Origin of the sequence: Copranaerobaculum intestinale (assembly GCF_009831105.1) — a bacterium.
Taxonomy (GTDB): Bacteria; Bacillota_I; Bacilli_A; order Erysipelotrichales; family Erysipelotrichaceae; genus Copranaerobaculum; species Copranaerobaculum intestinale.
This window is the reverse complement of record NZ_WUUQ01000001.1, coordinates 461,374-519,044: the sequence shown is the minus strand read 5'-3', so window position 1 is coordinate 519,044 and position 57,671 is coordinate 461,374. Positions and strand designations below refer to the sequence as shown.

Sequence of the window (57,671 nt, the reverse complement as noted above, 5' to 3'; positions counted from 1 at the left end):
TCATCCATTACAACAAACCTCTTTTCATCAAATCAGCACGAAGCTGATCAGCAGTCTCAAAATCTTTTTCCTGCTTCGCGGCATTCCATTTTGCGAACAGTGCTTTATCATCGTCGTCCAGTTCAATACGCGGCAGCTCAATGCCTAAGACATAAAGCATACCTTCCATCGTCGCAATCAGACCTTTTACTTCTGATACCGAGAATTCACGTTTCCGCACTTCTGTATTCAATGCTTTTACCGCTTCAAACAGAGCCGAAAATGCATTCGGTGTATTCAGATCATCCTCCATAGCGGATAAGAAAGCCTGCCAATGCGCAGTTTCCTTTTCGCCGTCCGCTGCTTCATTTATGAGCCCCAGCTTGACATATGCCTGTTTCATGGATGCGGCAATACGTTCAATTTCTTTTCTTGCGGTTTCCAGTCCCTCTTCATTGATATTCAAGGGTGCCCGATAATGCGCAGAAAGCATGACCCAACGCAGAACATTACCGCCCACCTTGGCAATCATATCCTTGGCCCAGATAACATTTCCAAGCGATTTCGACATCTTTTCACCATCGATATTAACCATGCCGTTATGAATCCAGTATTTTGCGATTTGATTATCGAATGCGGCCCGTGATTGGGCAATCTCATTTTCATGGTGCGGGAATTTCAAGTCCATACCACCGCCGTGAATATCGATGAACGCGCCATGGAATTCTTTATTGATCATTACCACACATTCCGTATGCCAGCCGGGACGTCCCACCGACCAAGGAGAATCCCATTTGATACCTTCCTCGGTTTTCTTCCACAGGGTGAAATCCAACGGATTTTCTTTCTTACTATTTTCATCAATGCGGGCACCGACAACCAGATCATCTACCTGCTGATTTGATAAATTACCATAGTTCGATACGCTGTTTACACGAAAATAAACATCGCCGTCAATTACATAAGCGTGATCCTTTTTTACGAGCAAGTCGATGAAGGCAATGATATCATCCATCGTTTCAGTTACCTTTGGGGCAATATCCGGCATTTTTGCATGAAGCGATAAACGATCCTCATTATAAGCCTTGATAAATTTCTCGGTAACCTCCTTTTCTGTAATATGCAGTTCCTTCGCTACTTTAATGATCTTATCATCCACATCTGTATAGTTAGACACCATCGTCACTTTATAACCTAGCGCCTCAAAGGTTTTTCGCAGCGTATCAAACACAACGATCGGACGTGCATTGCCGATATGCGGATAGTTATAAACGGTCGGTCCGCACACATACATGCTGACTTCATTTTCTACGAGCGGCTGAAATGGTTCTACCGCATTGTGCATACTGTTAAAAATTTTCATTTGATTCATCCTTTCCATAAAAAAAGCCCATCCGCAAAGGCGCTGTTTCCAGCACGGTTCCACTTTGCTTATGCGACCTCTTTCTGACGTTAACGCCGTCAATTACGTTTTTTTCTACATCATCGAAAAATCCCTAAAAGGTGCATTCCCTGTATCAGCAGCATGTCTTTCCACCAGCCAGACACTCTCTATCCGACTGCCGTTTACAGATACTCGTCCTTTATGATCGGTTTTCATTAGTATACCAAGATTTACCTGAATGCGCAACCGCTTTGCGTGAAAAGCAAGGACCTAAAATGAGTGCTTTGATGCTTCATGAAAGGTATATCCGCATTCCTCCAGCCGCTTTTCCAGTTGTTTTTGAGAAACCCCGGTATCATCATAATCAATGCTCAGTTTTGCTTCTTCTTCATTCACCGCAACGGATTTCACACCGGGAAATTCATCCAGGGTCCGCTTCAGCTCTTTTACATCATGTTGACTGCACATCGCACTTAAACAATACGTAATACTAACCTGTGCCATAACGCACCTCCTGCATACAGTATTGCCAATTCTATCGGCTCTATTACAAAACGCCATCATCCTTTTGATCCTGTTTCATTTTCCGCTTTGCTTCATACATATTATGATCGCCGCGATGATAAGTGTCATGGAAACATTTATCGATTTTTGAATCATAGAAGGCATAGCCCACGGATATAGATAACTGCATGCCGCTTTCTTTATTGATGATTTGTATCTGCTGATTCATTGTTTCAATCATCTTCTGCACGTTTGCTTCATCCTCACCATCGATAATCACGTTGAATTCATCACCGCCGATGCGATAGATCGGATGTTCACTTGGTATGCAGATACTCAGCACCTCCGCTGCTTTCTTTATGTAAATATCCCCCATCTGATGACCCTGTTCATCATTGATCCGCTTCAGATTGTTTAAGTCAGCTACTAAAATACCCAGATCTTTCTGAATCCCGCGCTGTTCGATCAAATCCATATTTAACTCGAAAGCATTGCGATTCTTTAACCCGGTTAAGAAATCACTGTTTGCCATATCCTGAAAGGTTGGATTTGAGATCCGCTTAAATAGATGCACGGCAATCATGACTGCTACGATAACCGCTCCGGCTGCTATTAATGGTGTGCCGATCCGAATCATACGGAATGCTTCATACTGATGCTCCGCCGGAAATTCAATGCCCAGTACTCCCACTACTTTATCTCCTTCATGAATGGGATAGTAGGAAACAAAGATATCACCCCAAGTGGTATGCTTGATATCCTGCGGCAGAACGATTTCATCCTTCAATGCACGATCCAATTCTTTTACAACTTCTGCTTCAATTTCATCACCGGGGTAGCGAAAGTCTTTACTTTTGCTTGATAAACCATCCACCAAATAAATATATTTACCATCATCGGTTTTCTTTGCGGTATAGATATAACGCACTCCGGTAGCTTCCTTGACTTCTTCCAGGCTTTGTTTCATATTCTGATAACCCGGCTTGTTCATATCTTCTTTGGTTGCCAGGGTATGAAAGGTCGTTCGTTCCAAATAGCCCTCAACTAAATTATAAATACTGTTGGATCGCTCCTCCAGCGTATACAGCATATCCTCATATGTGATTTTATAATTAAAAAAGAAAACGATCAGAAACGAAAAAATCACAATACACGCGATTACGATCGATACCTGATAATCTACCCTTTTTAATTTAGAACTGTGAACTTGTTTCTTCATATAGCTTACCTTTATGATTTTATAATTCCATTATAGCATACTTATATTTTTACAGGCCTTTAAAAAACATTCTTTCACTTCACCGTGACATAAAAAAGGATGGACCTTCGTCCATCCCGATTTCTTATCTAAATTAAGCTAATTCAGAGAAGTATTTGATTGTTCTTACCATCTGACTTGTGTAAGAGTTTTCGTTATCGTACCAAGAAACAACCTGTACCTGAGTATTTCCGTCAACTGTTTCAATTGCCATCGTCTGCGTAGCATCAAACAGCGAACCATAAGTAATACCGATGATATCACTGGAAACCAGTTCTTCTTCCGTGTAACCGAAAGATTCATTAGAAGCAGCCTTCATAGCGGCATTGATTTCATCAACTGTTACTTTACCCTTAACAACCGCAACTAACAGCGTAGTAGATCCTGTAGGAACCGGTACACGCTGAGCTGAACCGATCAGTTTACCGTTCAGTTCCGGAATAACCAAACCGATTGCCTTAGCAGCACCAGTTGAGTTAGGAACAATGTTTACAGCAGCTGCACGGGAACGACGCAGGTCACCCTTACGCTGAGGTCCGTCCAGAGTCATCTGATCACCAGTGTATGCGTGAACCGTAGTCATGATACCGCTCTGAATCGGTGCCAATTTATTCAATGTATCCGCCATAGGAGCCAAGCAGTTTGTCGTACAAGAAGCTGCAGAGATAACTGTATCTTCTGCTTTTAAAGTTTTATGGTTTACATTGTAAACAACCGTCGGCAGATCGTTTCCTGCCGGTGCAGAGATAACAACCTTACGAGCACCTGCTTCAATGTGAGCAGAAGCTTTTGCTTTTGAAGTATAGAATCCAGTACATTCTAATACTACATCAACACCCAGTTTACCCCAAGGCAGGTTTTTTGCATCTGCTTCAGCGTAGATTTCGATTGTTTTTCCATCAACAGTGATTGAAGATTCACCAGCAGAAACTTTATCACCTAATGCATATCTACCCTGAGCTGAATCATATTTTAATAAGTGAGCCAGCATTTTAGGACTTGTTAAGTCATTGATTGCAACAACTTCGTATCCTTCTGCGCCGAACATCTGTCTGAAAGCAAGACGACCAATACGTCCGAATCCATTAATAGCAACTTTTACTGTCATAATTCTATTGTCCTCCTTATTGACTAATATATTATAAGTTCTTTACTGGTAATTGTCAATTGTGAACAAATTCACTTCATCCTTTTTTTATCGGGGTATTAAAACGTTTGAGGCGTGCATAATTTATAAAGATAGGAGTGATGAAAGTGGTCATTGTACCAACCATTATTGAAAGAAATGCCAGTGTAGAAAGAGTGTATGATCTGTACTCATGCCTGCTGAAAGAAAGAATCATCATTTTAACCGGCGAGATCGATGATCAGATGGCCAGTAGTATTTGCGGACAACTGCTGTATCTCTCCAGTATCAGCCGTGAGGATATTTTAATTTACATCAATTCCCCAGGCGGCAGCGTCAGTGCCGGTATGGCTATTTTAGATACGATGCATTATGTGCCGTGTTCGATTTCCACGATTTGCATGGGCATGTGCGCAAGCATGGCAGCGGTGCTGTTAGGGGCCGGCTGCAAAGGGAAACGCTATGCTCTGCCTAACAGTGAGGTCATGATACATCAACCGCTGGGCGAAATGGCGGGCCAGGCCAGAGACATGGAGATTGCGGCCGAGCACATTCTCCAGATGAAAGATCGGCTCTATCACATTCTGGCAGACAGTACCGGGCGTACGATGAAACAGATTTCCGCCGACTGTGACCGAGATCACTACATGAATGCAAAAGAAGCAGTAAAATACGGCATTGTCGATGACATCATCCAAAGCCAAATAAAAACGGATTCCTGATCGAAATCCGTTTTTTTATCAAGCCGATGCCGTTGATGCTTCCGCAATTTGTTCATTCAGTTTTTTGATCTGTGTTTTCGCAAGTCCCACATAGATAGCATTTGGATGAAAGCAGTCTATGCACTCCTCAAAATAAAGCTTCGCATTCTTATAATCTTCCATATACAAATACTGCATCGCAATTAGATAAACCAGCGTTCCTAACGGGAAGCCATGGTAAACCTTCGCTTCGATATGTCTTTCCATATCCTCGATCATATCCGTACGCTTATTGACAAGCACTTCATAGGCTGCCTCATTATAAGCTGTAAACAAATAATCATCCAGCTTTTTGATCTCTTCCAAAAACAAATCCGCCATTTCTAAATCATTCCGATTCAGGAAAATATGGAAATACAATTCCAGGAAAGCTTTATGCTGTTCCGTAGAATACGTATGATAAAGCATCATTTTCGCATGTTCACGCACATGATCATTATCTTTCAATAGAACATAAGCACGCAGCTTATACAGATCACAGACATATTCCCCCAGCAGCTTGCGGTTCATCGAACCCTCCGCCTGCCGGATCACACTCTGATAGTCCTTATTTCTCAAAGCCGCATTCAAGCCATTCAAGCTTAAACGCTTCACAATAAAGTAACCGATTCCTCCGCCAAAGAAAAGGACGAGGATCGCAACCGTTATCCAACTCATTTAACCACCTCAGTTTATTCTTTTATTATACCAAAAATCTCATAGAAATCCTATACTTATCATGAATATCCAGCATATTCTTTATAGAAAAAGCCGCCTTGCGGCAGCTTTTCTTTTGCAGATTAAGATTAGTGCAAAATAGAATTGAGAGAGTCATTTTTTAAAAATTAATTAAGAATGCCAAGGTACAGAAATCAATGCGTTGTACGCAGTGTTTCCGCCATCCCAAACACCGATTGCTGCGCCTACAATACCGATTGCAAGCAGAACCAGGATACATTTCACCGGAGTGAAGTTTTTCTTCTTAATTAACCAGAAGCAAAGCATTGTTAATGCAAATGGAATCATTGTAGGTAAAATTGTATCTAATTTTGCCTGGATATTCAAAGGTTCAGTTGTACCCTTGATTGCAAATTCCATTGCCAGCTTCGTTCCTCCGCCAAAGTTAGAAATTAATGCACCAACGATGAATACACCTAAGATAGATGCAGCACGGGTGAATTCTTTCGCGTTCTTTGTCAGAGCACCGATAGCAGAAGTACCTAAAGAGTAAGACCAGTACATCAGCCAGTAACGCAGTGCCATTTCAACACCGAAGGTGATAATGAAGAACAGGATAGGTCCTGCAATGTTGCCTTCGATTGCCATAGGCGCACAGATACCAGCAGTAATTGGAACAAGTGTGAACCAGAACAGTGAGTCACCGATACCACCCAGAGGTCCCATAGCCGCAACACGTACGGCACGGATCGTGCTGATGTCAGTTTTCTGCTGTTCCATGGATAATACGATACCCATTACGAAGGTTACTAAGAATGGGTGTGTATTGAAGAAGTCCAGGTTATGGCTCATTGAAGCCGCAAGGTCTTCTTTATTTGTGTGGATTTTTTTCAGTCCTGGCAGGATACTCCATAACCAGCCGCATGCCTGCATTCTTTCATAGTTGAAAGAGGCCTGCAGCTGACAAGACATCCATACCATTTTGTTTAAAGTTTTCTTATCCAGCTGAGGAGCAGGAGTCAGATCCTTATAGGTTGTCATATTAGATGCCATCTGTCATACCTCCGTTTCCGTTACCAGCGTTTTCTTTAATCTTAACGTTCAACTGATAGTCATAGAACGCAATTGCGAAACCGATGAAAGCAAGGATAATCAATGTAGCGCTGCCAACTGGGCTGGCACCGATAACGATTGATGCACCGAAGCCTGCAAGCAGGAATCCCCACAGATCGTTTGACAGCATGATTTTCAACAGAATTGCGAAACCTACGAAACGCATCATACCGCCGGCTGCACTTAAACCACCCATGATCCAGCTTGCGTTTTTCTGCAGTTCGTTCAGAGGTTCCTGAGCGGCAGTACCGCCAACATAAGCTGCTACAGCTAAAGCTGCAAATAAACCACCCAAGATACACATAGAAATCAAGTTAACATTTCTGATTCCCTTTGGATCTGCATTAGCTGCCGCTTTGTCAGCTTTTGCCATAAATCCTGACATGATTGTGAATGTCAGTGTTACTACATACTGTCCAAACAGTGCGAAGATCATACAAGCACCGATTGCAGCATTGATTCCTAAACCGGATTTAACGGCGAATACCATCGCAACGATACCACCAAGGATCGCGTTAGGCGGCTGAGCTCCGCCTACTGGCATGTTTCCTACCATGGCGAGTTCATAAGTACCACCAAGCATTAATCCAGTTTTCATATCTCCCAGAATCAATCCGATCAACGTACAGTTGATGATTGGACGGGAAATAATTTCAGTTAATGAGAACTGGTCAATTGCAATGATGAAAGTCAGAACTGCAAGCAGGATAATCTGAATAATATCCATATATTATTTCTCCCTTCAAATTGTAAAGCCTTGAATCTCCTATCTAAACAATTTCTCCAGATTTTCTGTCGGTGTATCAGGAACTCGTTTGATTTCCAGTTCCACACCTAACTCCTGAAGTTTCTTGAAAGTAGCTACATCATCATCATCTACCGCTACTGATGTGGCAACCTGACGTTTGCCATCAGCCATGTGCATGTTTCCGATGTTCACCTTCTTGATTGGAACACCACCCTCGACTAATCTCAATACATCCTGCGGTGTCTCGCAGATGATTGCGATCTTCTGAGCCGGGCTGGCTTTGTCAATAATTGCACAGGTTTTTTCAATGGTGAAGAATCTTGTCTGTGCGTAAGCCGGTGCAGCCATGTTCATCAGCCCCTGGCGGAATTCATCCCCAGCAACCTTGTCATTGGCTACAAGCAGTAAATTTGCTCCGACAACGCCGCACCACTGTGTAGCGACCTGTCCATGAATCAGACGGTTGTCGATTCTTGTCAAAACGATATTTGGCATTTTGCTCTCTCCCTTCTATCTTTCAACATGAACTTAACGTTACCGATCCGTGATGAGCCGGATCAACAAGTAAACCCTTTAGTTCGTTTAAATTCTATGACAAGGAGTAAGCGATTTCTTTACACTTTTTATGATTCATTTTATACTTTTTAGTAATCTGCAACCATTTTATATCCAAATGTAAGGGCTTTTTACAAAATGTACATATCCATGACAAAAATGTCTATATTTCGCTACTATGTAAGGTGAATGTGTGATATTGTGTGATAAAAACCATAGAAAGTTAGTTTTTTTATGAGATTCTGCTGTTTCACATACTATCATCAAATCTTACAAATTTTCAAAATCTGCTATTTTTTTACATTCCTCTTTACATTTGCACTTTTTAATTTAACTTTATATAATTATTTTCAAATAGTGCAATCAATCTACTGTTCCCCGAAAGCGGTTTTTGCTATACTGTACATAGATATTGAGGTGAGATTTTATGTTTAATCGTACAACCAGTTTTATATTCAATAAATATGGTGAAATCATCAGTGAAATCAACAAGCGGCAGTCGATTAAAATGTCTCATAACATCATTCGGCTGAAAGAAAAGAGCATCTCTTCCTACAACGTTTACAGTTGTGATACGTATGTAAAGGTCACATCCGGCATCGTTATGCTCGTAGTTTCCTTGGATGAGGATGCCTCCAATTATGATAAATTTGTGATCCACCGCATCATTAAAATAAAGAAAGGCGTGAAGTTTAACTTCATCAGCATATCCAATTCTTCAAAAGTTGAGCTGATTACCGAAATCGGCGCTAAGCGGACCTCTGTGCCCACCTACGGCAAAATGCCGGTGCATTATGAACGCCTGGTACCCAACTTCACAATTAAAGAAATCTATGGCTATTACTATCAGGTACGCAACGCCAACTATGTATTCCCCGGCGAGAAGCACGATTTCTGGGAGCTTTCCTTCATCGACAACGGTATCCTCGATACCACGGTAGACGGTGAGGTATTTAAGCTGAATAACTTTGATCTGGTGCTGTACGCACCCAATCAGTTTCATACACAAAGCACCGCTTCCCACCAATCCTGCTCTTATTTGACCATTTTGTTCGATATGGATTTAAAGGACCCCGAACGCATAACCAACCGTGTGTATACCGCAAACCGCGATATGCATAATGCGTTGAACAATTTTATTAAAATATCAAACAACGAAATTATGTATGACAGTGAATTGCTGTTATGCTATTTAAAAGAGCTGATCGTCAAGATCCTGCAATATGATTTCACTTCCAGCACGCCGATCGCTTCCACACCGATGCAGCAGCGCTTTGAAAATGAATTGCTGAATGAAGTGCTGATCTATATTAATGAAAATATATATGAATCACTTACAATTGAAGAAATCTGTCATAAATTCTCGATCAGTCGCTCTTCCCTGCAAACACTGTTCAAAAACAATCTGAATATGGCGCCGAAACAATATATCAGTGACCTGAAACTCAATAAAAGCAAGCTGCTGATTAAGGAATCGGTTTATACCATATCTGAAATTTCTTCCAAATTAGGTTTTACAAGCATTCATTACTTTTCCCGTAAATTTAAACAGCAATACGGCATTACGCCTACGGATTACGCAAAAACAATTTATAATTAAAGAGCCGCTTTTTTCCGCAGGATATAAGCATTGACTACAAAAAAACATCTCCTTGACCGTCATAGCCGACCGAGATGTTTTTTTCTATCTTTTTTTATTTATAGAATTTATACGGTTACCGATGATTATTCATAGCGCAGCGCATCGGCAATATTTAATTTGCTTGCCTTATTTGCCGGGTAATAACCAAACAGAACTCCGACCGCAGTACAGAACAAGGTTACGGCAATCATTATTTTGATATTGACTGCTAATACAATCCCCAAATGCTGAGTATTCAGCCAGGACACGGCAACTTGTGCCAATATCATACCAAGCACCCCGGCAATCAGCGTCAGCGCTATCGCTTCCACAAGAAACTGCATCAGAATATGCCAGCGGCGTGCTCCAAGCGCTTGGCGTATCCCGATTTCTTTGATTCGTTCATTGACCGATACGAGCATGATATTCATGATACCGATACCGCCGACGATTAAGGACAGACCGGCAATTCCCGCAAACACCATGGTAACCAAATCCATAATATTATTGGTTGCTTCCTGATTGTCACCAAAGCCCATATTGATATTGTATTGATCTTTCTGCATATAGTTGCTTAATACTTCAGTAACCTCCTGCTTCGCTTGATCACGATCCTTTGTCGCCTTTACTTTCAGAATATATTCTTCAGAAAAATAGCGATTCTCATCCGACACCTGATTCTGCTGTGTGGAATGCAGGATGTATGCAGGATATACATACTGTTCATCCCAAGGGCCGGTACCCTGATCACTGTTTCGCTGAAGGACCCCGATGATCTTATAAGAAATATTATTGATCATGAGCGTACGATTCACGGCAGCCTTCGGCGAACCGAATTTTTCAGCCGCAATCTGATCGCTGATGACCGCAAAGTAAGCCTGATTCTGTTCATCAAACTTTGTAAACAGCCGGCCAGCGATAACCTTAGTACTCAGCTTTTCCCTCACCCCGAAGAAGTCATAACCGACTGCGTTGACCTGACTGGCGCCTTCATCACCGTTTCCCTGTTGATACATGGCATTGGGGTCGTTAGAATCGATACCGCTTTCCAGTGCATCCTGCATCAATTTTTCTTGTGCTTCCTTCCAGGTGCGCGGGGATGATACCGTGACATTGGTGATGATCTTCGATGATCTGCTGAGCTTCTGCAGAGCTTCATATGGCGGTGTGGTTTTTTCCTGCAGCTGCCCCGAGGACTGATCATATTTATCATTAAACGTCAGCGTAATCGATGTTTTATCCATTTCCATGAATTCTTTTGATATTTTATCCTTGGTTCCATCCGATACCGCAAAGATCATCGTAACCGAGAAGATGCCGACAATAATTCCCAACATGGTCAAGAATGTACGAAGTTTATTGGATCGAAACACTTTTCCGACCATTTTTACCGTTTCTAAAAATATGGTCATGCCTGCACCCCCTGTTCATCCCCGATGATCCGTCCATCCGCGAGCGTAATACGACGCTTGGAAAGAGCGGCAATATCCATGTCATGAGTAACCATGATCACTGTTTTTCCTTGCTCATGTAGCCCCTTTAATATGGCAATAATCTGTTTCCCGGTCTGTTCATCCAATGCTCCCGTCGGTTCATCCGCAATTATGATTTCCGGATCATTAATCAACGCTCGGGCAATCGCTACCCGCTGCTTTTCCCCACCGCTCAATTCACTTGGACGATGATCCAGCCGATCTAGGATACCAACTTTTTCCGCTATTGTTTTTACCTTCATATCACGTTCATTCTTTTTTATTTGTGCATAAATCAGCGGCAGTTCAATATTTTCATAAGCGTTTAAATGATTCAGTAAATTGAAGTTCTGATATATGAAGCCAAAATGCTGATTGCGAAGCACTGCGAGCTGGGTACGGCTGCGACTTCTGACATCAATTCCTTTTAATATATATTCCCCCTCACTGATCGTGTCAATGCAAGTGATCAGATTCATCAGGGTAGACTTTCCGCTTCCGGATTTACCAATGATCGCTATATCCTCATTTTCATCGATCTGCAGATTGATATCCGAAAGCGCGGTTACTTTAACATCACGGCTTGGCTGGTAGACTTTACTGACATGCTTCAAGGTAATCATCAGTAATAATTTCCCATCAAAATCTGATCGTTTTCATTCAAGCCTTCCAGCACTTCTACATAATCATTGTCACTGACGCCGACTTTGATATAAGTTTTCATATCATCGGTGATGTTTCCGTCCTTATTAACTGCTTTTAAATGCTTCTTCTTTACCACATAGGCTTTATCACCATCAAACATAACAGCATTATAAGGTACACATAAAGCCTGCTGTTTGGATGCGGTAATGATTTTTACCGAAGCATTATAGCCAAAGCGAAGATCTTCACTGTACGGGACTGAAATTCGCACCGGAAAACTGCCATTTTCCGCGACCTTAGAAATATAGCTGACTTTACCGTCCAGTTCTTTATCAATGGCTGTAAATAAAACTTTTGCCGTTTGACCGATCTGCATTTTTGCTACATTGGACTCCGATACCTGGATCATAATACCGGTATCGGTTATATCGTATACCTCATAGGTCGAAGTGTTGGACTCTCCCTGCTTTTCAAAAAATAATCCGGAAATCGGTGTTTTTATATAACTGCTTTCATATCCGTTGCTTGTCAGAAAAACATTCTGATTTGCTTTTACCGCCTCGCCGTCATTCACATAACGCTGAGTAATCTTGGAGCCCTCATCAACCTTCAGCTGCGATGTATTAAACGATGTGAATAAGCCGCTTCCCCTTGTGTACGTTTCCAAATCGATCCGCTCTGCCGGGACCGCTGAATACATTTCATAGCTTGACTGTGTTGCTTTTTCTACTTTTCCTCCCACAAAATTGCTGATCATAAACACAGCCGCTGCCGCTACGGCAACACCTGCACCAATTTTTATGATCGTAGCTGTACGCTTTTTCATAAATTTCCTCCTCTATCTGTTTTCAGTATAGCGAAGCCAGGAAATGAATACCATTAAGGATTTCTAAAGAATTTCGTAATAAAAAAGGCATTGCCAAAGCTGTTTATCTATCTCAATTTGTTCGATGCAAGAAAAAGGATCAGCAAGCTCGTTAAGATCAGGGCTGCTTTTTCATAAATATGCAATATCCCTTTTTTCGGATAATCATCAAGATCCTTGTCTGCTGACTAGCTTGTGGATCTGCGCTTATAAGTTTATAAGATCGGATCGCGGAACAGCTATATCACGAAGCATGACTCAAGATATAATCTTGCATACAAAAAGACATACGCTCACGCATATGTCCTCTCTATTATTTAACAATGTCGGAAATACCCAGCTTATTAACGGTAACGATCATGCCTTTGGCAATTTCTACATCTACCGTATCTTCATGAACCGCTGTGATTTTGCCCTGAATACCGCCGCCGAATACACAGCGTTTACCAGGCTTGATCGAGTCCAGAAAAGTTACCATTTCCATTCTGCGCTTTTTCATCGTGCGGGCACTCATAAAGGTATATACCAGAATAAGCAGCCCTGCCATGATTGCGAAGACAATCGCACTTGTTCCGACTACCACCCAATTCATTGATTAAATTCCATCCTCGCAGGTCTGTTCTTCAACCGGCTGGAATACATAGTGTACTACCGCATCTTTACCTGTATTTACAGCCATTGCGGTTAATCCCTGCAGATCATCATTGAAGTTGCGGGCCATTGCCACTTCAACCAGCATAGCCAGGTTAGTACCGCCGATGACTTCAACATTCTGACGCTGTGTACTCAGAATAACCGAAGATTTAAATGGTGAACCGCCAACCAAGTCAGACAGTATCAGAATACCATCGCAATCACTTAAAGCGTCCAGCGCTTTGTTTAAATCACGTTCCAAATCTTCAACTGAATAATCAGATGTGAAATCTACTGCATAGTAGTTCTGCTGTTCACCAGCAATCAGATTCAATGAGCTTGTTAAGCCAGTGCCAAAATTTCCGTGTCCTGTTACGATAAGTCCGATCATATTATACGTCCCTCTTTCTTTCCTTCTTACCGTGTGTAAGGGTAAAGGATTACGCCTTTTACCACACGATTAACCTCGCCGCTTGGGCATGGGTTGTCCGGAGTTATATTATAAGATAATGACTTAAATAATGCAAGTACCTGAGCTGCCAGGATATAGTTGAAGCCAAGGAACATATTATCCGCGTCTGTATCATTTTCAAATGCAAAATAGTAATCCGCTAAAGCCTTAACTTCATCATCACTATGATTGCTTACGACAAGGATTTTATTTCCTTTACGCTGGCCGCTCATCTCTTTAAGAAGATCAATTTCATAACGGCGTGTATACGCATTATCACTCAGATACAGAACCGTAAGTGTTTCATCATTGATGATGGATTTCGGCCCATGACGGAAGCCCAGCGGTGTATCAAACATTGTAGCGACTTTACCGGCCGTCAGTTCCAGCATCTTCAAAGCGCTTTCCTGAGCCGTTCCCTTTAAGGTATTGGAGCCTAAATATACAATACGGCTGAAATCATAATCAGCGACAACCTGTTGGATCGTCTCATAAGAATTATTCAGGAATTGCTCGCTGGAACGGATGATCATTTCCACCTGCTTCACGGTTTCATCAAAGTTGTCCAATGAGAATGCCAACAGAGTAGCCAGCATCATATTCGAGTAGGAGCTGGTCATCGCAAAGCTCTGATCGTGCGTTTCCGGAGTCAGATTGATCGCAAATGCGTTATCACGAGTAGCCGCAGCCTTTGACAAGGCACCATCGGCATTGCAGGTTACAAATAAGTGATATACGTTTTCTTTGCATACCACATCTGCCGCTTCCACCGCACCGACTGATTCCGGAGAGTTGCCGGAACGGCCGAAGGAGATTAACAGGGTCGGCTTCGTCCGAGATAAATAATTTTCCGGAGTCGCAACAATATCTGTTGTACCATAGGACTTCGTTTTGAAATCTGTAACTTTATTAATATAGGAGTATAGTGCGTTGCCGACAAATTCACTGGTACCGGCACCGGTCAAAATAATGTCATAATCCTCTTTTGAAGTGACATTTGCTATGAATGCTTTTAATTCATCTTTCATAGAAGCAATCTGCTTGATGGTTTTCATCCAGGTATTCGGCTGCTGGTGAATTTCCGTTGCGGTAAAAATACTGTGTTCGTTTTCTAATGTTTGTTTGTCTTTTCCAAAGATCATAATGTCTCCCTTCTTGGATAATCTTATCCGCTCTTCATCTGCATTATAGAACAGCATATTTTAAAAAACAATAAATCAGTATAAGGATTGCTAATAAGTGCAAAAAGATTATTAATTTCTATTCCTTATTTTCTTTACGAGTAAGCGTTTTCCATATATAATAAGGGACAGAGGTGAGTGAAATGGCGCTAGACAAAAAATCACGGGAGGCTACTTTATCCGGTAGAAACATCTATAAAGACAACCTGAACCGTTACGTTTACTACAATTCCCGCAAACGCATCGGCTACGTAATAACCGATGATAAAATGGGAAAATACTCGACATTGAATTTCCGTTACTTTTTAGGATTTGTCGCCGCAGTTTTGCTGTATACGCTGGACTGGGGCTTGAATATCTTCCTATGCATAGGGGTGGGCATCGCAGTTATTCTGTTAATGGAATACACATTTCGTATGAAATTTCTGCCGTCCTGTATTCAAATCATGGACTTTGAACCGCAGCACAAATTCACAAGAATACAGATGATGAGCCAGGAATCAGTTGGCCGTCAATGGATGAAAGTAGCGTTATTTGTCGCTTTCGCCATTTTATTCGTACTAAATGCATACGACCAAAAATTTTCTCAGATCATGCTGATTGTCAGCTATGGTGTTTCGGCTGCCGGCTTAGTTATGGCAGGGGTACAGATCGCGTCGATCATGTACAAGCGCAGACATCCGGATTTTACTACGGATACCGGCCCGCGTAAAGGCAGAAAAGCCGAGAAGCTTGCGGAACAAAAGAAAAAGAAATAAAGCTAAACCCTGACTTGAAATCAGGGTTTTTTTATGATTCTTGTATATGAATTGTAATTGTCTGATTCTTGAAACTTTTTTCGAATTGATAAATATATGCATTGGTTTTAATCTCTAATTGGCCGTCTTTCACACAGGAAATCAGAAAAATTGATATATTTTCAATATCACGGTCTTCCGGTATTGTGTCACCAAGAACAAAATAAGCCATAATTATCGAAAGCGGAACACCTACTTCTGAATACTCGTAAGGATCTTGTTTGGAATTTCCGAGAATAACCTTATATAAGCTTTGATCGGAATGAAAGTAAAATATCGAAACAAACTTATCATTCATCGTATATGTCATCACATAGGAGTCATCCTCATTTTTCTTTAAAGATTGAAACTTCATATGTTGTGAGTCATTAGGAATTGTTTCATTAGCTGCCTCAACATTTTGATTTACTGTTGATATATCAGAATGAAAATCCTCTGGGTGTAAAGCTTTGGGCGGAGAAGAACACGAGGTCATCGTGATAACCATGAACAACAATAGCGAAAATTTTTTTAAGTTAATCATTGATACTCATTGGACCCGGAGAATGTACTTCCCATACCTCTCCTTCTCCTTGGGCAATAATATTACTGTGCAAATCTAAATAAGCTACAATTGGCTTATAATATGCAGGTGCAGAACCAAAATAAGGATATACCGATTGTAACAATAGCTTCATACTATCATCTCCTTTGATACTTTTATCGTACGTTTTTTTCCATTTAATGTCAATTACTGAAATTCGAATACATTTCCCATATAAAAATTCACAAAAATAAAAACGCATAACCCTTAGGTTATACGATTTACTAAAAATCATCATTATTATACATTGGCTTGTTCAATAGCTTAAATGCATCCGATGCCGTCTGTATATGCACATCGTATAATTTATTAAACAGCTCCTTTTGATGAAGCTTCGCCATCAAGAAAGGTATTTTGCGGGGTATTGCCAAGGGAAACAGTTTTTCCAGCTTTTCTGCCGCACTGACATTTACGGTTACAGCATCCTTGCGCCGAATGATAAATTTTAGGATGCGGCTTAACGCTGTACTGTCCATATACAGAATTTCTTTCACTTCCGCATCTGTGTCAGTCTCCCGATAAAACGCATAGCCGGTCAGCTCATCCTGCTCATTGCGGTACACGCAGATTCGGCAGTCACCGCCCATTGCCCGCTGGGTCAAATTTTCATAATATTTCAGATCACGGATCATATAACCGTCAAAATGCCGAGTAAATTGCTCATATAAGCTGAGTAACTCCTGGGATGTAAAGCTGCGGCTGACTCCATCATCTTCACATTTTAGAAAAACTTTAGCGGGGATACGATACTGTTTATGCCAGCACACGGTCTCAAAGCCGAACTTCTCATAAAGCTGCGGATGAAATGCTTTGATAACGGTAAAGAGATATTGATGACTGCTTTCATCCAGCATGCTATTCATGAGTTCACCCATATGGCCGCGCATGCGGTAATCCGGAATTGTCGTCATGCCAAGCAGATAATTGATACGCAGCCGTTTCTGCTTCATCGTCAAAACATGCGGCTGAGCGTGCAGGGTAGAAATAATTCGATCATCCTGCTCAATGATAACAGTTTTTCCTTGATCATAAACCCGATTGAAAAAATAATTCAGTTCGTTCAGATCCATATTGGTATAAACCTGCCGCCAGATATCATAGATAACCTGACGATCCGCATTTTTCGCGTTTCTGATCATTGTTTAATCCTCAGGATGCTCGGTAAATTCTACATCGATGACATCGCTGTCCACACTGCTTTTGTTTTGGTTTGTGTAGGTATAGCTGGATGACTGCTCTTCCTGATGATAATCCTGATAATACTGTTCATTCATTTTACGAATCTTATAGCTGCGGTAAATATTGAAAATAGCTGCTACGATAGCAAATATTATAAACAACCAGATCAGATAAGGAAGCATCGTGATAATCAGAAAAAATATCACACAGCTGATTATAATAGAGATAATAGCGTTCATGAATAAGACACTCCTTTCAACCTTCGATCCCGAATCTTTCGTATTGCTTACATTATACACGAAATTGACCAAATAGCTATAAAAAATGCGCCGGCGGCGCATTAAAATAGATCTCGTATCTCCACCTGCAGAGCCTGTGCCAGTTTTTCAATCGTCCGTAATGACACATTGCGCATGCCCCGTTCCAAATCTGATATATAGTTGCGGTGAAGCTGTGCAACTGCTCCCAGTTCTTCCTGGGTAAAATGAGCAAGCATCCGCAGCTCTCTGATCCGGTTTCCAAAACGCACTTCAATCGTATCCCATCGCTCACACATGTCAGACGCTCCTTTCAGGATACCTTCTTATCAACATGCTTTTTCGGCTTTTTATGGAATCTGTCCTTAAACAAGAGAATCCCTAAAACAATCCAGATTGCCAAAAAAAGTAACAGATAACGGTAGCCGCGTGATGGCTGATGTGCTTTGACAGTTTCTGGCTGCTTCTGTTTAGCACTGGTCTTCTGTGCGGCCGCCGCAGCTTCCATCCGTTTCTCATAGCGATATTCCGGATTTTTAACCGCAATATACCCTTCCTGATTTTTTAGAACTTCTTCCTGAAGCAGATTCCCATCCGCAAAGATATAGACTGGCAGCGGATCTTCTACCTGACTGCTGGAATCAATCTCTACGGTGATCGTTTTGGCTTCTTCCAAAGCTTTACATACGCGACCGGTACCTTTTTCATTCATCACTATATTAAAGAGCTGAACTTCCCTTATTTCATCCTTGATCTTTAGAAAGATTCCCTCAGCGGAACAGCTTTGAAATTCAGCTGGATAGCTGGTTTCGTGAAGCAAAGGAAAAAGCGCCAGCACTACTGTCAACAATACTTTCATGTCATCACCAATAGTAGTGTGCGCTTTTTACGGTACCCTTATTCGCGATACTGATTTGCGATTTCCCGCAATTTACCTAATCGATGCTTCATGCCCGATTTGGATATGGTTTCTCTGGTTTTTTCCTGATACAAATCACAAAGCTCATTCAAAGAGCTGTCAGGGTATGCTTTTCGCAGCTGTGCCACGACTTTGATCTTTGGCGGCAGGACTTCCAGCGAGCTGTAATTCTCAATCCAGTCGATATCCTCCAGCTGCTGCGAAGCCGCCTTCAGACTTTTCATCTCATTAGCCACCTCACAGTTATCCAAGCGCGTTAAAGCATTCATAAAATCCCGCTGAATCCGACTGTCCTCAAAAGTAAAAACTGCATCACTCGCACCGATACAGCGCAAGAAATCAGAAATTTTATCACTCGCCTTCACATAAACAACATGTTGAGCGCGGCGCTTGATCAGCTTAGCCGGCAGATCAAACTTCTTCATCTGCCGCTGAATATATTTTGCCAAGGCTTCCGTATTGGCGGTAATTTCCATGTGATAGTTTGCGGTCTGAGGGGAATTGATCGAACCGGACGCTAAAAATGCCCCCGCGAGATATGCTTTGGCATCCGCTTCCTTAGCCGTCAGCTGACTGCTGGGATGCGACTGCAGTCCCGCGTCAGTAAAGATTTCCAAATCCTTTAATATATCCGCTGCTTGATTCACAATACGAATGACATAGACATTGTTCTTTTTCAGCTTCATTTTTTTTATAACGGATAATTCACTGTCTACCTGATAACGCTCCTTCAGAAGCCTCCATACCCGTTTCGCCGTATTCGCATTTTCACTTTTTACCACAATATGCATGCCTCGATTCGTAAAGCTCAGGGTCGAACACATCTGAATCATCGCGGAAAGCTGTGCGCGCATCTGAGAATCCGTCAGCTCATTCTGAGCGATTTCCGCCTTTACCTCCGTTGTAAAAGACATCAGATGACCTCCTTATGGTTGATCAATTCTTCCATGATATCACGGATTTTATCGGAATCATGACGAATCAAGCCATTTTCAAACGTCAGCAGATCACGGCGGATCACCTGATAGTCATGCTGTTCCTGCTGAATCCAGACCGGCGTGGAACCCATCGCCGCATATTTTGCCAAGGTTTTTTCCTTCAGCTCATTATTATGCGTGACCACAATATCGATAATGCCCGGAAATGTATGATCGACCAGTGCTTGCACATGGTTTTCCAGGCTGTAATAATCGGTTTCCCCCGGCTGGCTCATGACATTGCAGAAGTAGATTTTTTTCGCAAAGCTATTTTTTAATGCTTCTTTGATATCGCCGATGATGAGATTGGGTAAAATACTGGTATACAAGGAACCGATGCCAAATACGATATAGTCTGCTTTTTTGATGGCGTCTACTGCCATTTGTGAAGCTTTGACCTCTTCCTCGTAAAAGACCCGCTTAATCTGATTCTTAAATTTCGGAATATTGCTTTCACCGCGAACGATCGTACCATCCTCCATCGTCGCAAACAGTGTTATCACCTGCTCGGTCGAAGGAATGATATCACCGCGGACATTCAATACCTTAGAAAATACCTGAATCGCATTCATAAAGTTTCCGGAGGATTGAGACAGCGCGGTTAGGATCAGATTGCCAAGGTTGTGCCCGCTGATATCACCATCGTTTTCATCCCCCTCGAATCGATAATTCATCAGCGAGGATAAAAGTGTTTCACTCTCGGCTAAGGCACACATAACACTGCGGATATCTCCCATGGCGGGGATATTATATTGACGGCGCAGCCGGCCGGTGCTTCCGCCGTCGTCGGCTACCGTGACGATTGCCGAAAGATTAATATTTTCAAGCTGTTTCATGCCGCGAAGAATGATCGACTGCCCGGTTCCCCCTCCGATTACAACAACATTTTTCATATACTATACCTTCTTATCGCGATGACCCTTGAAGCAGTGATACTGATCTTTGTAATGGTCATATAGCCAGTTGGTTACCGAGATGCTCCGATGATGACCTCCGGTGCAGCCGATTCCTACCGTTAAATGCGTTTTCCCTTCTTTTTTATACTGCTGAAAGGCATAGTCGAGAAAGGATTGAAGCTTCGCTAAAAAGATCTTGGTTTCCTCATGCTTCATAACATATTCATAAACCTCCGGATCATCACCGGTGAGATGTTTCAATTCTTCCACATAATAAGGATTGGGCAAAAACCGTACATCAAACAACAAATCCGCATCCAGCGGCACACCGTTTTTATAGCCGAACGATGTAAAGGAAATAGAAAAGACCGGTTTACTGGATAGCGGCAGCTTTGCTTCCAACACCCGCTTCAGCTCCTGGAGATTCATTTTGGTCGTATCAATATGCAGCACCGCGCGCTCATTCAGGGTATCAAATGTATCCCGCTCCATTTCGATTGCTTCCTCTAGCGTATTCGCTTTGGAGAACATCAGAAAGGGATGCAAACGGCGGGTAAATTTATAGCGCAGCAGCAATTTTTCATTCGATGCATCCAGGAAAACAACGCGGACATTCACGCCGATATTCTCAAAATAATTCAGAAATTTGGGGTAATCCAGCGCATTGGTCGCCAACGCAATGTTCGTATAACGCGGATCCGGCTGATCCTTGATGATTTCACCCAAATTCTTAATCAGCTGCACCGGAAACTGATCGATGCAGTGGTATCCCATATCTTCCAGGATACCCATCGCAGAGGTTTTTCCCGCTCCGGACATCCCGGTAATTAATAATACGTTCTGTTCACTCATTTTCCTCACCTCTTTTTCACTATAGTACCACAGCCTCGGGTGGTTCACAACTAAAAAACTGTCTTAAATAAGACAGTTAAATATGCTTGATCTGATGGAAGGCGTGCTGTGCTGCGATTGCTCCGTCATTGGCCGCGGTTACGACCTGACGCAGCTTTTTCACAATTACATCACCAGCGCCATAGATTCCTTTTACTTTGGTTTCACAATTATCGTCGGTTACGATATATCCGTGTTCATCCAATACGTCCAGACCCTCTAAAAAAGAGGTGGCCGGGTCAAGCCCGATATACGGGAAGATGCCGCTTACCGTTAGTTCGCTTGTTTCATCCGTATTGACGTTCTTGATTTCCAAAGATGTTACATGAGCCCCGTCATCATGTACAGCTACCGGAACGCTGCTGCGCACGATTTCAATTTTGTCATTGGCTTCCACCGATGCCTGAATGATCGCGTCGGCGCGGAATACATCGCGGCGGATCACAATATACACTTTGCTTGCGAATTGGGTCAGATACAGCGCTTCTTCCAGTGCGGAGTTACCGCCGCCAATCACCGCTACCGGCTTTGCTTTGAAAAAGGCTCCGTCACAGACCGCACAATATGATACACCGCGCCCGATGTTCGCTTCCTCACCGGGGATGTTCAGCATCCGCTCCTTCGTACCGGTCGCGACAATCACACTTTTTGCTTCATAGATAGTACCATCATCACATGTGATTTTTTTCCACTCACCGTCTTCGATCTTGGTTACCCTTCCGTATAAGTATTCTGCTCCGAAATTGGTAGAGTGCTCAAACATTTCATATGCCAGATCAGCTCCGCTTTCCTGCTTAACGCCCGGCCAATTTTGAATTTCTGCGGTCTTGATCAGCTTACCTCCCGGTGCCCCCTCTTCCAACATCGCGGTTTTTAACCCCGCCCGGCTGCCGTAGATTGCCGCACTCATACCGGCAGGTCCGGCCCCGATAATAATTAAATCGTAGCGTCGCTCCATTCGTGATCCTCCTTTACGATATCTATTAATTCTTTTAAATGATGAATCGTTCGACACGGCTTTTCCGCCAGCAGATTATCCGCATTTTCCTCATCGAATAATACTGCCACACTGTAGGCCGCCATGTTCTTCGCCGCCTGAATATCGGTGATGCTGTCACCTACATAAATGACATCATCATGAGAGCAGTACAGCTCTTTGCACGCTTCTAAGATACACTGGGGACTCGGCTTCGGATCGCAAATTTGATCGCAGCCGATAATTACATCGATGTATTCTGCCAAACCGCAGTGAGTGATCCCTCGAACCACGGTCTCTTTTATCTTATTAGAAGCAATCGCAATCGGATACTCCTGTTCTTTCAAATACTGTAAGGTTTCCTTAGCTCCGGGAAACGGCTTTACCAGTTCATCATGATGCGCCACATTGTATTCCCGGTAAGCCTGTATCAGTTCTTCACTCATGGACGGATCGAAATATTTCTCAAAGGAAGCTTTTAAAGTCGGTCCCAAAAATGATTTTAATTCTTTTAACGATAATTCATATCCCGGCTTGTACTTACTGAATACATGACGGAAGGAAGCAAATATCAAAGCTTCGGTATCCAGCAGTGTACCGTCTAAATCAAAAATGACCGCCGGCTTCTGTTTCTTAAACGGGTAGAAATTTTGAAACAGCTTATCCCAAACTCCGGCAATTCCGAGCAGTCCGATGATGATACCCAAAATAGAAACCAGCTGAGCAACTCTAATATTACCCATCATCAGTGAATCGGTACGGAAGCCTTCGACAAAAAACCGTACCAAACCATACCAGGCAAGATAGGCAAATGTCAGATCACCGCGTTTTCTGCGTCCGTATTTTCGGTAAACAAAATAAATCAGAATAAATCCGACAATATTTCCGATGCTCTCATACAGAAAGGTAGGATGATGATACTCACCCATGATAAACATCTGGTCTTTGATAAAGGCCGGAAAATGACTCATAAACTGAGCGCTTACCGCACCGCCGTACGCTTCCTGATTCATGAAGTTTCCCCAGCGTCCGATTGCTTGTGCAATCAGCAGATAGGGAAACACGACGTCCATGATGCGTAAGCCGTTGATACAGCGCTTCCGGAAGTAATACCAGCCCAAGAGCACCGCAGCGATGATACCGCCGTGAATTGCCAAGCCCCCCTCCCAGATATAAAATACCCGGATCGGATTATCGACATACTGCCGCCATTCAAAGATGACATACCAGATACGAGCGCCGATGATCGCAGTGGGAAGCATCATCAGGAAAAAATTTTCAAATATTTCATCCTCATAACCCATTTTGCGGAACTTTCTAAGACACAGATAATAGGTCAGAAAAGCAGCACTTAGAATAATTACCGCATACCAAGCAATATGCAGCGGTCCGATTGTCATAAAGGTTTTTGTATCAGGAAATAAACTCATAATTCGCGTTCCTCCTATTTCTCAGCGTTTTCCTTAATGTAAGAAAGAACGCGCTGTTCAAATTCCTTAGCACTGTCCATGCCCATTTCACTCAAAGTGAAATTGGTGACAGCCGATTCAATAATCGCAGCCATCGACCGTCCTTCCCGTACCGGGACAACGATCATCGGAATATCCACATCGAGAATGTGATCATACTTCTTCTCCTCGATACCTACTCGATCATAATTTGCATTGTCCCGCCACTTTTCAAGGCAGACCTCAAAGTCTACTTCCATTTCCGGAAGCACCGTACTGGCGCCAAACATTCGGGCGACATTGATAATGCCGATCCCGCGGATCTCCAGCATCCCGGCTAGAAGCTTCGGCGCTTTGCCGACAATGCGGTTGTGGATTCGATAACAGTCTACCCGATCATCGGCAACCAACTGATGGCCGTGCTTGATCAATTCCAATGCGATCTCACTTTTGCCCAGTCCGCTTTCACCGCGAATCAGCACCCCTTTTCCATAAATGCTCAATAGGCCGCCGTGAATACATTCCGTAGGAGCCAGCTGTTCATCCAGAAAAGTAACGACATCAATGGTAACCCGAAATGTCGGCCAGGACGAACGAAGCACCGGAAAGTTCTTTTCTTCCGCAATATGATACAGAATTCTCGGACATAAATGATTTTTCGATATTACAATGCCTGGTGTTGTTTCATCGGTTATAAAGTCAAAAGCGCGCCGCTGCGCCTCCTCACTCATTGTTTCGATATAAGCAATCTCTTTATCACCAAGGACAATCAGCCGCTTCAACTGCGAATAGTCATAAAATCCTGCGAGCTCCAGACCGGGACGGTTAGTATCCGCAATGGTAATCGGACGATTTAAACTCTCCTGATTGCCGGTGACCTGTTCAAACCGAAAGTTATCTTTCAGTCCGCGCATCGTGATTACTTTATCGTTCATAGCTTATCCTCTTTTCAATATAGGTTTTAAATACTGTCCGGTATAGCTCCCCGGGGTGTTTGCAATCTGCTCCGGAGTACCGGTGGCAACGATTTCTCCGCCTTCGTCTCCGCCCTCCGGACCGATGTCAATAATATAATCCGCGCACTTGATTATGTCAAGGTTGTGCTCGATCACGATCACGGTATCGCCATTATCGACGATTCGCTGCAAAACCTCCAACAGCTTTGCGACGTCATGCGTATGCAGACCGGTAGTCGGCTCATCCAACAAAAACAGCGTCTTGCCGGTTGCCTTGCGCTGCAGCTCACTGGCAAGCTTGACCCGCTGGGCTTCCCCGCCGGACAAAGTGGTTGCGCTCTGACCGAGCTTAATATAACCGAGTCCCACATCATACAGCGTCTGCAGCTTATGTTTGATCTTCGGAACTCCGGAAAAGAAGCTGATCGCTTCCTCCACTGTCATCTCCAGAACATCATAGATATTTTTATCCTTGAATTTTACCTGCAGCGTTTCTTCATTGTAACGCTTGCCTCCGCATTCCTCACACGGCACATAGACATCCGGCAAAAAATGCATGGAAATTCTCAGGATTCCATCTCCCTGGCAGGCTTCACAGCGACCGCCCTTTACGTTAAAGGAGAAGCGGCCCTTTTCGTAGCCACGCTCTTTCGCATCCGGAGTTTGTGTGAACAGATCGCGGATATCATCAAACACCCCGGTGTAAGTAGCCGGATTGGAGCGCGGTGTACGCCCGATCGGATCTTGAGAAATATCAATGATCTTATCAATATTTTTGATGCCCTTGATCTTGTCGTGCTTGCCCGGCTTCACATGCTGACGGCCCAAATGCTGAGCAATGCCCTTGGAGATGATCTCCGTAACCAGTGATGATTTGCCGCTGCCGCTCACTCCGGTTACTACCGTCATCACGCCCAGCGGAATGGTAACGTTGACATGCTTCAGATTATTTTCATAGGCATTCACAACTTCCAGTTTTTTTCCGTTGCCCTTACGCCGTATCATCGGTACATCAATCTTCCGTTTGCCGGATAAATACTGACCGGTCAGCGATGCCGGATTGTTCATTACCTCTTCCGGTGTTCCCATGGCAACCACGTTGCCGCCGTGCACGCCGGCTCCCGGACCGATATCAATAATATAATCGGAAGCCCGCATCGTATCTTCATCATGCTCGACAACAATCAAGGAATTACCAAGATCGCGCATATTCTTCAGCGTATTGATCAGACGGTCATTATCACGCTGATGCAGACCGATGCTCGGTTCATCCAGCACATACAAAACACCGCTCAGATGAGAGCCAATTTGCGTAGCCAAACGAATTCGCTGAGCTTCGCCGCCGGACAGGGTGCCGGCCAGACGATTCAATGACAAATAGTTTAATCCGACATTGCTTAAAAACGTCAATCGCTCTCTGATTTCCTTCAGTACCAAAAAAGCAATTTCCGCTTGCTGCTTGGTAAGTGTCAGCTGATCCATGAAACGTAACGCGTCACGTACGGACATCTCAGTCCATTCATAAATATTTTTACCGCCGATACGGACACTCAGCGCCTGCTCGTTCAGTCTTCTCCCGCCGCATTGCGGACACTCTGATTCACTCAGGAAGGTCGCATACCAATCGCGGCTCATCTGAGAAGAAGTTTCCCGATAGCGGCGTTCGATCAGCGTACAGATACCCTCGATATATTCATTACGTTCCGAGGTATTGCCGGACTTAGAATAGATTTTATAGGAGATCATATCCTTAGAGCCATACAATAAAATATCCAGCTGCCGCTTCGTCAGCTTATTGATCGGTTTATCGATACTGATTTTATAATAATCACAGAGTGCTTTAAATCGCTGCCACTCCAGATTGTCCTTATGCAGGATATTCTTATAATAGACAATACCGCCTTCATGGATGGTTTTACTGCGGTCCGGAATTAAATAATCCAGATCGACCTTCATCGTTACCCCCAGTCCTTTACAGCAGTCACAGGCGCCAAACGGCGCATTAAAGGAAAATAATCGGGGTTCCAGTTTAGGTATGGAAAAGCCGCAATACTTACAGCTGTAATTACTGGAGAAAAGAATTTCTTCTCCGTTGTAAGCTACGATGGCGTTGCCCTCTGCCAATTTCAGTGCTGATTCTAAAGAATCGTGCAATCGGGAACGATCATCGCTCTTAACAATACGATCTACAATCACATCAATATCGTGTTTATTGTTTTTTTCCAACGGCTCCATGTCCTCAATCAGATGAACCTCGCCGTCAACCCGTACACGAATGTATCCTTCCTTTTGAAGTTTTTCAAAGAAATCCTTGTGGGTACCTTTTTTCCCCCGCATAACCGGGGCCAAGATCATAAGTCTGGTCTTGTCTTCAATCTCCATTACCCGATCGACCATCTGTTTGATCGTCTGAGATGTGATCGGCTCATGATGGGTCGGACAGTACGGTACGCCGATACGGGCATACAGCAGCCGCAGATAATCGTAGATTTCAGTAACTGTACCTACGGTCGAACGCGGATTATTACTGGTCGTTTTCTGATCGATGGAAATGGCCGGTGACAGCCCTTCGATACTGTCTACCTCCGGCTTCTCACTGTTGCCTAAAAACTGTCTGGCATAGGCGCTCAAACTTTCTACATACCGCCGCTGACCCTCGGCATAAATCGTATCAAACGCCAGCGAGGTTTTGCCGGAACCGGATACTCCGGTCATAATGACAAATTTATCACGCGGAATTTCAATATCGATGTTCTTTAAATTGTTTTCCCTTGCTCCCTTTATTCTAATGAATTCATTATTCATGGTAATCACCTCATATCATTACATGCTCATTTATTATACCCTACTTAGGATAAAACTTCTAATTTTTAGCCCGCCATTATATGCAAAAAAGCGGCTTAGCCGCTACTTTGCATCCTTAGCCCAGCGTTTCAGCGTCGGGAAATACTCATATGCCCGCGCCCGCAACTGCGCCTCACTCATTTCCGGAAATGCCTTTGCCTCAAACGGCAGGCATCCTTCAATCATCTGTTCCATCGTACACTCCTGGGTGAAAGCACCATCCTGATAGCAGTATTTACAATAATCACCGCTTTTGCTTCCGTCTTTTTCAAGACCGCTTTCCTCCAGATGATCTCCCAGCGGCATGCCGCAGGACTGACAAAATTTCATTTCTTTCATATGCTCATCTCCTTTATGAGCATAGCTTATCACATCCAATATGACATCCTATGTCATATATAAAAAAGTTTACAATTATTCTTTCCATTGATGATGCTTCATATCAACATTACCATTCTTTAAGAAGGTTACTCCTTCCGCTTCCAGCCGTGCGCGCTGATCCGCAAAGTCAAGTGCGAGACGGCCATTGTGTCCAACGACTCGATGACAGGGAAAATCTCCATAAGATCCGGCTTCATGCAATGCTCTGCCAACCAAGCGCGCATGCTTGGGCTGACCGGCAAGCCGCGCCAGCTGACCATAGGAAGCCACTTTCCCGGCAGGTATTTCTTCCATGATGGCATAAATATTGTAGTAGAAATGATCGTGATCCTGCATGCTTATCACCTCTTTTATTCATTATAACGCAGCTTGCTTTCAAAACGGAAAAGAAAAGCAGAAAGATATTCTTTCCGCTTTCTGATTTATTTCTTTTGCTTTGATGAGCAACAGGTGTTTGCCATCTTCGGTGCCTTTGGATCCGGATCATCAAAATAACGTCCCGGCTTTGACAGATCGAAATACAGACGGCTGTCTTCACTCATACCAAAGTTTCGATTACTGCCTTCATCGCCGATTTTATTGAGAGCCTCACAAAACAGCGCATTGTGTGCTTCCTCCCGTTCCAGCAAAAACATGATTGTTTCCTTGACATATTTGTCGTCAATCTGCCGATACAGATACTCATAAACAACCTTTGCCCGCTGTTCACTAGCGATGTCCGCCAGCAAATCGGCCGCCAGATCGCCGGTAACCGTGACATAATCTGCGGTCCAAGGATTACCACTGGAATTAACCAGGGCCGGATTTAGTCCGAAGGTAACCATGGTTTCGATTTCACCATTCTTCACCTTGCGGTAATCAACATCATCACCGTTCAGCAGATTGATCGTTTCCGCAACCATTTCCATATGGCTGAGCTCTTCTGTTCCGATATCCAGAAACAGGTCTTTAAAGACCGGATCCTTGGCCCGAAAGCTCTGCGACAGGTACTGCATAGCCGCCTTTAATTCTCCGTTGTTGCCACCGAGCTGTTCCTGCATGAGAACGGCATATTGCGGATTGGGCTTTTCAACTTTAACCGGATGTAACAATGGTTTCTTGTGTTCAAACATATACATTCACTCCTTTACAGGATTAGTGTGCGGCAGTAAAAGACAGTCTATGCGTAAAAAAGACACCCATAGTGAATCCATCGCAATGGCAGGTTACGATTTCCGTGAAAGCAGCCTGAAAAAAACAGCCCTCAGGCTGTTGTTGAAGCTTTCTTCTGTGTTTTCTTTTCAATTCGGCGATTCATTTCTTCACGCAGCAGGGTATAGCAAACAGCAAAGGCCGGAAGCCCCAGCAGCATGCCCATAAAGCCAAACAGTCCGCCGCCGATCGTTATCGCAAACAATACCCATAATCCGGACAGACCAACCGAATTTCCGACCACGCGGGGATAGATCAAATTTGATTCAAACTGCTGGAGACAGATTCCGAATACGATAAAAAATAAGCCCTGGATCGGATTAACGAACGCTACCAGCAAAGCGCTGATGCCAACGCCCATGATCGCACCGAAAATCGGTATGACATTGGTACAGCCGATGATCACTGAAAGTATCGGCGCATAGGGAAAGCGCAGAATCAGACATCCGATATAACACAGTACCCCAATGATGACCGCTTCGATCAGCTGACCGCTGATAAAGCTCGCAAAGGTGCGATTCGCGATCGCGGCAACATGAGTCAGATAATCGTTTGCCTTATCCGGAGTAAAAGCATACATCATGCGCTTGGTTTGTTTGATTAGTTTATCTTTGCTAATAATAAAATATACGGTAATGACCAAGGTCAAAAACAGATTGGTGACCCCTGAAGTAATCCCCTTTGTCACATCGACAAGAGCCGGCACCAGATTTGTCAGCACAGACATGATACCTTCCTGTATCTGATCTGAATAATTATTTAACTGCTGTTCCACCGCGCCGTTAATTTCAAATTTATCGATCAGATTGACGATTTCCTTTTGCAGCGACTCCACATACGCCGGGAATTTATCGATAAAAGCCAACAGACTGTCTAACAGCTGAGGTACGACAATTTGAAAAATAAAGGCAGCTACGATCAGGATGACCAAAAGACTCAGAATCACACAGAGTCCTTTACGGAACCTGTTAATCGATTCCGGCAGTTTGCGGTCAAAAAATTTCATCGGCAGCTGAAATACATAAGCAAGTCCAAACGCGTACACGAACGGACGCAAAAGCCCCAGCACATCGAAAAACCAGCGCTTTAAATCCTGAAAATTCAGTATCACCAAAACCATACAAGCCGCATAGGTGATGATCAACAGAATATGCTTCAGGGTAAAATTAAATTTCTTATCAAAAACCATAGACCCTCCTACTCGTTTCTAAGCTCCAAAAGGATATCGCGCAGCTCTGCCGCACGTTCAAAGTCGAGTACTTTCGCGGCTTCCCGCATTTCTTTTTCAATATTTGTGAGCATCTTCTCTTTGTCCTTTTTACCCAGTTTCGCTTTTTTGTTAATATATTTCGCCGTCATTTCCTGCGTTTCTTTACTATGGACAGCCTCATGGATCGGCTTGATGATCGTTTTCGGCACAATGCCATGTTCTTTGTTATAGGCAATCTGAATACTGCGTCGGCGGTTGGTCTCATCCAATGCGTACTGCATGGAATCAGTTATTTTATCGCCGTACATAATTACGCGGCCATGGGCATTTCGCGCCGCACGTCCGATGATCTGTACCAGCGAACGAGATGAACGCAAGAAGCCTTCCTTATCCGCATCCAAAATCGCAATTAAGGATACTTCAGGAATATCCAGTCCTTCACGAAGCAGGTTGATACCGATCAATACATCATATTTTCCTTTACGCAAATCGCGGATAATTTCCGTACGCTCGATCGTTTTGACTTCATGGTGCAGCCACGCTACTTTGAAGTCCATACCCTTCAGATAAGCCGTCAAATCTTCCGCCATACGCACGGTCAGGGTGGTTACCAGCGTACGCTCGTTGCGTTCAATTCTGGTTCTGATCTCATCAACCAGATCATCGATCTGACCCATTGTCGGACGAACCTCTACTTCCGGATCCAGCAGACCGGTCGGACGAATGATCTGTTCGATTACTTCACCATGAGTCGTTTCCAGCTCATAGTCACCAGGCGTAGCCGAAACAAAAATTGCCTGATTGATCAGCCCTTCAAATTCCTCAAATCGCATAGGACGGTTGTCTAACGCACTTGGCAATCGGAAGCCGTAATTCACCAATACCTCTTTACGGGCCCGATCGCCATTATACATACCGCGTACCTGCGGCAATGATACATGGGATTCATCTACAATCAGTAAAAAATCATCCGGAAAATAATCAAACAGCGTATAAGGTCGAACTCCGGGCTGGCGTCCGTCAATATGCCGTGAGTAGTTCTCAATGCCAGGACATACACCAAACTCCCGCAGCGCTTCAATATCATAGGTAGCACGCTGTTCCAGCCGCTGTTTCTCCAACAGCTTGCCTTCCTTTTCAAAATATGCAAGACGATCATCCAGCTCTTCCTTGATCGTTTTACAGGCGCGCAGTATGATATCGTGATTGGTCGCATAACCGCTTGCCGGATAAACGACATATACAGTATAGGCATTCAGCACTTTACCGGTCAGTGCATCCACCTCACAGATTCGTTCGATTTCATCATCGAACAATTCAATCCGCAGTAAATAAGCATCCGTATGTCCGAATGCAATTTCAATACTATCGCCGCGCACGCGAAAACATCCCCGCTGTAAATCAATATCATTGCGAGTGTATTGGCGGGCTACCAGCTGTCCTAAAAGCTTCTTTCGATCAATCTTTTCCCCAACCCGAATGGTGAAGAACATCTCTCGGTACTGATCCGGATTGCTGGCACCGTAAATGCAGGCTACCGATGCGATGATGATCGTATCTCTGCGCTCCAGAATGGAGTTGACCGCAGCCATTCGCAGCATATCCAGTTCTTGATTGGTCGTCGCATTCTTATCAATATAAGTATCACTGCTTGGCAAATAGGCTTCCGGTTGGTAATAATCAAAGTTTGATACAAAATATTCAACCCGGTTGTTCGGAAAAAATTCTTTGAATTCAGAATACAACTGTCCGGCGAGGGTTTTATTATGCACAAAAACGAGCGTAGGCTTATTCACCTGCGCAATTACGTTTGACACAGTAAAGGTTTTTCCGGTTCCGGTAGCTCCCAGCAGCACTTGTGTTTTCTTACCTTCTTCAATTCCCTTTACCAATTCCCTGATTGCCTTGGGCTGATCACCCTGCGGCTTATATTCCGAAACCAAATCAAATAATTTATTTTCCATGAACGACATCAACCGCCTTTATCATTTGTGTATCGAGTGTATCATTGTGTTCATGCCAATAGATCGATGCCGAAGAATTCAGCGACAAAATGACCTTTTTATTGATGACTCCTGTTACTTCAAGTCCCTTATCCTGCTGATACTGCCGCAGCGCCTGTTCCGTCTTTACTGAGAAATAGCCATCGGTACGATCCACATCATAACCAATGAATTTCAAATAATACTGTGCCGCAACACAAGCCTCAGAAACACTGTCAACCTTAAATTTCTCTTTTTTGATATCCCTAGACAGCCCAATGCTCAATGCCGGATCAAGACTTACCACATAATCGGGCTTGATACCGACACCGTTTACCTTTTTCCCTTTGGAGGTAAACCACTGTGAGGTCGTATATTTTAATACACTGCCGTCATCAAAAGACTGCGTAACCTGAGCAGTACCTTTACCATACGTAGTTTCTCCGACAACCTTGGCGTTTACCTGTTCCTTCAAGAAACCGGTCAGCACCTCGGCCGCGCTGGCTGTATCATTATTTACCAAAACCGCGATCTGATCATAACGATACAACGGATACTTTTCCAGAGTCTTATATTTCGTTCTGGTTCCATCCTTAGTTTCTTCAATAAATACAGTTTTATTCTGCGGGGTAAAGTAACTTGCCATCTGCTGCGCCGCGGTTAAATAACCTCCGGAATTATTGCGAAAATCCACAATCAGTTTTTTTACGCCCTGCTGCTTAAATGATTCCAGATATTTGCCTACCTCTGAACCGGTCGTTTCTGCAAAGGAAGTAACCTCCAGTACACCAATCTGTCCTTCTTTGACATAACCGACAACAGAGCTTTCCACTTTTCTACGCTCTACATTCAAAGTAACTTCCTTGTTCTCTCTCAAAACGCTGATTTTCACTTTTGTGCCGGCTTTGCCCTTCACGATTTCACTGATCTCATCGGCCGTCATTCCTTCAACTGACTTCCCTGCTACTTTCACGATGTGATCATTTTCGATCATCCCGGCTTCTTCTGCCGGAGAGCCCTTAAACACGCGGCTTACAATTCCCATATGCCCGTCTGAATAATATTGAATGCCGATTCCCACAAAGCTGCCCTGCAAAGAACTGGTAAAGTCATTTGCCTGCTGTGCGTCCATATAGACAGTATGCGGGTCTTTCCCACTGTCTACCATGCCGGTTATCGCACCATTATATAATGTGGATGACAACTTCTTTTTATCCTTGCCGAAATACCATTTATCATGCATTACCTCATAGATTGTCTGCAGCTTTTTAGCATCCTCATTCGCCGTTATCGAATTCTTATCAAGCAGCATGGAAGACAGAAAACCGATGACAAAGCAGACTACACAAAAAGCTGCTGTCATGATTCGGTGTGTCCGTTTAGCCTTTTCCGCCGCTATCTCATCCGGCCACTTATGTCTGACCAGCTTATACCTCACTACTTTTTTCTTTTCTTCCATGATCTTCACCTCAATGTAAATATTCTATTATACTTTTATAACACCTTTCATTGAATCATACAACCATTTCCTAATATATGAAAACAAGACAAACGTCTTGTTTATTTACGTATCACATGTTTTATTTTCCGCAGAGCTTGATATAGTCGGTATATGCCCGGCTTACAGATATACTGAAAATCACCGATCAATTCAATAACATAGCCTGAAAAACCTCTTTTAAACTCATAGATACCCCAATCCTCCGCAGATTCATTGAAAATACCGGAGATACCATAAAAATTATACTGATCAAACCCATGCTCCATACCATACTGCATCATGGTCCACTGCAGCGCATAGGGAGCATTAAACTTCATATAGTGATCGTAAGCCGCTGAAAACAGATACATGACTTCCTTGCCATATGTAATAAAGTAAGCCGCTGCCAGAAAAAGCACATCTCCTTCTTTGGCGAGCTCTGCCGCTTCCTCCTGTTTTTTACAATTTACACCCTGAGCTGTTTTCAATTCTTCGATACGCTTCGGCAGCTTTTTATTCTCCGGCTGGCTGTTCCACTTTTCTTCAGCCTTTGCCAGCTCCTGCTTCAGCTTTTCCGCTTCTTCCATCAGCGTCTTTTGATAAGCCGATACATCAAGCTCCGCACACAGCGCTTTGATATGATCATATTTTTTAAAGATGGTCATCATGCCTTCATAATAATGCATGGTATGATCGGAGAAGCCGCGTCTTTCACATGTATGCTCGGTCATGCGTTTAAATTGAGGAAGATCCGCCAGCGTCATTTCACGTATCCGCAGATTGAATTTTTTTGTTTTATTGATATTGCGGCGAGCCCGCTGATCAAACTTTTTCAGCAATGTTTCAGGTGTTTCACCCTTCAGATTTAAAGCAAACATCCAGCGCGGTTCACTCGTATCGTCATATCCGCGAATAAATCCCGTATGCTGGTATCCCATGGCCAAAAAGCTGTCTACGACATCCTGATTATGAATGCCGCCAGGTACTGCATCACCATTGATATCACGCTGTTGATACCACACATATGGATCAACTTTCAGATACATACAGCGAATGGTTTTTAAATACGTTAGCAGTCCTTTCTGAAACTGCTCCAATAAATCCCGATTATGATAATCGATCAGCATGCCCCGCATGATCTGTGCCTGCGTAGTGCCAAGAAAAAGATTTCGGTATGAAAGCATTGCCGCCGCATGTACGGTATCATCCTGCTTCAGCCCTACATATACTACCTTCCAGCCATTCCATTCCCGCAGCTCTCCCATATCGATACTCTGCCAAAAATGAGCATTTTCATAAGCTTTGGCATACTGGTCAAATTCCGTTTTCGTCAATTCTACAAATTTCATACTGCATCTTCCTTTACGTATTGTTTATTATACCATAGTTTAAGAATTTTATCGGATGAAAAAAACGGGCTGTAAAACCCGTTTTCGTTTATGGGAATAGATTTTCCGGACGTTCTCGGCATGGAACTCTGCGGCCATTCTCGCAAGCGCTCGCAGCGCCGGTATAGCCCCAACCTGCACCATAGGCGAAGTCCGCTGTCCGGTTAAACCGGCCGGCAGCTTCCACCAAAGACATATTTCCAAGATAGATAACCTCAATATGACAATGTGGACCAGTAGAATTACCGCTGGAGCCAGCCTGTGCGATGATTTCACCGCGGGCTACCGAGCTTTTTCCTTTCGCGTAGAAATTTGCCTGCCGCAAATGGAAGAAACTGATAGCGTATGTCGTTCCGTTTACCTGAGTAAGCAGAGAAATACTGTTTCCAGCTCCTGCCGGATGTCCCACCATAGAGCCTAAGTTATATCCGTTATCTTTTGATATGGGATTATTTGCATACATAACCAGTGAATTAGACGGTGCCACGATATTGGTTCCGTAGGATACCGCATAATCTACCCCAAGGTGCGGTCCGCCGCCACTGTAATAGAACGGACGTTCTGTGATATAGGAACCGGGAACCGGCCGCGTGAACCCGTTTGGATCCTCACCGCCGCTGGTATCTCCGCCGGTACCGATATTGATGTTGTTCATACCAGACTGAAGATCACTGATGTTCACTTTGGCATTACGCATTTTTTCTTCGATTGATGCCTGCAGCTTCTGATATTCTGCCAAGGCTGCTTCTGTTTTTGTGCGCATCGTGACCTGAACCGCCTTCTGTTCTTCCAGATCGTCTTTTGCGGTTTGAGCTTCAGCCTCCAGACGCTTTTGTTCACCCTTAGCTAGGTCCAGCTCTTCCTTATCTTTTTTCAAGGATTCGATCTGATCCTGGTCATTTTTTGTAATTTCCTGAATTCCATCCATGATCCGCATAAGATCGACCAAGTCCTTAGCACCCATAATAAAATCTATGTACATGTTTGAACCCAGCATCGGTTGTTCTGAAATCATCCGTTTTTTAATACTTTCATCACGCAGATCAATATTCGCTTTGATTTTAATGATTTTGCCATCCAGCTCCGCAATACTGTTGCGAATCGTATTCAAAGCCGATTCTTTCAACGCAATATCACTATCCAGCTTATCAATTTCTTTTGAATATTTATTAACGAGCGCTGCCAAATCTTTGGCATTGCCCTTCGCATTAGCCAGTTCTTTATCCAAGCCGGCTAAACTATTCTGTAATTCATTTTGCTTCTGAGCCAAATAATCGCGAAAGCGCAGACATTGATTTGCTTCCGCCTGCGTCTGCTGCGGAACACTGCACTTGTTCTGCCAGTAATCCTCATTCCCGCTGAATTCATTTGCCTCAATATTCGATGAAAGGGGCAGAATCATACACGCAGCCGCTATGCCTACAAGTAATTTCCTCTTCATGTCGCTCCTCCTTGTATTCGATTAACGCTTCCACTTCAAATATTTTGTTACAGAAAGGAAGCTTCCGATCATACCAACAATAACTCCGAACAGCAGTAATGCTCCGCAAATAGAGAGTGCCAGCGAATTGACCGACTGCAGGGCAAACATGTTCGTGAAGAATTTTCCTCCCATAGAATGATATAAATAGCGGTAGCCAAAGTATGTAAGCATCATCGGCATAATCGAACCGATCAGACCGATGAACATGCCTTCGATCATAAACGGAGTTTTGATGAACCAATTCGTTGCGCCGACATTTCGCATAATGGAGATTTCCCGATTGCGGGCATAAATCGTCATTTTGATCGTATTTTGAATCAGAAAGACCGTCAGTACAGCTAAGGCCGCAATAAATACAGCACCGCCATTACGAATGGCTGTAAAAACATCGATCATATCATTGACACTGTCACCGCCGTAAAAGGTCTTCTCAACTTTATCCAATTTCTTGATCGTATCCGATATATTCTTAATATCGCTTTTTTTCGCTTCTTTCACATCAACGATATAGGCGTCCCGAAGAGGATTTCCATCCCCTTTATAGATATCCCAGATATCGCCTTTTTCTTTTACAAACTCTTTTAATTCATTTTCCTTACTGGAAAAAGTAACCTTATCCACACCATCTATTGATAAAATTTGAGTCTTTAAAGAGCTTCGCTCCTCTTTGGTGGTAATCGGATCAATGGTTACGCGTATTTTGATACCGCTTTCTACGTTGGTGGTAAATGAACTGACATTTGCCGCCAGCAACATAAATACTCCGACCAGCGATAATGTAACAGTTACTGCTGAGGCTGCGGACATAGACATCGCAAGATGGCGTCCAAAGCTTTTGACCGCTGTCTTAAAATGATAAGGCAGGCTCTTGATGAAATTAATCATGCTGGATGTAGCCTCCCTTCATGATGTCCGCAACCACAAACCCTTCTTCCAAGGCAATCGTGCGTTTTTTAAAACGGTCGACGATCGTACTGTCATGCGTTACCATGACGATGGTCGTATTTTGATCTTTATTAATTTTCTCCAACAATTCCATAATCTCAATAGATTTTTCCGGATCCAGGTTGCCGGTCGGCTCATCGGCAATCAGCACTTTCGGATGATTGGCAATTGCTCTGCCGATCGTAGCACGCTGCTGCTGTCCGCCGGACAATTCATTTGGAAATGCTTTTGCTTTTTCTGACAGTGAAACCAGCTCCAAAACTTCACGAACCCGTCTTCTCACCTTTGCTTTGTCCTCACCGATCACTTCCAGCGCAAACGCGATATTCTCAAAAATTGTCAAGCTTGGAAGCAGCCGATAATCCTGAAATACCACACCGATATTACGCCGATAGATCGGCACCCGGGAATGCTTCAGCTTGCCGACATCGACATTTTCCACCATCACCGTACCGCTGTTGGGAATTTCTTCCCCGTCAAGCAGTTTAATCAATGTGGATTTCCCTGATCCGGTAGGCCCTATAACATAGACAAATTCGCCGTCCTCAATCTGTAAATTTATATTTTTAAGCGCATGAACGCCGTTTCTGTACTCTTTTGAAACATTCTCAAGAAGAATCATACTATCATTCCCTTCGCCATGTATTATAACATACTCTTTTACGAAATCTAACCCATTTAGAAATGAAAATATTGACACTGTAAGTAAAGAGCAGATAGTTAAGCATTCTTATGAAATTATGTGAAATCATGGTAAAAATAAACAGATGGCCTTTCGGTCATCTGCTAGGATTGTATTTGTGATTTTAAATAGGCGTAGATGAACTCATCGAGATCACCATCCATCACACCCTGCACATTGCCGGTCTCATAACCGGTACGCACATCCTTTACTAATGAGTAAGGATGGAAAACATAGGAACGAATTTGGGAACCCCACTCGTTTGCCTTTTGTTCTCCCTTGATCGCCGCAAGTTTTGCCTCTTGCTCTTCGATCATTTTCTGATAGATGCGACTTTTTAAAATACGCAGTGCTTCTTCACGGTTTTCATGCTGGGAACGCCCGTTCTGACAGGTTGCCACCAATCCGGTCGGCTTATGCACCATGCGTACGGCAGAGTCAGTTTTGTTGATGTGCTGTCCGCCGGCTCCGCTGGCACGCTTGGTTTCCACAATCAAATCTTCCGGCTTGATATCGATTTCAATTTCATCATTGAACTGCGGCATTACATCCACCGACGCAAAAGACGTGTGGCGTCTTGCCCCAGCGTCAAAGGGTGAAATTCTCACCAAACGGTGAACTCCTTTTTCCGCTTTCAGATACCCATAGGCCATGTCACCCTCGATCAGCATGGTTACCGATTTGATACCGGCTTCTTCCCCCGCCAAATAATCCAAAACAGTTACTTTGAAACCCTTATTGGAAGCCCAACGTGAATACATACGGTACAGCATTTCGGTCCAATCCATCGATTCGGTTCCGCCGGCTCCCGGGTGCAGCTCGACAATGGCATTGGAATGATCATATTCATGAGATAGCAGGATCTTTATCTCAAAATCATCAAATGTCTTTTCCATCTCGTGATATTCTTCCCCGGCCAGCTCCATGATTTCCTGATCCATTTCAGATTTCAATAAATCATGGGTTTCCTGCAGAGAGTGAAGCAGTGTTTCCAGATGATTATAGGCATTTACCACATCCTTGATGGAGTTTAATTTTCGCAGCATCTGCTGAGCAGAATGAGGATCGCTCCAAAAATCCTCCTGCATTGTCTGCGCATTGAGTTCTTCAATTTTATGTCGTCTGGCAGCTAAGTCAAAGTGACTCACCTAGCTGATAAAGCTTAGCCAGGTGAGTTTCCACTCCTTGTTTTAATTCATAAAGTTCCATTAAGCAGCCCTCCGCTCAATTTGAATCTTCATTGCGAAGAATACAACTTCACGGGCAATCCGCTCCATCATTTCCTCGAACATTTCATATCCTTCAGTTACATAAGCCTGCAGCGGATTTGTCTGCGCATAGGAACGCAGGTGAATGCCGTCACGGAGCTTGCTCATAATATCAATGTGTTCAATCCAGTTGCGGTCGATGTTTCTGAGTACGATGCTTTTCTCAAACGGCAGGAACTGCTCCTTGATATCATCGCCGATTTTGGATTCATAATAATTCCATGCCTTATCACAGCAGAATTTAGCGGCTTCATCCACCGACATATTCTTTAGATCCTCAGCCTTGATTAAATCTGATTCAAAACCAAGCACTTCCAGACCCTGTTCTACGGATTCACCGTTGATTTTGTTATCCCGCTTAGTCTCATCGGCATTCGCGCGAATCACACTTGTAATAACACGATCAAACATATCGTGAACGATGTTATGCACATCGTCATTCTCTAAGACAAAATTACGCTGATCATACATAATCTCGCGCTGCTGGCGCAGAACATCATCATAATCAAGCAGCTGCTTACGAATATCGAAGTTATATCCCTCAACTCGGCGCTGCGCCTGTGTGATAGATTTCGTAACCATTTTCGATTCAATCTGCTGATCCCCCAGCGAGTTGAATAAGGACTGCAGCTTTTCACCGCCGAAACGTACCATCAGGGAATCTTTTAATGATACATAGAAACGGGAATAGCCAGGATCGCCCTGACGGCCAGAACGCCCGCGCAGCTGATTATCGATACGGCGTGATTCATGGCGTTCACTGCCCAAAACCGCTAATCCGCCCAATTCACGTGTTTCCGGAGTCAATTTGATATCCGTACCTCGACCGGCCATATTCGTTGCGATCGTAACCGATTTCAGTTGACCTGCCTTCGCAATAATTTCAGCCTCACGGGCATGGTTCTTCGCGTTCAGCACCTCATGAGGAATCTTGCGTGCATCCAATAGCTCTGAAAGAATTTCACTGACTTCTACGGATACCGTACCGACCAGCACCGGCTGACCTTTTTCATACAGCTCTGCGATTTCGTTCACCATCGCACGGTACTTTAATTCCGGTGTCGCAAAGATCGCATCCGGACGGTCATCACGAATAACCGGCTTATTTGTCGGAATTTCCAACACGCGCATATTATAGATCGAAAGGAATTCTTCTTCTTCGGTCTTGGCAGTACCGGTCATGCCGGCAAGCTTTTCATATAAGCGAAAGAAGTTCTGATACGTAATGGTTGCCAAGGTGGTAGTTTCTTCCTTAATGGAAACCCCTTCCTTAGCTTCAATCGCCTGGTGCAGACCGTCGCTGTAAGCACGGCCCTTCATCAAACGTCCGGTGAAAGAGTCAACGATGACAATTTCGTCCTCCTGAACTACGTATTCCACATCGCGCATCATGATGTAATTGGCACGCAGCGCTTGTTGAATATGGTGTACTAACTGCGTATGCTCAACATCATACAGATTGTTTAATTTAAAATATTTCTCAGCGGTGTCAACACCTTCCTCGGTAAGCATGATCTGACGGGTTTTTTCATCGATCTCATAATCAGATTCCTGTAAGGTCTTCGCAAATTTATCAGCCTGGATATACAGGTTCGCGGTTTGCTTTGCACCACCGGAAATAATCAGCGGAGTACGGGATTCATCAATCAAAATGGAATCGACTTCATCGACAACCGCCATATGCAATCCGCGCAATACGCGATCCTCGACCTCAGTAACCATGTTGTCACGCAGGTAATCAAATCCTAATTCTGAATTTGTCGTATATGTAATATCACATGCGTAAGCGGCGCGTTTTTCGGCCGGGGTTAGCGCTCTTTCATTCACACCGACACTCAGTCCCAAAAACCGGTAAATTTGTCCCATCCACTCCGCATCACGAGCTGCCAGATACTCATTGACCGTAACGACATGCACACCTTTTTTGGCTAATGCGTTCAGGTAAACACACATGACGGATGTCAGTGTTTTACCTTCACCGGTTTTCATTTCTGCGATATCGCCGCTGTGCATGACACAGGCGCCGACAATCTGTACGTGATACGGGAACTCTCCGATTACCCGCCGAGCTGCTTCACGCGCTACGGCAAAAGCTTCCGTCTGTAAACTCTCTAATGTTTCTCCTTGTTCGTAGCGCGCGATAAACTCATTGGTTTTTCCCTTTAATTCGTCATCGCTCAGCGCTTCCATCGCGGCTTTAAAAGTTTCTACTTCATCCGCAGTCTTGTTGAATTGTTTCAGCAGGCTGTTATCTCCGCCAAACAGTTTATTGAATAATCCCATGGCACAATTCCTCCATTTATTACTATGAAAAGCATAGTATCATGCAGTATAGATTATAACATAGAAATATGCATTGTAAAAGTATATTTGCTTTGTCTTGCAGATTCGTGAAAGCCTGATAAAAGCAGCCTTTCCAAACCGTAAAAGAGAAAGGAAGCAGGCCCCTGCCTGCTCCCTTTTACAGCTTAACGATATTATGCGCCTGAGGTCCGCGGTCTGTCTCTGTCAGATCGAACTCAACCAGCGTATCACTCTCGATTGTTTTATAGCCTTCCATCATCAATTGAGAGTAATGAAAGAACACGTCTTTTCCATCATCTGTTGTGATAAAGCCGAATCCTTTCTCCGCGTTAAACATCTTTACTTTTCCTTGCATAATGCTCCTATACCTTTCTATGCTCACCTTAAATGCATATTCATATTATAGTCAAAAAGACCCTTGAAATCAATTCATTTTCATACTTTCACAACATTTCTTGCCTGCAGTCCTTTTTCTGCTTCGATCACGTCAAAGCTGACTGCTTCACCTTCCTCTAAGCTCTTATATCCCTCCTGTTGAATATGTGAATAATGGACAAAAACATCTCTTCCGTCCTCTTGTGAAATAAAGCCAAATCCCTTTTCTGCGTTAAACCATTTTACTTTTCCTGTCATACTGTTTTTTCCTTCCTTTTTTTCGTCGAAGCGCTTTCTCATCATCCGAATGGATCGTAATTTTTTCATGAGCACTCAGCACCAGTGCTTCCATATCCATGGTATGCTTTTCCAGCAGCTTATATGCATGTTTCAAAGTAGCCCCGGTCGTACATACATCATCGACCAGAAGCAATGGAGTATTGGGAATTACCGCATCTTTTCTCAGCCGCATATGAGATTTAATTTCTTTGCGTTCTGCACCGCTTTTCAAAGACTGCTTATACGCAGCATCCTTTTCAAAAAGATCAGCATACGGAAGCTGAACAACTTCCAGCATTCGTTTCAGATGATGAAACCCTCGTTCCGCGATTTTATCCGCGGAAGACGGCATGCCGATCATCGTATAACCACGATACCTTCTGGTGATCTGCTTCGCATTCAGCCAGAAGAAAATATCAGCCAGCGCCGCATCCCGGTTTTCTTTATATTGATACAGCAGATTTTCGATCTGTTCCTCATATTGATATAGGGCAAAGACCCGAAGTTCACCGAGCTCAAAAAAACCATTGGCTGGGATGAAATACGAACGGCAGCCGCCGCAAAGGATATCCCGGTTCCAAAACCAATTTCCCAGGGTCTGATCGGTTGAACGGCTTGAAAAACAGACCGGACATATTTTATCAGGCTTGTGCATTCATCATCTCCAAAGCATGCAGACACCGCGTAATCGCAAGTGTGCGATGGGTGAATAAAAAGAGCCCTTCACCGCTTGGGTGGTGAATATTTCTGCCCACTCGGCCGATGATCTGAATCAAGCTGGCTTCATCAAATACCGGATGGTCGGCACAAATCACTGCGGTTTGAATATCATCAAAGGTGACACCGCGCTCCAATACCGTGGTTGTGATAAGAAACTGCAGCTTCTGTGTACGCAGTGCCTCAATCATTGATTCTTTCTCTGAAGTAACGGAGGTTATTAACCGGCAGCGGTAACGAAGCTTTAGCCAGCGATACAGCTTATGTCCAAATCGCCGCGTCGGCACAAACAGCAGAAGCTGCTTGCCGCGGTGAATGCACCGCTCAATAAATGCCAGCAGAAATACATACTGAAGGATCAAAGGTGCTTTCCGTTGTTTTGGTATCACCAAAGGATGACCGTGCGGTCGTTGAAACAGCTGTACCATCGCCCACTCTCCCTTTTCCACCCGCTTCAGCATTTCCTCATCCGGGGTTGCGGTTAGATAGACGACACTTCCCTTCATTGCATGATGTGCAATCTGTTCCAACAGCGCATTATGCTTATAAGGAAATGCATCTACTTCATCCATGATCAATACATCAAACGCTTGATGATAGCGGTACAGCTGATGCATGGTACAGATTATCAGATCACCATCGGTCACTCTGGTGCTGCCCTCACACACCGCTATGACATGAAGACGAGGAAAGGCCTGTTTCATCCGTGCACAGATTTCCAGTACGACCTGCCGGCGTGAAATCGCAAAGCCTACTTTCAACCCAGCATTTAATGCCTGTTGAATGCTCTCCATGACGATTTCAGTTTTGCCGCTCCCGCATGCCGCGTAAAGCAGTACGGGTTTTCCCTGCTTTACCCAGCCGGCTACCTCACCAGAAGCCTTTGCCTGTGCGTCGCTCAGCGGATATTTCAAATGAAGCCGGCAATGATGGCGTTTTGTTTGATAAACTTTCACCGGAACTTCCTCACCGACATTCAATCTTCCAAACTGCACGCAGCGCCGGCAGTACCATACCTCCCCATCCTGATAAAAATACCGCTCATCGGTATTGCCACATCGCTTACACAGCAAACTCATCACCCAATCTCTTATACGAAAAAAAAGATGTTATCCTAAACAGATCACACCTTTTCATATGCTTCAACGAATTTCTTATGAAAACTCCGATTTACCGTAAATTCTTCACCGTTGTCCATCGTCAGTTTTAAACGGTAATGATTCGCGGTTTCAAAATATGCAACATGCTGAACATTCACCAGCATCGTTTTGGATATTTGCACAAAATAATATTTTGACAGTTCCGTTTTTACATCATTGAACCGTTTGCGGAATTTCAGGATTTTACCGCCGATTGTATGCGCAAGAACCTCATTATCCTTCAATTCAATCATGTAAATTTCCACATAGATCACCTTATGCTCGATCCGTGGATTATTGACATCATATAATATACATTTATTCATACAAAGTTTAAAACGATCTACTATCCCCTTTGTGATATCCTTATCATCACTATGATAATTAATCCGTACATGACCACGCTGAAGTGTCTCATCTTCTTTGAGTATAAATTTCATACTGCACCACCTAATTATTGAAATCTCCCACATTCCAATAGTCTTTCTTTACCTTATGAATTATACACTATTTGCAGATATTTCCTATATTCTGAAACGCCACTTGCATTATTTACCAGACAAGTTGCACAAAAGTATAAATAGCAGTCGCAAAAATAAAGAGAAATCGAAACCGTACAAGCTGGAATGCGCAGGAATTGCGTACTTGTTAGAATCCCAAAAATTGTTTCTCTTTATTTTTGCAAATTCATTATAAGGGTTCTGTTATCGAAATTCCAACATATGCAATCGAATTACAATATTTACATGTAATATTACATTTTTTTATATTTACAAGCACATATATGCCTTTTCAAACAATTCACCACACCCATTTTTGATGAGGTTCTTCATGATTAGATAAATGCTTCATGAACCGCAATGCCCAAGCTTCCATTTCTTTGGTAATATGCTAAAATAGATATAATGACGGAGGAACTTTCATGAAAAAAATAAGAAAAGCAATCATTCCCGCGGCAGGCTTTGGAACCCGATTCTTACCGGCAACGAAAGCAGTACCAAAGGAAATGCTTCCTATTGTAGATAAACCAACAATCCAATATATCGTTGAAGAAGCCGTAAAAAGCGGCATTGAAGAAATTTTGATCATTACCAATGCCCATAAAGCAAGTATTGAGAATCATTTTGATCAAAGCTTTGAGCTTGAAAAGCGGCTGGATGCCAGTCACAGCGATGAGCTTTTGACAATGTGCCGGGATATTTCAAATATGGCTAACATTTATTCTGTACGTCAAAAGAATCCCCGCGGTTTAGGACATGCTGTTTTGTGCGCAAAAACCTTTGTCGGTGATGAGCCTTTCGCCATCCTTTTGGGTGATGATATTGTTGTTAACAAAAATGGACCTACCGCAACCGAACAGTTGGTACGTGTGTATGAAGAACAAAATGCCAGTGTGGTCGGCGTTCAGCGGGTAGCAGATGAAGCCGTGCATAAATACGGCATTATTGATCCCAAAGCGTCGTTATCAGATCGTTGTATGAAGGTGCAAAGCTTTGTGGAAAAACCAAAACTGGAAGATGCTCCAAGCAATATGGCAATTTTGGGGCGTTATATACTTACACCAAAGATTTTTGAATTGTTGGAAACGCAAGAGCCCGGTTCAGGAAATGAAATTCAATTAACCGATGCTATCGATCGTTTGACAAAATACGAAGAAGTTTATGCCTACGATTTCATCGGCAGCCGCTATGATGTCGGAGATAAGATTGGATTTATCAAGGCTCAGATCGATTTCGCACTGGATCGGGCTGACCTCCACGAACAAGTTGCGGCAATCATCCGCGATGCAAATCAGGCATTAAAATAAGAAAGCGTGGTTTTCCCATGGATATGAAGAACCTGCCTCAAAATGCCACTCTATTAGCTCCAGCCCACCAGCACGGCTTTTTACGCGTGCTTTTTTCAAGTGATGCAGGATACGCAAATATTGATATTCTATCGGTCGAAAATTGGCTGAACAAGCACGCTTCATACAATCCTGTCGAACAGCTGTTCCAGGCGAGGAAGCTGCTGGCGAATCAACCTGACAATATATTTAAAACACAGCTTCAGGATCCATCCTTTCTTATTGAATGCCTGCAATTTGCAGAGCTCTTAAAAATATATGACATCGCACTGGAAAGCCTGCCGCGGGACACCGCCGAAGAAGCTGCACTTGCGGAAATCCTGAATATTCTTTGTAGTTTGCATACCAAAGCCGATGATCTGATACAACATTGTAATCAAGTAGAAAGTATTGATGAAAATGTATATGTTATGCCGACACGCTACCCAGCAGCCACAGATATTCTGGTAAAGCGCTTATGTGAAAAAGGAGCTGTTTTTCTTGATCAGCAGGATCAGCAGCCGCAAATAGAGTTCTATCATGCGATCAATATTCGTCAGGAGGCGGAATCCTGTGCTCAATATATCCTTCGGCATCACATCAATGCAGAATCCTGTGTAATCATGCTGAGTGACCCCAATTTACTTCCTTATATAAAGCAAACCTTCAAGCATTATCAAATTCCCTTCACAATCCTTCATGAAAATGCCCGCGATGTATCCATACTGATCACCGCGAAATTATTGACATATTATTTGAATCCGACCAATGAAAATTTGTTTGCCGTGCTGAACAGCGATTTCATGAAGCATCCGTATTTGCCGCAGCTGATAGAATATATACAGTTGTTTGATGCAGATATTCAAAAAGCTTTTCACCATATTCGGAAACAGGATCTAATGAGTGAGCTGATAAATAAGCATGACAAAGAACGGCTCGACCGGTTGGAAGCCTGCGCCGAAGAAGCGCGTCAGGAGGTTGTATCCAAACTCAATTTGATTCTGCAGGCAAATACTTACGATACCTTGTTGAGAGCTGTTTATGATCAAATTTACTCTATTTTACAAAACGATCAGCGGCAGCTGGAAAAACTTCAAAAGCTCTTTCAGAATGTGTATCCACAGCTTCACCAGCCTGAGGATTTATTATTTTTCATACACTATCTGCACACTCTCAGCAGCAGTGTTAACCCCGACGCTTATCAGGGAGCTTTCATAACTGATCTTGCACGGCCGCTGCCGCCGCGTTCCTATTTATTTGTAATGGGATGTACGCAGGCAAATTATCCGGGATTTCCATCGCAAAAGGGATTTTTCGATGAAGCCTATGTCAGTAAAATCGCTTTCCCTTCTATGGAGGAACGCTATCAAAAGCATTTATATCAGACGGAAGCGGTAATGAAGGACTGCCAGCATCTGATCCTTTCCTATTCACAAGGAGATTTCAGCGGCAAAGGGCAGGAAGCAGCCCTGGAAATAGAATTATTCTCCCAAAAAAAATCAGTTCCGTACCCGCTTTTTTCAGAATTTAACAAGAATTTATTGAAACCGAATATCCACCCCGCTACCGCAAAACAGCTCTTTGTTAAAAACGGTATGATGCACGGGTCAATTTCTTCCTTAGAACGCTATATCAGCTGTCCTTTTTCCTATTTTTTGAAATATGGTTTAAATATTCGGGAACCGCTCGACAATACGTTTTCTTCCAACCGTATCGGTACTCTGGCTCACTTTGTATTGGAAACGCTGGTAGAGAAATACGGTAAGCAGTACGCAAACACCAAGCCAGAGGAAATTCGGCAGCTTATACATACTGAGCTTACGAAAGCCGGAAATATTTATACTGCTCAGCAGAATGTTTTTGAAATATTAGAGGAACGCCTTTTCCGCAGTCTGATTTCGATGATGGATATTTTAAAGGATATGGAACAGCATACAAGCTATCAGCCTGCCGCATGTGAGTATCCGTTTGAGTATTCCATGATTTTAGGTAAACATATGACCTTGACCGTAAAGGGAATCATTGATCGATTGGATGTCTGTGATGATTTGATTCGAATCATCGACTATAAAAGTTCCCGGAAAAATCTGTCGGAAACAAAAGTATTCGCTGCCCAGCAGCTCCAGCTTCTCACCTACGCGCTGATCGCACAAGACACATTTCAAAAAAAGCCCGGTGGCGCGTACTATATTTCACTGAAAACCGAAAATATTCAAGCCGACGCCGGTAAAATGAAACGCCGGCCGGTTGAATATGTTCCATTCGACAAATCGGATTATGAAGAACAAAAAATAAAAGTACATCGGCTGGATGGCTGGACCTTTGAGACAGATGGGCAGCTGATGGATGATGACGGACGGCATATAAAAGGATTCCGCATGAATAAGAATGAGGAAATCAGTATACGAAAAGTATATGATATCGACGTGCTGCGAGCATTAGTAAAACAGATGTATGCAGTAATTACCTCCCGTATTCAAGACGGTCAGTTTGATCTGACTCCTGCTCAAAACGCATGTCAGTTCTGTCCCTATCATGCAATCTGCCGTTATCATGGTTTGACCCATGAAAAAGAACCTCTGGTAGAACCAGATGACACACTATATCGGAAAGGGGGGAAAGGCCATGCCGAATTGGAATCCTGATCAGCTGCGTGCAATTACTTCCAGAAATAAAAACGTCATTGTCTCTGCATCCGCCGGAGCCGGAAAAACAACCGTTTTGATTGAACGATTGGTGCGGCGGGTACTTGATGACCGCATTCAGATTCGTGAAATCCTGGCCATGACCTTTACCGAAGCAGCAGCCAGCGAAATGAAAAAAAGATTGGCAGACCAGCTTCATCATAAGCTTGAAAATACGCATGATCCTCTTGAACAGAATTACATACAAACACAGCTGTCACAGCTTCAAAATGCTTATATATCGACCATTCACTCCTTTTGCTTATCCATCGTTCAAAAATATTATTATGTATTGCATTTGCCACATAGCCGAATCAGCACAATTCTCGATCAGAATACCGTAAAGCTGTGTGCTGAACAGGCAATGGAACGTGCCTTTGCGAATCAGTATCAAAAAAAGGATCCGGTCTTTCTGTCGCTTGCCCAATATTTTTCCGCACGAAGTGAGAGTGAAGAAAGCTTCCGTCAAATCATTACCGGGATTGCTTCCGCTGCTTCCTCACAATCGGATCAGCAGGCATATTTTCAAATGATACAAGCTTCCTATGGACATTTTTCATCACTTACAGAGCTTCCTTCATCGGTTCAGCAAAATTTCTTTGACGCCTATCAGATGATCTGGGAAACGATTATGGAATCCACCAAGGAGCTGTATCAGCTTATCGCTGTCCGCTATCCAAAGGAAGAGAAGAAACAAGCGGTCATCGAGAAAAAGATAGAAGCGCTGAAGCTTGTTAAACCCTGCTTGGATACGCAAGCTTATGAAGCATTCCGTATGAATTTCATCAATGCCTGCCGCGTTATTCTGCCTACCGCTCCCAATCGGGATGATAAAACATATGGAGATTTGCGTAAACAGATCCATGAAATGGAGGATTCCGCTCTGGCTGATCTGCATTCGGAAATCACTTTGCTGAAGGATCTTGAAGCGCAGTCACGTGATCTTGATAAGCTTTTGGAGATCACAAAAGATTATTTGCAATACTTTGCCGAGGAAAAAGCACGAGCAGGCGGTATCGATTTTGATGACATGGAGCACTTTGCTTTAGCAATCCTACAAGCCGATAATGGGAGGATTGCCGATCGATACCGAGATCAGTTTAAAGAGATCATGGTCGATGAATTCCAGGACAGCAACGATGTTCAGCATACATTGGTTTCACTCATCTGCAAGCCCGATAATGTATTTCGAGTAGGCGATATCAAACAGTCGATCTACGGTTTTCGTCATGCCAAGCCGCAATTGATGAAAGGCTTAATTGAACACGCGGGGGAACAGGATGATATCATTTACCTAAGAAGCAATTATCGATCAAAGCAGATGATCGTTGATTTTAATAATCAGCTGTTTGACAAGCTCATGAACATCAAGGGTTTTGAAAGCTCCTACGCAAGCAGTGACTATGTGACCACCGGTGCTCCCGCCCAACAAACGCATAACAAGCCGATCTGCTTTCATGCTTTGGATTACACCGCTTTAAAAGAAGAAGCAGGATATGCGATCCATACCAATGTGTGCAAGGCTTCTTATATTGCATCCAAAATTTTAGAGTTAAAGCAGCAGGATCATCGAAGCTGGAAAGATTTTGTTGTTTTGGTTCGGGGAAATGCCCGCAAGGATGATATGAAGGCCGCTTTAGATGAACAAAATATTCCTTCATTCATTGATGTAAAAAGTGGATTTTACCAGTCAGATGCAGTACAGATTCTTCTGTCATTCTTGAGAATGTGCATCAATCCGCATGATGATATCGCTATGGTCTCCGTCCTTTTATCTGCGCTTGGGCAAAGAAGCAGTGAAGATCTGGCACAAGCCGCACTTTTAAAAGCACCGAATGAGTCCTATTATACATATTATCAAAAATACCCTTTTGAAGGATTTGAAATATTGGAGGAACACATTCAGGAGATTTATACAAAGACGCTCACCGAGGAAATTTTATCAATTTACGAGATTCAGCAATTCTATCAAAAGCAAATCACCCTGCAGGATCGGACAAATCTCGATTTGCTGTATCAAATAGCTGATCAAAAGGAAAAACAAGAATCACTCAGCATTTCCGGATTCTTGAAATATGTTGATGAAATTGCCGACATGGAAACTGCCGAAGCGATACCGATCGGCAGCGATGATGACGTGGTGCGGGTGATGAGCATTCACCAGTCGAAAGGGCTTCAGTTTCCGGTCGTCTTCCTGTGGTCCAATTCCCAGCAGCCGGCAATTGATTTTAAAGAAATGGTGCTGATTGACAACGATTTGGGTCTGGCCATGAAGCACATGGAGCTGCCCCAGCGTTTTGTACGCACAACAATACCGCGAATTGCTATGGAACAGAAAAAAAATCGTGAAGAACTGGAGGAGGAAATGCGAATCCTGTATGTTGCACTGACCCGTGCTCAGGAAGAGATGCATATTGTGGATTATGTAAAAGATGAAGAAAAATACCAAAATGATTTGTCACAAAGCCGCATCTATCAAAGAGGCGGATATTCCTCATGGATTCTTTATGCATTTTTAAAAGAGCATAGCGCGCTGTTTACCTATGAGCATGTGATTCATATGCGGTCAAGCATTAAAAACATCCAAGATAAACAGCAGTCAATGATCCTGCCTGCCTATGATTATGTCAATCAGTCCGTACATTTTCAGACTGCCAGCGCCGCTCATCAGCGTGATTTATCCGTACTTGAGTTATGTCCTGTCAAGAAGGGGGCTGATCGGGGTACCGCATTACATGAACTTATCGCAAATTATGAAAAGCTGAAGGATGCCAAAGAAATTGCCGGTTATCAAATTCAGGATCAGGATCGATCTGAGGTACAAGCATTATATCAAAACAAACTGTTTTTGGAGGCCCTCTCATTGCCGAATCACTACTTTGAGTATTCTTATACCATTAAGGATAAAGAAACGATTCTGCACGGCTATATAGACTTTGTAGCGTATAATGAGAAGCAAGCAGTTATCATTGATTTCAAAAGTGATCATAATATGGATGAAAAAGAGTATATTGTACGATATCAGGATCAGCTGAAGCAATATAAACAGGCGTTTCAGCTAATGCATCCAGGACTTAAAATTCAGATATACATTTATTCCCTGAAGCTAGCTAAAATGATTTCGCTCTTTTAATCAATAATTATTAATTGTGATTTCTCATATAAAATTTAAATATATAAAAAAAGCACATGAAATATCAGAGCCGAGAATGTGTACCTTTTTAGGAGTTCTAGGTTATTTAATAAATAGAAAAAGAAGTTCTACCACTCACTGATTCTTCCTACATATTTAGAGTTTACACAAAATTTTGAAATACTTTTTAAAGATTCAAATTTTGGTATTGAAATACTACTAACTAATATGCAATCAAAAATAGGATTGATTGATTCTTTTAGACAAAATAAAAGCTCTCCTTTCACTATACATATGAAGCTTGTCACTCTCAATATCAGAATAGCAAAAGTGGAGCTGGTTTTGTGTATTATGGTGTTGTATAAATGAATTAAGAATTATAAAGATACGCTTAATCTATATTGGTGCACATTACGAAATTATTCACTTCATTTCACATCCCTTTCACCTAGTATAAATAATAAATAGCTTGATCCTTTGCTTAGATTAATATCTACCTATTTTTAATTTTTTGAAAATAATCCATTCCAATATTACGTAAAAATATGAATGATTTATCTTTTCTTAGCATTAGATATACTATTATTAAATAAACGATCATAGTACTAAAGCCCAAAATAAGTAAAGAAATCCAATTGATGTATAGACTACTTGATAATCGTCCCATAATAATTATACAAAATACAGAAACTCCTAAAATTTTAATAAATAATAATAAATAATGACGAACAGGTTTATGAAATTTATAACTATAAACCATAATTGGCTCAATTATAAAAAACAAAACATTACTAATTGCAGTTCCTAAAAATATCCCATATATACCGATTTTTTTAACTAAAAACACTGATAATACAAAATTAACAAAAGCCTCCGCCAATGTTCGCCAATTAAAAACTCTAAATAATCCAAAACCGTCTCGGAAAGTAGAAAAAATAGCTCGACTACACTGCAGAAAAATAATAAATCCAAGTAAAATAACAATTTTATCCGTAAACAAATATTTTTTCCCCACCCACAAAGGTATGAATCGATTTATAAGAAGAGAAAACTCCACAAATACAAATCCTGATATTATAAGATTAATGAATGCCAAAACATTTGTTATAACATAGTTATAATCGTCATCCTTCTCAGCATTTAAATTACCAAGACTGGCTAAACAACTTTTAAAGATTTTCAACAAGATACTTCTAAGTGAAGTCATTATTAAAAGATAATTAGCGTAAATCCCCACATTACTTACACCTATAAAAAATGATATTATAAGATTATCCTCATTTTCTGTTATTAAACGTCCTAATTTAAACATCAACGTAGATTTAACATCACGAAATAATTCTTTTTTACTTCTTTTATCTAACAAAACTTTTTTATTGCGTAAATATTTATATTTTTTATCAACAATATAAGAAATTAAGAAATTTTCACCTAAAGTTGCTAAAACCATTAATAGTAAAAACAGGTAAATATTACTGGTCAAAACTAAAACAATAATCTGTAAAATATTCTGAGCGAAATAAAACATGTAATGTATAGAAGAAATTAAATAATCCTTTTGATTAGAAAACAGCATGACTCGTTTATAAGAAAAGAAATATGAAATAAATGAATTGATCAAGAAAATTAAAAATACACCTAAGACTAAAATATAATCAAGATTATTTGTAAAATAAGGTAAAAACGGGATCATAATACCGCCTAAGACTAGAACAACGAAAGCGATAACTACATATATTTTCTTAAAATAACCCATTAAAGCAATAATTCTATGCCGATTATTTTCTGCAAGTGGCTTATATAAATTAAATGTTATAGCGTCACCGATACCCAATTCAGCAATAGATAAACTGGAAATAATAGTTGTACACAATGAATTAAGTCCAGACATTTCTATACCCAAGTAACGCACAAAGTATGCTCTTGCTACAATGCCAATTAATAAAGATATCATTTGACCACCCAAAGATGAAATCAAATTATAAATAGTATATTTTTTCCGCATATCAAATTTCTCTTTTATCCATAAATAAATAAAATATTCCTAAGGGTATCAACATTTTGATTAAAGGACTAAGGATATTAGCTAAATCTGCACGATTAGCATACATAAAAATAGGAATCATACAAATATATAAGCTTATTGTTAATCCTGATCTAGAAGATAATTTATATAAGTAATTGACTAATGCAGCTACGGCCATCATTTCAATTATTACACCTAAGACACCAAAATTGATATATCCTTCTCCAGTAAGAGTAAAACCCATTCCAGTTACTTTTCCAGGGTAAAAAAAGTTTTGATACCACTTCATTGAGCTGTAATTAGAAATATCTATTGGCAAAACCATATCAAATGGTCTAATAATATCATACAGCCATGTTTCACCGTACTTTAAATCATATTGATCTCTTCCATTTGCTAACGTATTTAAATTCAATCCCGCTGCATGAAAATCTGACTCCAACAACTTAACAACAAAATTACGATTATCTTCTTTTGCAACAGCATAACTGCTTTCCTGCCGCAGCAATACCATCTTGAGCGGGGACATGATTGATAATGCAAGCATCGCGGAAAATCCAACAATTATTGCTTTTTTAAAGGTTATTTTTTTTATTAAAATATGATATACAAGAATACCACATATAGCATTTTTTATCACTAAAGATCTATCCCCATTAACTAAAAAGGTTAACAATAATAATGCTATTAAAATTGCGAAAATAATCTTCTTTGTGCGACCACTAAGATTAGTAAAAAACATCATTAAAACAAAAAATAAAGATAGATTGGGTAATATCAAATTCCCCATTAACACAATAATATTATTTGAATTTGCTACATCAATTTTATTATATACAGGATTCTTCAGAAGATAGTAATTATAAAGAAGGGTAATCCCCACTACAAGTAAAATTGCTGTAATAATTATACTTTTTTCAATCTTTATCCCTAAACGAGCTTTATCATATACAACATTTTTTTTATTCACGCATAAGCAAAACGTTATTAAGCCTATCCAACTTAGTAGTAAATGCTTGTTAGTTGCTACATAAGATGAAAACTCCCCCATTTTGCTTAAAATTGCAAAGGCAGTTGAGTAAAGACTATAAACAGGTATAAACCAACAATCTGGTCGGATAACATTAAAACCATGAAATATGTAATACAAAATATTAAATAAAATAAAAGTTATGATACTAGTGGTTATATCATTGACAGTAAAAATTACAACAGTTAGAATTAAAACAAAAAAATAAAAAATAAGACTACTTTTTTTTATTTGCATAATAATTCACCATATATCGCTTTTAGCTGCTCAACAGAACTTTGCAAATCATATCCCTTTTGCTTGATGTTTATAGTAGCATCATACCGGTTTGCATCAATATTATCTGCAATTGTATTACACCATTTATTTTTGTCATTCAAAGGCAGAAAATATAAATGTTCAGTCAAAGCAACTTCATTAGGTACTTGATCAGAAACTATACATACCAAGCCATTCATTTGAGCCTCCACTAAAACAAGCGGAAGCCCTTCGTTCAAAGAAGGAAATACAAAAATATCAAACATATTCATATATTCATGAACATTACTAACATTTCCAACAAAAGTTATTTTATCATAAATATGAAGTTCTTTACTTTTTAATATTACATCGTCATATAAATCACCTGAACCTAAAAGCACTAACCTAGCATCTTCATCCTGCTCACAATACTTTTTGAATACGTCTAATAAAAACATATGGTTCTTTTGTTTTCTAAACCCTCCAATATGGCCCAATACATGTTTATTTTGGAATCCATATTTAGTCCTAATCTGTTTGCGAACACAGGCATTAAACCGAAAGTTGTCTGTCAAAATACCATTTCTTAAAATATAATACTTTTTCTTTCCAAAAAGCCAATCTCCAGCATCCTTAGAACAGGCCAATCGATAGACATTTTGCAGATTAAGTTTAAAAGGGATTTGCAAAATATCCTTTATCTTATTTTTTAATCCCATTCCATTGCTAGTATTATGACTATGGATTATAAATTTGAGATGAAATCTTTTAACAGCAAAATAAATAACACTAGCATAACTTCGAATATGACAATGAATTATTTTATACTCAGGGTGGCAGTTCATAAAGCGCCGCCAATATCTAATATATTGCAAGGTATTCACCAATTTAAATTTAGGGAAATGATAAATCTTTGCATGAAGCTCTTTTAACTCTTTCTCATAATGACCAACATCATCTCCATGTATAACATAATCAAAAGTATATTCAGAGCCCAACATTAAAGTGTTTAAATTTAGTACAAGTGTTTCAATACCGCCACGATCCATGTTAGAGACAACATGAAGAATTTTATTTTCCATAAATTATCTCCTTCCAAAATTTATCATATCTATTTTGAATAATATCATTTTCAAATTGAGCTGCTACCTCAAAACTATGATTTTGCATTTTTTCGAGTAACCCTGGATCTTTTGATATCTGGAGTATTCTATCAGCATATCCACTTATATCATTAATAGGAAACAAATTTTCTTTATCCACTATATCTACAAGACCGCCGACTTGATTAGCAATAACAGGGCATCCTCTGCTCATTGCTTCAATAGTTGCTCTCGGCAATCCTTCGCTCACACTAGGCTGAATATAGATATCCACTCCGTCGAGAAAATCAAAAATCTGCTTCTCTGTTTTTAACTGTCCTAACAATTTCACGCGATTTGCAACACTATGTTCTTGGGCCACACTCATATAATGATCAATATCCCCGCGTCCTACTATTTTCAAGTTCCACTCTGGCGGTAGTGATTCTAATAATTCAATTGCGAAGCTTGTACCTTTCATCTCACTTAAAAAACCAACAATACCAATTGTATATGTATTAACTTTATTCTTTCGTTGTTTTACAATTTCTTTTGTAATATTTTCAATCAAAACAGAGGAAGATATTAAGGCAGGCTGAAAAGTTGAATATTCCTCTTTCAAATATGGAGAAACATATTGCATATAATCAGCACTCTTAACAAGCTTTTTTTGATAGTAATGAATAATGAGATTTTTCACTAGCTGACTAAAGCTATGATCTAGTTGAAATTCTTTTTTAGCACTTAAAATTCCACTGCCTCCAATATACCCTATCGTTTTTAAATGTAAGTTATTGGCTATTCTTAATCCAACTGAGCCATTTAGTCCAAGACCTATCACTATATCATTTTGATTGCAATTCTTTAATATATTCTTAATAGTTCTTTTATTTTTGTGATTTTTCTTAAAAAAAGTTATACCATCACTGATTTTAATGTCTTCTAAAATGAACATATTATACTTGCATCCTAATTTAATACCGCCATCATTAACAACGGTTTTTCTGTTTCTACAAATTATATAAATTTTATCAAAATACCCACTAAATCGTTCTAATGCATTAATATTGCCTCTTGTTGTATAAATCTCATTCTCATTTTTAGAAAAACCTATGTCACAAATATAATATAGATTCATTTAGATTCCTCGT

Annotated in this window: 55 protein-coding genes (1 of these 55 running past the window's edge); 6 read left to right on the top strand and 49 right to left on the bottom strand. The window is 41.9% G+C overall.

Annotated elements, in window-relative coordinates:
- From GSF08_RS02555 to gap, 5 genes are all read right to left on the bottom strand, one after another.
- Window positions 1-8, bottom strand: partial view of a Mini-ribonuclease 3 gene (locus GSF08_RS02555; protein WP_160624307.1) — the start only. Its footprint begins 382 nt before the window's first position; the window shows 8 of its 390 coding nt (coding positions 1-8); the start codon lies at window positions 6-8; the stop codon falls past the left edge of the window.
- Window positions 8-1,342 (bottom strand): cysteine--tRNA ligase, encoded by a 1,335-nt coding sequence (gene cysS / locus GSF08_RS02550; protein ID WP_160624306.1) that lies wholly within the window; start codon window positions 1,340-1,342, stop codon window positions 8-10. The genes GSF08_RS02555 and cysS overlap by 1 nt, the downstream gene beginning before the upstream one ends.
- A gap of 291 nt (window positions 1,343-1,633) precedes the next feature.
- Entirely contained in the window at window positions 1,634-1,867 is a 234-nt protein-coding gene (locus GSF08_RS02545) for a heavy-metal-associated domain-containing protein (RefSeq protein WP_160624305.1), read from the bottom strand.
- A gap of 43 nt (window positions 1,868-1,910) precedes the next feature.
- Window positions 1,911-3,086, bottom strand: a complete 1,176-nt coding sequence (locus GSF08_RS02540) for a GGDEF domain-containing protein (protein WP_160624304.1) — start codon at window positions 3,084-3,086, stop codon at window positions 1,911-1,913.
- A gap of 133 nt (window positions 3,087-3,219) precedes the next feature.
- The gene (gene gap, locus GSF08_RS02535) at window positions 3,220-4,233 is read right to left on the bottom strand and encodes a type I glyceraldehyde-3-phosphate dehydrogenase (RefSeq protein ID WP_160624303.1); all 1,014 of its coding nucleotides are present in this window, start codon (window positions 4,231-4,233) and stop codon (window positions 3,220-3,222) included.
- Window positions 4,234-4,379: 146 nt separating this feature from the next.
- On the opposite strand from gap, the gene GSF08_RS02530 reads away from it, so the two are divergent.
- Complete coding sequence (locus tag GSF08_RS02530) at window positions 4,380-4,973, top strand: ATP-dependent Clp protease proteolytic subunit (RefSeq protein WP_160624691.1); 594 nt, start codon at window positions 4,380-4,382, stop codon at window positions 4,971-4,973.
- A gap of 18 nt (window positions 4,974-4,991) precedes the next feature.
- On the opposite strand, the gene GSF08_RS02525 is transcribed toward GSF08_RS02530, so the two are convergent.
- The 4 genes from GSF08_RS02525 to agaB all read right to left on the bottom strand — a co-directional run bounded on the left by GSF08_RS02525 (window position 4,992) and on the right by agaB (window position 8,025).
- Window positions 4,992-5,669 (bottom strand): hypothetical protein, encoded by a 678-nt coding sequence (locus GSF08_RS02525; protein ID WP_160624302.1) that lies wholly within the window; start codon window positions 5,667-5,669, stop codon window positions 4,992-4,994.
- Window positions 5,670-5,840: 171 nt separating this feature from the next.
- Window positions 5,841-6,722 (bottom strand): PTS system mannose/fructose/sorbose family transporter subunit IID, encoded by an 882-nt coding sequence (locus GSF08_RS02520; protein WP_160624301.1) that lies wholly within the window; start codon window positions 6,720-6,722, stop codon window positions 5,841-5,843.
- The gene (locus GSF08_RS02515; RefSeq protein ID WP_160624300.1) at window positions 6,712-7,509 is read right to left on the bottom strand and encodes a PTS mannose/fructose/sorbose/N-acetylgalactosamine transporter subunit IIC; all 798 of its coding nucleotides are present in this window, start codon (window positions 7,507-7,509) and stop codon (window positions 6,712-6,714) included. The genes GSF08_RS02520 and GSF08_RS02515 overlap by 11 nt, the downstream gene beginning before the upstream one ends.
- A 39-nt stretch (window positions 7,510-7,548) precedes the next feature.
- Entirely contained in the window at window positions 7,549-8,025 is a 477-nt protein-coding gene (agaB, locus tag GSF08_RS02510; protein WP_160624299.1) for a PTS galactosamine transporter subunit IIB, read from the bottom strand.
- 487 nt (window positions 8,026-8,512) lie between these two features.
- Here agaB and GSF08_RS02505 point away from each other — a divergent pair, with 487 nt between their 5' ends.
- Window positions 8,513-9,685: an AraC family transcriptional regulator gene (locus GSF08_RS02505; RefSeq protein ID WP_160624298.1), complete on the top strand. Its 1,173-nt coding sequence runs from the start codon at window positions 8,513-8,515 to the stop codon at window positions 9,683-9,685.
- A 125-nt stretch (window positions 9,686-9,810) separates the two neighbouring features.
- On the opposite strand, the gene GSF08_RS02500 is transcribed toward GSF08_RS02505, so the two are convergent.
- From GSF08_RS02500 to GSF08_RS02475, 6 genes are all read right to left on the bottom strand, one after another.
- Entirely contained in the window at window positions 9,811-11,118 is a 1,308-nt protein-coding gene (locus tag GSF08_RS02500) for an ABC transporter permease (protein WP_160624297.1), read from the bottom strand.
- Window positions 11,115-11,801 (bottom strand): ABC transporter ATP-binding protein, encoded by a 687-nt coding sequence (locus tag GSF08_RS02495; RefSeq protein WP_160624296.1) that lies wholly within the window; start codon window positions 11,799-11,801, stop codon window positions 11,115-11,117. Before GSF08_RS02495 ends, GSF08_RS02500 begins: the two co-directional genes overlap by 4 nt.
- Window positions 11,801-12,649 (bottom strand): efflux RND transporter periplasmic adaptor subunit, encoded by an 849-nt coding sequence (locus tag GSF08_RS02490; RefSeq protein WP_160624295.1) that lies wholly within the window; start codon window positions 12,647-12,649, stop codon window positions 11,801-11,803. The genes GSF08_RS02495 and GSF08_RS02490 overlap by 1 nt, the downstream gene beginning before the upstream one ends.
- Window positions 12,650-13,001: 352 nt before the next feature.
- The gene (gene yajC / locus GSF08_RS02485) at window positions 13,002-13,280 is read right to left on the bottom strand and encodes a preprotein translocase subunit YajC (protein ID WP_160624294.1); all 279 of its coding nucleotides are present in this window, start codon (window positions 13,278-13,280) and stop codon (window positions 13,002-13,004) included.
- 3 nt (window positions 13,281-13,283) lie between these two features.
- A complete protein-coding gene (gene agaF, locus GSF08_RS02480; RefSeq protein ID WP_160624293.1) occupies window positions 13,284-13,712 on the bottom strand; it encodes a PTS galactosamine/N-acetylgalactosamine transporter subunit IIA in 429 nt (142 codons plus the stop codon).
- 26 nt (window positions 13,713-13,738) lie between these two features.
- On the bottom strand, window positions 13,739-14,914 hold the full coding sequence (locus tag GSF08_RS02475) for an SIS domain-containing protein (RefSeq protein WP_160624292.1): 1,176 nt from the start codon (window positions 14,912-14,914) through the stop codon (window positions 13,739-13,741).
- A gap of 182 nt (window positions 14,915-15,096) precedes the next feature.
- Here GSF08_RS02475 and GSF08_RS02470 point away from each other — a divergent pair, with 182 nt between their 5' ends.
- Window positions 15,097-15,711: a hypothetical protein gene (locus GSF08_RS02470; protein ID WP_160624291.1), complete on the top strand. Its 615-nt coding sequence runs from the start codon at window positions 15,097-15,099 to the stop codon at window positions 15,709-15,711.
- Between the two features lie 31 nt (window positions 15,712-15,742).
- On the opposite strand, the gene GSF08_RS02465 is transcribed toward GSF08_RS02470, so the two are convergent.
- The 30 genes from GSF08_RS02465 to GSF08_RS02320 all read right to left on the bottom strand — a co-directional run bounded on the left by GSF08_RS02465 (window position 15,743) and on the right by GSF08_RS02320 (window position 44,940).
- Window positions 15,743-16,273, bottom strand: a complete 531-nt coding sequence (locus GSF08_RS02465) for a hypothetical protein (RefSeq protein ID WP_160624290.1) — start codon at window positions 16,271-16,273, stop codon at window positions 15,743-15,745.
- The gene (locus GSF08_RS02460; RefSeq protein ID WP_160624289.1) at window positions 16,266-16,427 is read right to left on the bottom strand and encodes a hypothetical protein; all 162 of its coding nucleotides are present in this window, start codon (window positions 16,425-16,427) and stop codon (window positions 16,266-16,268) included. The genes GSF08_RS02465 and GSF08_RS02460 overlap by 8 nt, the downstream gene beginning before the upstream one ends.
- A gap of 130 nt (window positions 16,428-16,557) precedes the next feature.
- Window positions 16,558-17,472, bottom strand: a complete 915-nt coding sequence (locus GSF08_RS02455) for a GNAT family N-acetyltransferase (RefSeq protein WP_160624288.1) — start codon at window positions 17,470-17,472, stop codon at window positions 16,558-16,560.
- A gap of 3 nt (window positions 17,473-17,475) precedes the next feature.
- Window positions 17,476-17,751: a hypothetical protein gene (locus GSF08_RS02450; RefSeq protein ID WP_160624287.1), complete on the bottom strand. Its 276-nt coding sequence runs from the start codon at window positions 17,749-17,751 to the stop codon at window positions 17,476-17,478.
- 101 nt (window positions 17,752-17,852) lie between these two features.
- The gene (locus tag GSF08_RS02445) at window positions 17,853-18,068 is read right to left on the bottom strand and encodes a helix-turn-helix domain-containing protein (RefSeq protein ID WP_160624286.1); all 216 of its coding nucleotides are present in this window, start codon (window positions 18,066-18,068) and stop codon (window positions 17,853-17,855) included.
- A gap of 14 nt (window positions 18,069-18,082) precedes the next feature.
- On the bottom strand, window positions 18,083-18,628 hold the full coding sequence (locus GSF08_RS02440) for a nuclease (RefSeq protein ID WP_160624285.1): 546 nt from the start codon (window positions 18,626-18,628) through the stop codon (window positions 18,083-18,085).
- Window positions 18,629-18,666: 38 nt separating this feature from the next.
- On the bottom strand, window positions 18,667-19,602 hold the full coding sequence (gene whiA / locus GSF08_RS02435; protein WP_160624284.1) for a DNA-binding protein WhiA: 936 nt from the start codon (window positions 19,600-19,602) through the stop codon (window positions 18,667-18,669).
- Window positions 19,602-20,558, bottom strand: coding sequence for a gluconeogenesis factor YvcK family protein (locus tag GSF08_RS02430; RefSeq protein ID WP_160624283.1), 957 nt, complete (start codon window positions 20,556-20,558; stop codon window positions 19,602-19,604). Before GSF08_RS02430 ends, whiA begins: the two co-directional genes overlap by 1 nt.
- 3 nt (window positions 20,559-20,561) lie before the next feature.
- Window positions 20,562-21,413 (bottom strand): RNase adapter RapZ, encoded by an 852-nt coding sequence (gene rapZ, locus GSF08_RS02425; RefSeq protein WP_160624282.1) that lies wholly within the window; start codon window positions 21,411-21,413, stop codon window positions 20,562-20,564.
- A 76-nt stretch (window positions 21,414-21,489) separates the two neighbouring features.
- The gene (gene trxB / locus GSF08_RS02420) at window positions 21,490-22,410 is read right to left on the bottom strand and encodes a thioredoxin-disulfide reductase (RefSeq protein WP_160624281.1); all 921 of its coding nucleotides are present in this window, start codon (window positions 22,408-22,410) and stop codon (window positions 21,490-21,492) included.
- The gene (gene lgt / locus GSF08_RS02415; protein WP_160624280.1) at window positions 22,389-23,858 is read right to left on the bottom strand and encodes a prolipoprotein diacylglyceryl transferase; all 1,470 of its coding nucleotides are present in this window, start codon (window positions 23,856-23,858) and stop codon (window positions 22,389-22,391) included. The genes trxB and lgt overlap by 22 nt, the downstream gene beginning before the upstream one ends.
- Window positions 23,859-23,872: 14 nt before the next feature.
- The gene (gene hprK, locus GSF08_RS02410; RefSeq protein ID WP_160624279.1) at window positions 23,873-24,811 is read right to left on the bottom strand and encodes an HPr(Ser) kinase/phosphatase; all 939 of its coding nucleotides are present in this window, start codon (window positions 24,809-24,811) and stop codon (window positions 23,873-23,875) included.
- Window positions 24,812-24,814: 3 nt separating this feature from the next.
- Window positions 24,815-27,637, bottom strand: coding sequence for an excinuclease ABC subunit UvrA (gene uvrA, locus GSF08_RS02405; RefSeq protein WP_160624278.1), 2,823 nt, complete (start codon window positions 27,635-27,637; stop codon window positions 24,815-24,817).
- Between the two features lie 102 nt (window positions 27,638-27,739).
- Window positions 27,740-28,015: a zinc ribbon domain-containing protein gene (locus GSF08_RS02400; protein WP_160624277.1), complete on the bottom strand. Its 276-nt coding sequence runs from the start codon at window positions 28,013-28,015 to the stop codon at window positions 27,740-27,742.
- Between the two features lie 75 nt (window positions 28,016-28,090).
- Window positions 28,091-28,393 (bottom strand): MGMT family protein, encoded by a 303-nt coding sequence (locus tag GSF08_RS02395; protein ID WP_160624276.1) that lies wholly within the window; start codon window positions 28,391-28,393, stop codon window positions 28,091-28,093.
- 86 nt (window positions 28,394-28,479) lie between these two features.
- Window positions 28,480-29,169: a manganese catalase family protein gene (locus GSF08_RS02390; RefSeq protein WP_160624275.1), complete on the bottom strand. Its 690-nt coding sequence runs from the start codon at window positions 29,167-29,169 to the stop codon at window positions 28,480-28,482.
- 131 nt (window positions 29,170-29,300) lie between these two features.
- Window positions 29,301-30,437, bottom strand: a complete 1,137-nt coding sequence (locus tag GSF08_RS02385) for an AI-2E family transporter (RefSeq protein ID WP_160624274.1) — start codon at window positions 30,435-30,437, stop codon at window positions 29,301-29,303.
- Between the two features lie 8 nt (window positions 30,438-30,445).
- Entirely contained in the window at window positions 30,446-32,422 is a 1,977-nt protein-coding gene (uvrB, locus tag GSF08_RS02380) for an excinuclease ABC subunit UvrB (RefSeq protein ID WP_160624273.1), read from the bottom strand.
- Entirely contained in the window at window positions 32,412-33,899 is a 1,488-nt protein-coding gene (locus GSF08_RS02375) for a S41 family peptidase (protein ID WP_160624272.1), read from the bottom strand. Before GSF08_RS02375 ends, uvrB begins: the two co-directional genes overlap by 11 nt.
- A gap of 101 nt (window positions 33,900-34,000) precedes the next feature.
- Window positions 34,001-35,269 carry an aminoacyltransferase gene (locus GSF08_RS02370; protein WP_160624271.1) on the bottom strand — a complete coding sequence of 423 codons (1,269 nt, stop codon included), beginning with the start codon at window positions 35,267-35,269 and terminating at the stop codon, window positions 34,001-34,003.
- Between the two features lie 88 nt (window positions 35,270-35,357).
- Window positions 35,358-36,749 carry a murein hydrolase activator EnvC family protein gene (locus GSF08_RS02365; protein ID WP_160624270.1) on the bottom strand — a complete coding sequence of 464 codons (1,392 nt, stop codon included), beginning with the start codon at window positions 36,747-36,749 and terminating at the stop codon, window positions 35,358-35,360.
- A 21-nt stretch (window positions 36,750-36,770) separates the two neighbouring features.
- Entirely contained in the window at window positions 36,771-37,676 is a 906-nt protein-coding gene (ftsX, locus tag GSF08_RS02360; protein ID WP_160624269.1) for a permease-like cell division protein FtsX, read from the bottom strand.
- Window positions 37,669-38,358: a cell division ATP-binding protein FtsE gene (gene ftsE, locus GSF08_RS02355; RefSeq protein ID WP_160624268.1), complete on the bottom strand. Its 690-nt coding sequence runs from the start codon at window positions 38,356-38,358 to the stop codon at window positions 37,669-37,671. The genes ftsX and ftsE overlap by 8 nt, the downstream gene beginning before the upstream one ends.
- Window positions 38,359-38,522: 164 nt before the next feature.
- A protein-coding gene (prfB, locus tag GSF08_RS02350; protein ID WP_249805818.1) for a peptide chain release factor 2 occupies window positions 38,523-39,627 on the bottom strand; the annotation gives its coding sequence in 2 pieces (ribosomal slippage) (window positions 38,523-39,554 and window positions 39,556-39,627; 1,104 coding nt in all).
- Window positions 39,627-41,969, bottom strand: coding sequence for a preprotein translocase subunit SecA (gene secA, locus GSF08_RS02345; protein WP_160624267.1), 2,343 nt, complete (start codon window positions 41,967-41,969; stop codon window positions 39,627-39,629). The genes prfB and secA overlap by 1 nt, the downstream gene beginning before the upstream one ends.
- Window positions 41,970-42,147: 178 nt before the next feature.
- Window positions 42,148-42,345, bottom strand: a complete 198-nt coding sequence (locus tag GSF08_RS02340; protein ID WP_160624266.1) for a cold-shock protein — start codon at window positions 42,343-42,345, stop codon at window positions 42,148-42,150.
- An 80-nt stretch (window positions 42,346-42,425) separates the two neighbouring features.
- Complete coding sequence (locus GSF08_RS02335) at window positions 42,426-42,623, bottom strand: cold shock domain-containing protein (RefSeq protein WP_160624265.1); 198 nt, start codon at window positions 42,621-42,623, stop codon at window positions 42,426-42,428.
- Window positions 42,598-43,299, bottom strand: coding sequence for a ComF family protein (locus tag GSF08_RS02330; RefSeq protein ID WP_160624264.1), 702 nt, complete (start codon window positions 43,297-43,299; stop codon window positions 42,598-42,600). Before GSF08_RS02330 ends, GSF08_RS02335 begins: the two co-directional genes overlap by 26 nt.
- Window positions 43,286-44,440 carry a helicase-related protein gene (locus GSF08_RS02325; RefSeq protein ID WP_249805816.1) on the bottom strand — a complete coding sequence of 385 codons (1,155 nt, stop codon included), beginning with the start codon at window positions 44,438-44,440 and terminating at the stop codon, window positions 43,286-43,288. Before GSF08_RS02325 ends, GSF08_RS02330 begins: the two co-directional genes overlap by 14 nt.
- A gap of 44 nt (window positions 44,441-44,484) precedes the next feature.
- A complete protein-coding gene (locus tag GSF08_RS02320) occupies window positions 44,485-44,940 on the bottom strand; it encodes a LytTR family DNA-binding domain-containing protein (protein WP_160624263.1) in 456 nt (151 codons plus the stop codon).
- Window positions 44,941-45,422: 482 nt separating this feature from the next.
- On the opposite strand from GSF08_RS02320, the gene galU reads away from it, so the two are divergent.
- From galU to GSF08_RS02305, 3 genes are read left to right on the top strand one after another with little or no spacing between them, the layout of a single operon-like run.
- Window positions 45,423-46,307: a UTP--glucose-1-phosphate uridylyltransferase GalU gene (gene galU / locus GSF08_RS02315; RefSeq protein WP_160624262.1), complete on the top strand. Its 885-nt coding sequence runs from the start codon at window positions 45,423-45,425 to the stop codon at window positions 46,305-46,307.
- Between the two features lie 17 nt (window positions 46,308-46,324).
- Complete coding sequence (locus tag GSF08_RS02310; RefSeq protein WP_160624261.1) at window positions 46,325-48,970, top strand: PD-(D/E)XK nuclease family protein; 2,646 nt, start codon at window positions 46,325-46,327, stop codon at window positions 48,968-48,970.
- Window positions 48,951-52,142 carry a UvrD-helicase domain-containing protein gene (locus GSF08_RS02305; RefSeq protein ID WP_160624260.1) on the top strand — a complete coding sequence of 1,064 codons (3,192 nt, stop codon included), beginning with the start codon at window positions 48,951-48,953 and terminating at the stop codon, window positions 52,140-52,142. The genes GSF08_RS02310 and GSF08_RS02305 overlap by 20 nt, the downstream gene beginning before the upstream one ends.
- Before the next feature lie 493 nt (window positions 52,143-52,635).
- Here GSF08_RS02305 and GSF08_RS02300 read toward each other — a convergent pair whose 3' ends face one another.
- Genes GSF08_RS02300 through GSF08_RS02285 form a run of 4 tightly spaced genes read right to left on the bottom strand, consistent with a single transcriptional unit; the run spans window position 52,636 to window position 57,658 of the window.
- Window positions 52,636-54,147, bottom strand: a complete 1,512-nt coding sequence (locus GSF08_RS02300) for a lipopolysaccharide biosynthesis protein (protein ID WP_160624259.1) — start codon at window positions 54,145-54,147, stop codon at window positions 52,636-52,638.
- A 1-nt stretch (window position 54,148) separates the two neighbouring features.
- Window positions 54,149-55,435: an O-antigen polysaccharide polymerase Wzy gene (gene wzy / locus GSF08_RS02295; RefSeq protein ID WP_160624258.1), complete on the bottom strand. Its 1,287-nt coding sequence runs from the start codon at window positions 55,433-55,435 to the stop codon at window positions 54,149-54,151.
- Window positions 55,426-56,520 carry a glycosyltransferase gene (locus tag GSF08_RS02290; protein WP_160624257.1) on the bottom strand — a complete coding sequence of 365 codons (1,095 nt, stop codon included), beginning with the start codon at window positions 56,518-56,520 and terminating at the stop codon, window positions 55,426-55,428. Before GSF08_RS02290 ends, wzy begins: the two co-directional genes overlap by 10 nt.
- Entirely contained in the window at window positions 56,510-57,658 is a 1,149-nt protein-coding gene (locus GSF08_RS02285; protein WP_160624256.1) for a glycosyltransferase family 4 protein, read from the bottom strand. Before GSF08_RS02285 ends, GSF08_RS02290 begins: the two co-directional genes overlap by 11 nt.
- Window positions 57,659-57,671: the final 13 nt, after the last annotated feature.

Excerpts from the sequence above, each read along its gene's own strand:
- cysS (WP_160624306.1), bottom strand. The coding sequence starts at position 1,342 with ATGAAAATTTTTAACAGTATGCACAATGCGGTAGAACCATTTCAGCCG.
- GSF08_RS02545 (WP_160624305.1), bottom strand. The coding sequence starts at position 1,867 with ATGGCACAGGTTAGTATTACGTATTGTTTAAGTGCGATGTGCAGTCAA.
- GSF08_RS02540 (WP_160624304.1), bottom strand. The coding sequence starts at position 3,086 with ATGAAGAAACAAGTTCACAGTTCTAAATTAAAAAGGGTAGATTATCAG.
- gap (WP_160624303.1), bottom strand. The coding sequence starts at position 4,233 with ATGACAGTAAAAGTTGCTATTAATGGATTCGGACGTATTGGTCGTCTT.
- GSF08_RS02525 (WP_160624302.1), bottom strand. The coding sequence starts at position 5,669 with ATGAGTTGGATAACGGTTGCGATCCTCGTCCTTTTCTTTGGCGGAGGA.
- GSF08_RS02520 (WP_160624301.1), bottom strand. The coding sequence starts at position 6,722 with ATGGCATCTAATATGACAACCTATAAGGATCTGACTCCTGCTCCTCAG.
- GSF08_RS02515 (WP_160624300.1), bottom strand. The coding sequence starts at position 7,509 with ATGGATATTATTCAGATTATCCTGCTTGCAGTTCTGACTTTCATCATT.
- agaB (WP_160624299.1), bottom strand. The coding sequence starts at position 8,025 with ATGCCAAATATCGTTTTGACAAGAATCGACAACCGTCTGATTCATGGA.
- GSF08_RS02505 (WP_160624298.1), top strand. The coding sequence starts at position 8,513 with ATGTTTAATCGTACAACCAGTTTTATATTCAATAAATATGGTGAAATC.
- GSF08_RS02500 (WP_160624297.1), bottom strand. The coding sequence starts at position 11,118 with ATGACCATATTTTTAGAAACGGTAAAAATGGTCGGAAAAGTGTTTCGA.
- GSF08_RS02495 (WP_160624296.1), bottom strand. The coding sequence starts at position 11,801 with ATGATTACCTTGAAGCATGTCAGTAAAGTCTACCAGCCAAGCCGTGAT.
- GSF08_RS02490 (WP_160624295.1), bottom strand. The coding sequence starts at position 12,649 with ATGAAAAAGCGTACAGCTACGATCATAAAAATTGGTGCAGGTGTTGCC.
- yajC (WP_160624294.1), bottom strand. The coding sequence starts at position 13,280 with ATGAATTGGGTGGTAGTCGGAACAAGTGCGATTGTCTTCGCAATCATG.
- agaF (WP_160624293.1), bottom strand. The coding sequence starts at position 13,712 with ATGATCGGACTTATCGTAACAGGACACGGAAATTTTGGCACTGGCTTA.
- GSF08_RS02475 (WP_160624292.1), bottom strand. The coding sequence starts at position 14,914 with ATGATCTTTGGAAAAGACAAACAAACATTAGAAAACGAACACAGTATT.
- GSF08_RS02470 (WP_160624291.1), top strand. The coding sequence starts at position 15,097 with ATGGCGCTAGACAAAAAATCACGGGAGGCTACTTTATCCGGTAGAAAC.
- GSF08_RS02465 (WP_160624290.1), bottom strand. The coding sequence starts at position 16,273 with ATGATTAACTTAAAAAAATTTTCGCTATTGTTGTTCATGGTTATCACG.
- GSF08_RS02460 (WP_160624289.1), bottom strand. The coding sequence starts at position 16,427 with ATGAAGCTATTGTTACAATCGGTATATCCTTATTTTGGTTCTGCACCT.
- GSF08_RS02455 (WP_160624288.1), bottom strand. The coding sequence starts at position 17,472 with ATGATCAGAAACGCGAAAAATGCGGATCGTCAGGTTATCTATGATATC.
- GSF08_RS02450 (WP_160624287.1), bottom strand. The coding sequence starts at position 17,751 with ATGAACGCTATTATCTCTATTATAATCAGCTGTGTGATATTTTTTCTG.
- GSF08_RS02445 (WP_160624286.1), bottom strand. The coding sequence starts at position 18,068 with ATGTGTGAGCGATGGGATACGATTGAAGTGCGTTTTGGAAACCGGATC.
- GSF08_RS02440 (WP_160624285.1), bottom strand. The coding sequence starts at position 18,628 with ATGAAAGTATTGTTGACAGTAGTGCTGGCGCTTTTTCCTTTGCTTCAC.
- whiA (WP_160624284.1), bottom strand. The coding sequence starts at position 19,602 with ATGTCTTTTACAACGGAGGTAAAGGCGGAAATCGCTCAGAATGAGCTG.
- GSF08_RS02430 (WP_160624283.1), bottom strand. The coding sequence starts at position 20,558 with ATGAAAAATGTTGTTGTAATCGGAGGGGGAACCGGGCAGTCGATCATT.
- rapZ (WP_160624282.1), bottom strand. The coding sequence starts at position 21,413 with ATGAGTGAACAGAACGTATTATTAATTACCGGGATGTCCGGAGCGGGA.
- trxB (WP_160624281.1), bottom strand. The coding sequence starts at position 22,410 with ATGGAGCGACGCTACGATTTAATTATTATCGGGGCCGGACCTGCCGGT.
- lgt (WP_160624280.1), bottom strand. The coding sequence starts at position 23,858 with ATGAGTTTATTTCCTGATACAAAAACCTTTATGACAATCGGACCGCTG.
- hprK (WP_160624279.1), bottom strand. The coding sequence starts at position 24,811 with ATGAACGATAAAGTAATCACGATGCGCGGACTGAAAGATAACTTTCGG.
- uvrA (WP_160624278.1), bottom strand. The coding sequence starts at position 27,637 with ATGAATAATGAATTCATTAGAATAAAGGGAGCAAGGGAAAACAATTTA.
- GSF08_RS02400 (WP_160624277.1), bottom strand. The coding sequence starts at position 28,015 with ATGAAAGAAATGAAATTTTGTCAGTCCTGCGGCATGCCGCTGGGAGAT.
- GSF08_RS02395 (WP_160624276.1), bottom strand. The coding sequence starts at position 28,393 with ATGCAGGATCACGATCATTTCTACTACAATATTTATGCCATCATGGAA.
- GSF08_RS02390 (WP_160624275.1), bottom strand. The coding sequence starts at position 29,169 with ATGTTTGAACACAAGAAACCATTGTTACATCCGGTTAAAGTTGAAAAG.
- GSF08_RS02385 (WP_160624274.1), bottom strand. The coding sequence starts at position 30,437 with ATGGTTTTTGATAAGAAATTTAATTTTACCCTGAAGCATATTCTGTTG.
- uvrB (WP_160624273.1), bottom strand. The coding sequence starts at position 32,422 with ATGGAAAATAAATTATTTGATTTGGTTTCGGAATATAAGCCGCAGGGT.
- GSF08_RS02375 (WP_160624272.1), bottom strand. The coding sequence starts at position 33,899 with ATGGAAGAAAAGAAAAAAGTAGTGAGGTATAAGCTGGTCAGACATAAG.
- GSF08_RS02370 (WP_160624271.1), bottom strand. The coding sequence starts at position 35,269 with ATGAAATTTGTAGAATTGACGAAAACGGAATTTGACCAGTATGCCAAA.
- GSF08_RS02365 (WP_160624270.1), bottom strand. The coding sequence starts at position 36,749 with ATGAAGAGGAAATTACTTGTAGGCATAGCGGCTGCGTGTATGATTCTG.
- ftsX (WP_160624269.1), bottom strand. The coding sequence starts at position 37,676 with ATGATTAATTTCATCAAGAGCCTGCCTTATCATTTTAAGACAGCGGTC.
- ftsE (WP_160624268.1), bottom strand. The coding sequence starts at position 38,358 with ATGATTCTTCTTGAGAATGTTTCAAAAGAGTACAGAAACGGCGTTCAT.
- secA (WP_160624267.1), bottom strand. The coding sequence starts at position 41,969 with ATGGGATTATTCAATAAACTGTTTGGCGGAGATAACAGCCTGCTGAAA.
- GSF08_RS02340 (WP_160624266.1), bottom strand. The coding sequence starts at position 42,345 with ATGCAAGGAAAAGTAAAGATGTTTAACGCGGAGAAAGGATTCGGCTTT.
- GSF08_RS02335 (WP_160624265.1), bottom strand. The coding sequence starts at position 42,623 with ATGACAGGAAAAGTAAAATGGTTTAACGCAGAAAAGGGATTTGGCTTT.
- GSF08_RS02330 (WP_160624264.1), bottom strand. The coding sequence starts at position 43,299 with ATGCACAAGCCTGATAAAATATGTCCGGTCTGTTTTTCAAGCCGTTCA.
- GSF08_RS02325 (WP_249805816.1), bottom strand. The coding sequence starts at position 44,440 with ATGAGTTTGCTGTGTAAGCGATGTGGCAATACCGATGAGCGGTATTTT.
- GSF08_RS02320 (WP_160624263.1), bottom strand. The coding sequence starts at position 44,940 with ATGAAATTTATACTCAAAGAAGATGAGACACTTCAGCGTGGTCATGTA.
- galU (WP_160624262.1), top strand. The coding sequence starts at position 45,423 with ATGAAAAAAATAAGAAAAGCAATCATTCCCGCGGCAGGCTTTGGAACC.
- GSF08_RS02310 (WP_160624261.1), top strand. The coding sequence starts at position 46,325 with ATGGATATGAAGAACCTGCCTCAAAATGCCACTCTATTAGCTCCAGCC.
- GSF08_RS02305 (WP_160624260.1), top strand. The coding sequence starts at position 48,951 with ATGCCGAATTGGAATCCTGATCAGCTGCGTGCAATTACTTCCAGAAAT.
- GSF08_RS02300 (WP_160624259.1), bottom strand. The coding sequence starts at position 54,147 with ATGCGGAAAAAATATACTATTTATAATTTGATTTCATCTTTGGGTGGT.
- wzy (WP_160624258.1), bottom strand. The coding sequence starts at position 55,435 with ATGCAAATAAAAAAAAGTAGTCTTATTTTTTATTTTTTTGTTTTAATT.
- GSF08_RS02290 (WP_160624257.1), bottom strand. The coding sequence starts at position 56,520 with ATGGAAAATAAAATTCTTCATGTTGTCTCTAACATGGATCGTGGCGGT.
- GSF08_RS02285 (WP_160624256.1), bottom strand. The coding sequence starts at position 57,658 with ATGAATCTATATTATATTTGTGACATAGGTTTTTCTAAAAATGAGAAT.